This window comes from Paenibacillus pinihumi DSM 23905 = JCM 16419 (assembly GCF_000422505.1).
Classification (GTDB): Bacteria; Bacillota; Bacilli; order Paenibacillales; family Paenibacillaceae; genus Paenibacillus_D; species Paenibacillus_D pinihumi.
On sequence record NZ_AULX01000026.1, the window covers coordinates 1 to 57,671 of the forward strand.

The following is a 57,671-nucleotide window of genomic DNA, read 5'->3' on the forward strand; positions in this document are numbered from 1 at the left end:
CAGAGTGTCGAGAAACCCACGTTTTTTCTAAAACGTTGGGTTTCTCTTTTGTTTTATGAGCGTTCGCGTAGCGAACGAGAGGGGGATAACCCTCTCATCCTCTCTTCTCAAGATGAAGGGCGATCTTCTTCATGTTCTGAACGGCAGCGGTCATCAACGCTTGTTCCATAACGTTGCCCAACCCCCGCAACCGGCAATAGCGAAACCCGTGGAGCTGTTTAGCATCCGCGAAGCTTCGCTCAATCGTTTCTTTTCGTTTTCGGTACAGCCGTTTCCCCGACTTGCTCAGCCGGTTTAGACGCACGTGTTCCTTACTGTCCTCCCAGATATGCCGTGTGACGATCTTTCGTTTGGTTTGAGATCGTGTACATGTGGCTAACAGGGGGCAAGATGCACATTGCTTGGGATCCGAAGCATAGTGGCGGTAACCCTGGCGGTCTGTCGTTCGGTAGGGCAACACTTGTTGTGCTGGGCATACATACACATTCCGCGTTCCATCATAGGTGAATTTCCACTTGGGAAACAACCCTTTTGTGGGGTGAAATCTGCGGTGCGCAATCACACCAAAAATATTTCGTTCCTCAAGTCCTTTGCAAATCGGAGTGGTCATATAGCCGGAATCCAGTGCGACGGCTTCTACCTGAAACCCAAATTGGTGACGCTGACGATCTAATCGCGAGAGGTACGGCACGGAATCATGCACATTTCCGGGGGTCACGAAAACATCCGTGATGAGGTTGTACTTCACATCGACCGTACGGTGATCCAAGTAAAAGAATCCTTCCGGCTTCCCTTCACGGTACATATAGCCGCTATCAGGGTCTGTTGTACTGACCTTCACTTCCTTGTCTTCGTTCACCTCCTCCCGTGGTTTTAGGGCTTTTTTCCTTGTGTTTTTCGTTCACTTTCCACCGCTGCATTCAGCTCATCGAGGTAGTCTCGCGCGTTTTGTTGTACCTGAGCTTTGGTAAACTTGTGTTTATTCGCACTAGCTTTGACATGAGTAGAGTCCGAAATAAGCACGCGGCCGCCAACCATACGATGAGAGATGGCTTGCAGCACAATTTCATCGAAGATATCTTGAAATACAGTCGTGTCTTTGAAACGAGTCCGGCGATTCCAGCTAATTGTCGTGTGATCGGGTACACGATCGGTGAGTCCTAGCCCAAGAAACCAGCGGTATGCCACATTCGTTTGAACCTCACGTTCCAGTTGGCGCTCGGAACGTATGCCATAAAAATAACCCAGGAAAATCATCTTGAAGAGAACGAGCGGATCGATAGCAGGGCGGCCATTATCTTGGGAGTAGAGGTGGCGTACCTTTTCGTCTATAAAAGAAAAATCAATATACCGATCGATCTTACGCAACATATGATCAGCGGGCACCAAATCTTCAATGGAAACCAGTTCAAAGTTCTGTTGTTTATCTCGATTAGACCTCAGCATACAAGAACACCATCCGTTCATAATTGGTTACTATTAGTATATAGTATTAACGCGGTGTCGTGTTAAACATTTTGGATATAAGAAAGGCTGTCGAGACTTTCTCGACAGCCTGAGAAGGGGGAAAGCCCCCCTTCTATTGCAATTTAGGAATTTTAAGTACAGTACCGACATCAACCCGGTCACTGTCTACCAGATGATTGAAGTCCGCAAGGAACTTTGCCTGCTTATCGGAGCCATAGTATTGTCTGGAGATGCTGTAGAGCGTTTCTCCCTTTTGTACCGTATGGTCGGTTGTCTCGTATTCAGGCGTATTGTCGACAGTATCTTCCTGGTCTTCGAGAGCAGGAATCGTAAGGTGGCTGCCTGCTTTTATTCCTTCGCCTGGTGCGAGGCCGTTTTCCTTGGCAATCAGGTCAGCATGGCTCTTGCTTTTGTAGAACAGCAGTGAAATGCTGGAAAAAGTATCTCCTGCTTGTACCAGATAGGTGGCTGGCAGCGAGACTTTGGAATAATCCCGCTTGTCCGGCTTATTGCTGCCGGAGGAGCCTTTTCCTGAAGAAAGCGCAGGAATCGTAATGGAGTCCCCAACCTGCATATCGTTAATGAACACGATCTTATTTGCATCAGCGATTAAACCGAAATGTTCTTTGGACTTATAGAATTTCTCGGAAATGGTGCTTAGTGTGTCGCCTTTCTGAACGACATAGGTAGTCGGAAGCTTGACACCGGAATTTGAGCTGCCTGTTCCCTTTTTACCATCATCTTTCGGTTCGCTGGACGGCTGTTTGACCGGCTTGTCTTTCACTGTTCCTGCTTCTTCTCCGGTATTTTTGGCTGGCGTATCGGGCTTGATCTTGTCAGGTGCTCCTGTAGTATCAGGTTGATTGCCGCCAGGCTCATTCGTACCGGAATTCGAAGGCTCAGCAGGTGCGTTGGTGCCGGATTCCTGTTCAGCAGGATCATCTTCTGTTACCTCGCCATCCTCTTCATCACCGATTACGGGATCCGTGTTGTCAGCTGTCTGATTGATGCTCCCGGTCTCGCCCAGCTTGCCTCCGGCATTAACCTGATCCAGATATTTATTGTACAGTACACCGCAAATAATAATGAGAACAGCCATAGTCACACTATAGGCGATAATGACGGCTTTCTTCTTCTTACTGCCAGAGGGACGTTTGTTAGTGGTTGTTGTTTCGGTTTCGTTATCCAAAGCTAGATCTTCTCCCTTGTTTCTTCATTCACTCTCATATTCTATCAGACTGCCGAAATAATATGAAATGGGCCGAATCAGCCATTTCAAATCCTGGGCAAAGTGTCCGCCAAACGGGCCTGTTTTACATCGTGTTTTTTGCGAAATCTCTGCATTTCACGGTAGTTATCCGCTGCTTGTCTCATCTGATGAACGATGACTGAATGTAGCATTTTTGAACACACCCAAACTATTTTACACGACAAAACTAAACAAAATCTAAACAAGTGGGCAGGATGGACTGCTGCGAACCCTTGAATCCGACAAATGAACCGGGAAGGATGGCATGGTCTGTGGGCATAGCAACAGACAAGCCTTTTTAAGAACGTTAGAAAAAAAGTTTAAATCAATGTGGCGGATTTTACCATGCGATCATTTATATAGACGCAAGACCATCGCAAAAAGTTTATCACTTGCATGAATTTGCTAAGATGAAAGAGCAGATAAATTGTTTTCAACAAATGGCCCGAAACCCGGACTGAAAAGGCAGCAAGCCAATATTATTTAAGGGAGTGTAGGTATGAAGCTGAACCATGTCAATTTGACAGTGACTGATGTGAATGCCGCGCGTAATTTTCTGGAGAAGTATTTTGAACTAAAATGCCAGGGTACCCGCGGCGACGCCTTCGCCGTATTGTTCGATGATGACGGGGCGGTCATTACTTTAATGAAGGGCAGCAATGTCAGCTACCCGAAAACGTTCCATATCGGGTTCATCCAGGAGAGCGAGGAACGGGTAAATGAGATTAACCGGCGCATGAAGGAGGATGGACTGAATGTCCAGCCGCCTGTAAGATCACATGGCTGGACATTCTATGTTCAGGCTCCCGGCGGGTTCACCGTTGAGGTTCTGAGCTGAGGATTAAGGAAGTATGGCAAATGACCGGACCGGAAACCCGGAGGCTTTGGACGCTTTGGGAACAAGATTGAAGATAACGGCTCCCTTCGGCGGCAGCAAATCCAGATTTTTTAGCAGCTCTACCTGATAGGTATCCTGCTCCAATACGTAATATTCGGCAATAAGAGCCCCATTCTTATGAAAATCTATCGTTGCATCCGTATCAAACGTCTCATGTCCGACGGCTTTAATCTTCCGTTCATGAAACAGGAATGTTAGTGCGCTTACCGACCAGCCGGGCGCATGATTGTTGCCGTCGGCCCCTTTATTTTCAAAGGCTTCCTGGCTTGGCCACCGCTTGCTCCAGTCGGTGCGAAGCGCGACAAAGGTGCCTTCCTCAATTTCTCCATGCTCAGCTTCGAAAGATAAAATGTCCTCAATTTCTAATGTATAGTCCGGATTGGCTTCGGCTTCGGCTGATTTATCGATGACGACCAGCGGGAGTACAAGCTCCTTCAAATCCAGTTCCTCCAAATAACGCGCATTGCGGACAAAATGAATCGGCGCATCCAGATGCGTGCCATATTGACCGGCAAATTTGAAGCTTTGTGCGAAGAAGCCTTGTTCATGATCGAACAGGGTCTCAAATTGAGCCGCATCAAAGGACTGAAAGTGAGGGGAGTCCGGGCCAAACGTATGCGTCAGGTCGACCCACTGTTTGGATTTTAGTAATTGAAAGGCTTGCAATAATTCGTTGGACAAGTCGTTCACCTCATCTGGCAGTTAAAATACTGCATCTTTTTAATTTGCAGAGATATGTACAATAGACAGGATTTATGTAATATATTTCTATATTATAGCATTTTGCGTAAAATGGTAGGGGACTGATTGGAAAATTTGTGATAGAAATTGTCTATTCAAATTCTTCGGATTTATGCTCTGTCGTTGGCACTTGGAAACGTGGCTACTCGTATTCTGATTCTTGTGCGTGGTACAATGGGTATAGAAACGATGGAGGGAATCTTGCTTGGGAGGCATTCATATGATCATCCAATTAGGCAGCTTTGAAGTAAGCTCAGGTACACTGATTGTGGCTGACCCGTGCTATGAAGCGAATCGGGACACGATTATTATGGGAATACTGGATCAGGCTCTCACTGGAAGCTGGGAGGCAGAGGTGGAGAAGACAGAACTGGGAGATTGGGGAGAGGTCTGCGCGGGAATTACGGTGCGCCACAGTTCCTGGACCGGGGACGGGACCGATTTTCCATGGGTGAAATGCGATTTTATTGTTGGAGTGGATAGCGGCCAGGCAGGGGTCTTCGACCTTAGTAATTATAGGCTCCCGGATACGGGAGACCGCAGCTCCAGCGAGGACTGGTACGAAACATGCTGTGATATTACATTGAACGGTGAGGAAGCAGGTGTGCTTGAAGGCGGCGCCGTGACACGCACGGGGATTGGAGACGGTGCGTACGGTGCTTATATGGCGGTTAACGGACAGAATCAGATTATTGGCGTTAAAATTATTTTCGTTAAAAAGACAGATTACTAACGAAGAATTGAATACGGGAATACACTGGTAATGGCGACTGTAGGCATACTTCATCCCGGCATGGCAAAGGAGAATCGTTATGAATCTGGCCAATAAAATTACGCTTGGCAGAATTGCGCTTATTCCGGTTTTTATGATGCTTTTCCCTGTGTATCCCCAGTGGCTGGCCGAGAAATCCGCTTTGATTCATCATTTGAATATGTATGGGCTGTACTATGCGGCAGGCGTCTTTCTGCTTGCTTCCGCTACAGATAAGCTGGATGGATATATTGCAAGAAAGTATAATCAGACGACAAACCTCGGAAAGCTGCTGGACCCGCTCGCTGACAAGCTGCTTATATCTGCCGCACTTATTTATATGGTGAGTCAGCATATGCTTTATGCATGGATTGCTATTGTAATTATCGGCAGAGAGTTCATCATTACCGGTATCCGGATTGTAGCTGCTTCGAGGAAAATTGCGCTGCAGGCAGATCAGTACGGAAAAGTGAAAATGGTCTTCCAGGTGATCGCCATTCTGGCGGTACTGCTGAACAACAATCCGTTCAGCTACTTCACATCCATACGCATTGACCAGATTTTGCTCTACATTGCGGTCATTCTGACGGTCTATTCAGGCTATAATTATATAAGGAACAATTATCAGATGTTAAAACTGGACAGGTGAACCGGGCGGCTAGGACAAACATTTGTTCTTGTTACTATTGACTTTTTAATGGGAATTCTGTAATATTTAAATACAAATTAAAACGCAGTTGAGCGGGTGAAGCACCTCGCAGGAATGGCCTAATGGCCTTCTTGGGGGTGCTTTTTTGCGTTCGTTCCAGCTGTCTGCACTCATGTATTTTTTAAGAACAGGAGATGAAGGGATAATGGTTAGTGTTTCGAGGATTACAAGCAAGGCATTTAAGGTACTGTTGGTGGTGGCAATGTCTGCCATGGCAGTATTGTTCGCACTCTCATCGAAGACTGCAGCAGCCGGAGACAGCTGGAGCCAAGCACTGTCCAGCCTGGACAGTCTCTACGACAGCTTTATCAAGCTGGAGAGCGAGGTCAAGCGTGATAAACAGAGCCTTCAGACACTGAGGATGCAGAACAATGAGAAGTTGAAGTCCGTCAATGAAAAATTGAGAACGATCGGGAAGCCGCAAATCAGCAAGCTGCAGGAAGCGGCAAATCTTACGGTGAAAAAGCACGCTCCGCTGCTGGCCCAGTATGCTGAACTAGGCAACCAGCTAGCAGAGGCCAATAAGCGCAAGGATCAAAAAGCAGCAGCGCTGCTCAAGCTGAAGCACAGCCGGCTGAAGTCTTCCGTTGAAGCTGCAAGGGCAGAGATCAAGCAAAAGAAGCAATTGCTTGCTGCAGCCCGGAAGCGGGCAGCCGTACAAGTGAAAAGTATTAAGGATATGCTGGGACCGGTGCATAAATTGAAGGGGCAAACGAGAGAGGAGAACAAACTTATCAGTGAAACCGGCAAGAGACTAGGAAACGCAAGCAAGCGGCACCGTTCCGCTATCAAGGAGGGTGATGCTGTGAGCGCAGCTGCTGAACTGGCGGCGATGTACGCAGAGCTAGGCAAAATTCATATTTCACAGCAGCGTATTTTGTCTTATGAAAATCAGAACAGGAAGCTTTTGTCACATGCAATGACCCAGCTTAAATCCTACCTGCGTCAGGTCTAAAAATAAGACATGTCTATTCTTAATTTTAGATATGTTCGAATGGCATACCACCCAGTACAATGTAAATGATAATAATTATCATAATCATTGATTACGGAGGGAAATCAGTCATGATGCGTTACCATCACAATAAAGTTTTATCTTTTTTAATTATAGGGGTCATTGCGCTTGCCCTGTCGGCATGCGGCAGTACCGCTACGAATACAAGCGGCGGGGAATCAACGTCAAGCCAATCTTCACCGAATACATCTTCGGCTGCAGATACAAGCACTGCGGCAGTATCAGGTCCAATTGAAATTAAGCATGAGCTGGGAACGATTAAGCTGGATAAAGTACCGCAACGAATTGTCGTGATGGAATTCAGCTACACCGATGCACTCATCAAGCTTGGCGTACACCCTATTGGTGTTGCCGATGACAGTGACCCTGCATTGTTCATGGATGCAGTCAGGGAGAAGCTGGGCGACTACACATCAATCGGGTCGCGTTATGAGCCGAACATAGAGCTGATTAGTTCTCTCCAGCCTGATCTCATTATTGCCGATTTGAACCACCATAAGAGTGTATACGATCAGTTGAACGGAATTGCTCCAACGCTTGTACTGAATGACCATCAGGCGGATTATAACGGTATGCTGAGCAACTTCAGTGTTATTGCGAAGGCAGTCGGCAAGGAGGCCGAGAGCAAGCAGCTTATTCAGGAGCATGAGGGAAAAATCAAGGCCTTGCAAGAGAAAATCGTAAACCGTGATTTGACCGTATTGCCGGCAGTTGTCAATCCAAAAGGCTTCTTCGCTCATTCGTCCCATTCATATTCAGGATCTTTCATCACGGCATTAGGCTTTAAAGATCCGGTTACTGATGAAGTGCCTTATCCGCAGCTTAGCCTGGAGCAGCTCGTAGAGACGAACCCGCAAGTCCTTTTCCTGTTGCCCGCCGGAGATAAGACAATCGTTGGTGAGTGGGAGAAAAATCCGCTCTGGCAGAAGATTGATGCTGTCAAAAATAATAGAGTATTCACAGTTGACCGTAAAGACTGGGCGCTGTCCCGCGGCCTGATCGGCTCAGAAAAAATTGTGGATGACATCGTGAAATACTTGGGAGAGTAACCCGTATGCCAAACACAATTCGTACAGAGAAGCAGAAACTATACCCGTTTCTGCTCTTTCTGTTTACTTTCATTCTTATGCTGGTGAGCATGATCAGTAACCTTAAATGGGGGCAGGCGCATATATCCTGGAGGGTGCTTTACGAAGCGCTGACTTACCAGGGTGACAGCAAGGAGCATCTGTATATTCAGACACTCCGGCTGCCGCGGACGCTGACGGCATTTGTTGTAGGCGCCCAGCTTGCAGTGGCAGGGCTGCTTACACAGCTGATCACCCGGAATCCTCTGGCTTCTCCTCATATATTCGGTATTAATGCCGGTGCTTCGCTGGCTGTCGTCAGCGGGCTTGTATTTTTTGCCGGTTTATCTTTTATTCAATCCATTTTTTTGGCTTTTATCGGAGCAGCGCTTGGGGCTTTGCTTGTGTGGGCGCTCGCTGGGACAGAGCAGAAGCAATATGTCCGGCTGGCGCTTGCCGGGATTGCTGTTCATTTTCTGTTATCGTCACTGACGGAAGGTTTGATCATTCTGAACCAGCATGCCACAGACAGTATGATGTTCTGGCTGGTTGGCTCTGTCAGTAATGCTGCTTGGGGAGAGTTTGGGGCCATCTGGCCGTTTACTGTATTCGGGCTGCTCGCTACAATCTGCTTGCTGCCTTCCTTCAAGCTGCTGTTGCTTGACGATTCTGTTGCTGCCGGGCTTGGTTCGCGGATTCATATCACCCGCTTGATGGGGGTACTGCTGGTCATTGTGTTATCCGGATCCGCTGTAGCCATATGCGGTCCTATCGCTTTCCTTTGCCTTATTGTCCCGCATATTGCAGGTTCATTGATCGGCAGAAAGCTGCCGCTGCTGGTTCCTTATACCGCCTTGCTAGGTGGATGTCTGCTTATAGCAGCTGATTTTATCAGCAAATTTATCGCATTTCCGTTTGAGTCGCCTGTCGGAATCATAACAGCGGCCGTTGGAGGGCCTTTCTTCATTTATCTTGCCCGCAAGCAAAGGAGGGGACGCTGATGCGCAGAGGAATTGCCTTGTTTGCCGCTTTCGTGCTGCTCCTAATTTTAGGCCTGTTCTCGCTGCGTTCAGGTGCGGTTACCGTCCCATTCAGCGATCTGTGGTCAAGTCTGCTCGGACATGACACGCCGTCCTCTTACATTGTTCTGCAATATCGGCTGCCCCGGGTCCTAACGGCTATTCTTGCAGGAAGCGGACTGGCAGCAGCTGGTGTCATTTTACAAAGTCTGATCCGCAATCCGCTTGCCAGTCCCGACGTCATTGGCATCACCAAAGGGGCGGGTTTCACAGCTGCTGCGGTTATCTTTCTCTTCCCGGGGTCGCCAAGCTATGTTCTGCCGCTTGCCGCATTCGGCGGTGCAATCGCGGCCATGCTGCTTTTGCTGCTGCTCAGCAAGCGCATGACCTTGTCTCCGGCTTCTTTTGCTTTGGTGGGCGTAGCGCTTGGAGCGGTCTTTCAGGCGGGAATCCAGTATTTATTGGTGAAGCATCCTTCGAATATTAACATGACGCTGCTGTGGATGTCCGGCAGCCTATGGGGAAGGGGTTGGGAGATTGCACTGTCACTGCTGCCATGGATTGTTGTCCTGCTGCCTGTTGCCTGGCTGCAATACCGCAGGCTTGATGTGCTCCAGCTTGGTGACGAAGGAGGGACTGCGCTGGGCATCAGCCTGAGGCCGGCAAGAATCGGCTTGCTGCTGCTTGCGGTAGCACTCACCGGCAGCTCCGTTGCCGCAGTCGGATCTATCGGGTTCATTGGTCTGATCTCCCCTCATATTGCCAGATTGATTGCGGGCGGCAGACATCAGTGGATGGTTCCGTTAAGTGCCCTCATCGGGGCGGACCTGCTGCTGCTTGGCGATTGGCTGGGCAGGCTGATAATTATTCCGCGTGAAGTTCCGGTTGGCATTATGACGGCGGTAATCGGGGCACCATACTTCATTTATCTGTTGCGTCGGGAGCGGAAGCGGAGAGCATAAAAATGACAGAGGGTTTCAGTTGCGCCAAGCTGAGGCGGTGATACAATAAAGGAGCAAGTTTCATTTCAGAGATTCAGCACAGAAACGAGGCTCCTCTATGATTTTCCGGCAGCTTGCCCAAATTATGCCTTATCCGCATAGCATTATGCTTCATAACAACAATCAGATACTCCATTGCCTTCCTGGCTGTCATGCGATTATGGTGGTCAGGCAGGGGCATGTCGTGGTGTCGACAGCGGGGGACGGCAGCCGGACGGTGTGCACGCAGGGATACGCCTGTCATGCCCGTTCGGGTCCCTATGCTATTGAAGTGCCCAAGACGAGAGAAGCAGAATATGCGGTTATCCAATACAAAGTTCTTCCGGAAAATAGCGAGTGGACACTGGAGGGGCAGTTAGGCACCTATAGCGAGGTCAAAATTCATTATATGGTGGATGAACTGCTCCGCAGTATGCAGCTTCCAGAACGCAATTTGGAGCACGCCGCGGAGGATGCAGAGGAGCTATACGATCGGCGTTTCCGGGGCCGGATGATGCTGGAGCGCATTTTATATATTTATTTACATGAGTCATTAATGAAGGCGGCTGATTTATCGGCAACACGCCCGATTCAGGAATCAATCTCCTATTTGAATGAGCACTATATGCTCCAACTCACGCTCTCCCAGCTTGCCAATCGGGCCGGGGTGAGCGAGGGCCATTACACCGTATTATTCAAGAAAGAAACCGGCATGACGATGACCAGCTATTTGCGGCAGCTCAGAATTGAGAAGGCCAAGCAGCTTCTGCTCCAGGTTGATTTGCCTGCGAAGGACGTTGCGCAGCGGGTAGGGTTTACGGATTATTTCTACTTCAGCCGGATGTTTAAGCAGGCCGTAGGCGCTTCGCCAACAGCTTTTAAGAAGCAGGCGGGGGATTAGTGGCTGTCTGAACGGCATTAATGGCTATAAATGGTTATAATAATTGTAATAAATAATCCGGGTACTATCCGAGGAGGAATGGGAATCATGCTGGCAACATTACAGCAGACAGGACACGGTTATACGGCCCGTTTTGAGCGGCATTTCAAGCATAGTGTGACGGAAGTCTGGGCTTATCTAACGGAGAATGACAAGCTGGCCGAATGGTTTGATGAGTTGCGCGTTCATGATCTACGAGAGGGTGGAGCATTGAAGTTCGACATGCAGGACGGAACTTTTGAGGAGATGAAGATTCTCGAGCTCAAAGAACAGGTCGTGCTGGAGTACACCTGGGCGGAAGATCAAGTCCGCTTTGAGTTATATCCGGAAGCAGAGGGCTGTCGGCTTGAACTCATAGAGAGGATTACGAAACTTACCAGCCACACCGCGAAGGATTTGGCAGGATGGCATGTGTGCTTGGATGTTATTGCTGCTCTGCTGGACAGCATCCCTTTTGGTTCCCGCAAGGATGTATGGACAAAGTGGCATGAGAAATATGCCCAAGCTGTAAATGAATTAACAAAGACCGTCTTATAGCAACCATTCAAATTTCCTCAAAAAAACAGCACCCCGCTGTTAGCTGTGTCTCTAACAATTGGGTGCAGTTTTTTGTTGAAACAGCTTTTTCTTTACGTCCCTTATTGTCCTGTTTGCTTACAAATGCCGTATTTTCAATGGCCTTTTTGAAATGATCCATGCTGCTGCCAAAAAGACAAGGGCAACTATAATTCCGGATTCTCCTGTCCAGAGCAGGGCATTTTCACCTTTGGAAAATGCATCGAAGGCGTCCTGGGCGATAGCATTCCAGGATGAATGCAATAAAATTGCAGGCCAAAGGCTGCCGGTTGTCATGCGGATACGCCCGACGATGTAGCCAAAGGACGTGCACGAAATCATAAAGAAGATAACCGAGAGGGCAGGGTAAGGGCCGGAATAATAATCCCCCATTAATATTACAGGAAGATGCCATAGTCCCCAAATGATCCCGCTGGTCAGCAACGGATAGGGCACACGGGCGTCCATCATACGCGTAGTCATGTAGCCCCGCCATCCGAGTTCTTCTCCAGTGCTGGTAATCAGTCCTACCGCGGTTCCAACAACCATTTGAAAGAGGAGAATAACGAGGAACATCACAACTGGCGAAGCCTCAAAGAAAGTTTCCGGGGCAGCGAATTCTACCAGTCCTGCTCCCCAGGCAATTCCGTATGCAATCAGGCCAATGACTACCGGGAACAACAGTATAAATGGCAAGGTCTTTAGTGAATGCCGTCCCCCGAAACGCAGCGAGATATCGGCGGTGCCTTCACGAAGCACCAAACGGGTGATGATAGAGGAAATGCCCGGTGCCCACATCAGGAGCAAGATGGCAAACGGAAGCCTCGGAATCAGCCAATAGCAAAGAGTCGAGAGAGGAATGACCAGTGCAAAGAAAACGAGAAGTCCAAGCCTGGCCTTGCGAATACGCTCCTTCTCCCCGTTTAACCCAGTTGCAGGGGGGATATTTAAGTTTGTTTCCATGATTGTAGCCCCATTTTCAATAAATTATGTATTTCCGTTTAGAAGTATAGCAATTGTTGCGCTGTGGCCAGAACTATCCCAGGCCCAGTTTTCTCCCCGGACCTTAGCCCAGTGAAGCACGGGACCAGAGTACAGGCATCAGCTCGAAATTCCAGTAATTGCTCTCATTTTTTTGCCTTAAATCAAGTTGAACAGCCGCCTATTTTCCATTATAATGACCCCATACTTGATCCAAAGAGCTTTAAGGTTTAATGTGAAAGCGGCTGCGAACGGTGAAGGTGTGGAACTACGAGGAAAAGTGGAGCTTCGTCAAAATGGAGGCAGGTTCATGAACCTAGATCACTACCATATTATATGGAATCATGCAGCGGTAAAGATTTCAGATATTCGCCAATTGTCGATCCGCCATGGGGAGGATTGGCAGGCATACCATCTGCCGGCAAGCGGATTTTTGTATGCGTATCAAGGCAGCGCAAGGCTGCTGCTGGATGGGGCCGAGCATACGGCCAAACGTTTTCATTTGCTTCACGGCGGCAAGGGAATGTGCCTCGAAATTAGGCCGCTTAGCGAGGTCTTTGAATGTTATCTGATTTTTTATAAATTATCATTGTCCTTGCCAAGCCGGGGGCAAACCCGCAGACTGCTGGAGAATACCAACCCTTCCCTCATGCAGTACAGCTTTGCCCCGAATCAGCCGCTTTCACTATTTCATCTCATACAACAGATGGATAAAGAGTGGAGTGAGGCAGGCGCTGCTTCACAGCTTTTGGTGAAGGGGCTATTCTATCAATTCGTCCATGAAGTTGTGAAGCAGCTCCAAGCACAGGGCATTCATCCAGCCCAGCCTGATCTTGTTTCCCAAATGCTTCGCTACCTTCATGACCGTTACACAACGGCCGTGACCATGGATGATCTCGCAGCACTATTCAATTATAGTGTCAGATATCTGTCTCGGACCTTCAAGCAGGCGACCGGATACAGTCCAATTGAATATCTCATCCGGCTGCGGATAGAGAAGGCCAAGGAACTGCTGGAGACGACAAATGCAACGATCAAGGAAGTCGCAGAGCTGGTTGGCTATAATGACTCCTTCTATTTCAACCGGATTTTCAAAAAGCACACCGGCGTGTCGCCAGGACACTACGCCTCCAGTACGCAATCGCATAGAATTCCGAATCGTCCATACTTTAGGCCCGGATTGTCTATTGTGGCGACCAGAGCCCGACGGTATAGTGGTGATAATGATTATCAACCGCAAGCCTTTGGGAGGATTTTAAGAATGAACAGAACATCAGCGAACACAATGGCCTTTATTGTGCTGCTCAGCTTGACCCTGATGGTCAGTGCATGTACCAGCAGCACAGCTACGCCGAATGCAGCGCCGGAACCAGGGCAATCGCAGCAGGTTGCAACAGAAAGGGTTCTAAAGGATGCGCTTGGTAATGATGTGAAGGTCCCGGCTAATCCGCAGAGGATTATCGCTTCCTATCTGGAAGATCATCTAGTTGCATTGGGAGTCAAACCTGTAGCACAGTGGTCGATAGGCGAGAATTCGGTACAGCACTACCTGCAGGGCGATTTGGCCGGAATCGCCCCGATTCCCTTTAATTTGCCGCCCGAGGTTGTGATGAGCTTTGACCCGGACTTGATTATTATCGACAATGCCGAGATGGTAGAAGGGGATAAATACAACCAGTACGCCAAGATCGCACCAACCTACACGATTGGCAAAGAGAGAAATAACAACTGGCGCAAGGAACTGTTGACCATAGGCGACGTGTTGAACAAGAGTGAGGAAGCGAAGAAAGTGCTGGAGCAGTACGAGCAAAAAGCCAAGGAAGCCAAGGAAAAGCTTCACCAGGCTGTTGGGGAACAATCTGCCGCGGCGCTCTGGGTGACGGAAAAAAGCGTCTTTGTGGTGAGCGACAATTTGTCCAGCGGAGATGTGCTGTACAACGATCTCGGGCTTAAGGTACCCAATGTTGTAGAGGAAATCTCCAAAAATGGAACAGGTAACTGGAATGCGATTTCACTTGAGGCGCTTGCTGAAATTGATGCCGATCATCTGTTCATTATCAACAGCAGAGGCATCAGCAAGGACAAGCTGTTAAGTGATCCGGTATGGTCTAATATTCCGGCGGTCAAGAATGGCAACGTCTATGAGTATGACAAGGAGACAAGCTGGCTTTATACCGGCACGATTGCCAACTCGCAAATTATCGATGACGTGCTTGAGAGCATGATTAAATAACAGACTAATTTCAATGAAGCCATGTGCATATTCTTATTCTGCTTCCGATACAACAGCAGGAAAGGCCCGGATGCACATGGCTTTGTTATGCTCAAACTATTCATAGTAAGGATTGTTTAGCCAGTTGCTGATTGATGTTCGCAATATAGTTTGCCACGCCATCCTCATCATTACTCTCCACAACAGCTGTAGACAGCTCCAACAAATCCGGATGCGCGTTCGCCACGGCGATTCGGGTTCCGGCGACTTCGAACATTCCAGTATCATTCAGATTATCTCCAAATACCGTAATGTCCTGCAGCTTACACCCGACCAGCTCTGCCCATTTACGCAGCCCTTCCTTTTTGTTGGCCTTGGCATGGCTAATTTCAAGAAAATAATGGTCCTCAATATAGTTGTCCTTCATGAGATGAATATGTATCTGATTGCCATAAGTCCTGGCGATTGCATTTTTCAACGGCTGCAGCTCCCCTAGCCTTCCTATGTAGGTGACAATGAGTGTGCGCAGGGAGTCCGGGCATGACAGAAGCGGCAATTCATTGAACCGGGGATCATTCGGACGTGAATTAAAAAATTGCAGTTCACCTGTGCGTGTCAGCTTTTCATGCAGCACTTTCTCCTGATCGGCATCATCCAGTGCGAATAATAACGGCACAAGTCCAAATTCCTTTCCTGTCACAATAATGGCATTGGCAGTCGAATGCTCAAGCCATTGCCCGCCAATCACCTTGCGTGCGTTCGGGTCCCAGATGACAGCCCCATTGAAGAGCACAATCGGGTATTTCCATGGAATGTCAGACACAATGGCATTCGAGCTGGTATAGCTTCGGGCTGTCGCGTAGCTTATAACCAGTCCTTTGTCCAAGGCCTCCCTGACCGTCCGGACCGTAAATTCCGATAAGGCAGCGTTAGATCGCAGCAAGGTTCCGTCCAGATCCGTAACAAAATGATGGTGCATCATGAATAATCCCCCTCTACACTTACAACTTTACAGCCTGCCTGTCAGCATTGAGACTGGTCGATTATTTTAAAAATATAAGACTTCGGGCCAGTTGTACAGTAATATGTAAAAAAACACTCCCGCCCCATATGAGGCAAGAGTGTTTTGTAAGCTTGTAAGTCGAATAGTGTCTTAATTAACAGCGGAATGATTAAAAATCAAAATTGTCCGGATCTGGACCAACACGCAGGTTCTGGTTCAGTCCGTCGATACGCGCCACTTCATCTGCGGACAACTCGAAGTCGAAAATATCAGCATTCTCTGTGATCCGGTGCTCTTTCGTCGATTTTGGAATCGTAATGACGCCATGCTGAAAGTCCCAGCGCAAAATCACCTGTGCGACGGATTTGCCATGGGATGACGCAATCTCTTTAAGCAGCGGCTCGTCCAGAAGCTGGCCCTGCATAAGCGGGGACCATGCCTCAAGCTGAATGCCTTGCTCCTTGCAGTAGGCGCGTAGCTCTTCCTGTGTCAGCCGCGGATGGAATTCGACCTGGTTTATGACAGGCTTCACTTTTGCATCCTGCATCAGATCTTTCAGATGGTGGACCTGGAAGTTGCTCACTCCGATGGCTTTCACTTTGCCTTGTGCGTACAGGGTTTCCAGCGCTCTCCAGGCTTCTTTGTATTTGCCTTGAACAGGCCAGTGGATCAGATAAAGGTCCAGATATTCCAGGCCCAGGCGGTTAAGGCTTGCTTCATAGGCAGCAAGGGTCTCCTCATAACCGAGGTCTGCATTCCACACTTTCGAGGTTACAAAAATCTGATCGCGGGAAAGTCCGGTTTCCGTCAGTGCTTCACGGATGCCTTCGCCAACTCCTTGCTCGTTGCCGTAAATTGCTGCGGTGTCAATGCTGCGGTAGCCGTGCTTAATGGCGAATTTCACGCTGTTTACGAGCTCTGCGCCTTCCTCCACTTTAAATACACCCAGTCCAAACCATGGCATTTGTACGCCGTTATTCAACTCAGTAGCTGCTTGAAGATATTGATTCATAATTAACATGCCTCCTGTATGATTGATTGTTTCTCCGATTGCTGCTGTTTATCCAGCGCCCGGCTCCAGCCCGTCAGTAGCACAGCTCCGAGCACCATGACCGCTCCTACCCAAGGGGTATGAATGAGTCCGAATTGATCTGCAATTATACCGCCTATATAGGCACCCAAGGCAATGCCTGCATTGAAAGCAGAAATGTTCATTGCAGAGGCAAAGTCCACAGATTTGGGCGTGAACCGTTCTGCCAGCATGACCACATAAACCTGAAGGCCGGGCACGTTCATAAAAGCAAACAGTCCCATCAGCAATATGGTTATGAGTCCTGCAGCTTTAAAAGGGGCTGTAAAGGCTAAAATCAGCAGTACAACGGCCTGAACACTAAACATATAGAATAACGCGGTTATCGGCTTGCGGTTAGCCGCTTTGCCGCCGATAACGTTGCCGATTGCAATGGCAATGCCGTAAACGAGCAGGATCAGCGCCGTTGTCTGCTCGGGGAAACCGGTAACTTCATGCAATAGCGGGGATAAATAAGTGAAGACAACAAAGGTGCCCCCATAACCGAGTGCCGTTATCGCAAATGCGAGCAGCAGCCGGCTGTTCGTTACCACTTGAAGCTGGTTGCGCAAAGTTGTCGTTGACGCCTGATGCATCCCTGACGGTACGAGAATCGCATTGGCGACCAAGGCTATGAAACCAACAACTACGATAACCATGAATGCGGCACGCCAGCCCAGTTGTTGGCCAATGAACGTACCAAGCGGCACACCGGTAACCGTAGCAATGGTAAGCCCCGAGAACATAATGGAAATCGCACTGGCACGGCGGTCCTCCGGAACAAGACTCGCAGCGATTGTGGAGCCGATTGACATAAAAATACCATGCGCAAATGCGGAAACAACACGTGCTGCCAGCAGCAGCCCTACGCCAGTCGCAGCAGCAGCCAGCCCGTTGCCTATAATGAACACAACCATAATGCCAATCAGCAGTGTTTTACGCGGCATTCGGGAAGTGAGCGAAGTCAGAACAGGAGCGCCGATTGTCACGCCCAGTGCATATAAGGTGACCGTCAGACCGGCTATTGGCAGTGAAATGTCCAGGTCGCCGGCTATGAGCGGTAGCAGTCCCACGCTGATGAACTCTGTCGTCCCGATTGCAAAGGCGCTTATCGCCAAAGCAAGCAACGCCAGAATGCTTCGTTTGTGATTGGTTGCCATCTCTAGCCCTCCTCTTTATAGAATGTGCAGCTGACAAATGCTATTATAGGGAGGATTAGATGAAACGAACAGTACGCACTTTCAAGTAACGTAGGTACTAAAAAGTGCCTGCCAGGTAACAATACAACCAGGACGGGAAGGAGAGGAGACAGCATGAAGAAATATAATATTTCTGTGGAAGCGACGCTCGAAGTCATTGGAGGCAAGTGGAAATGCGTCATTCTGTGCCACTTGAAGCACGGCGTCAAGCGGACGAGTGATCTGCGGCGGCTGATGCCGGCCATTACCCAGAAGATGCTGACCCAGCAGCTTCGTGAGCTGGAGAAGGACGGGGTTGTGAACCGGATCGTCCATAACCAGGTCCCGCCCAAAGTGGAATACGAGCTGAGTGAATACGGAGACAGCCTGCGTCCCATTCTGGAAGCTCTCTGCTTGTGGGGCGATACCCATATTGTCAAGGAGTACGGCTCCAAGCGTGCCGTGTTGGAGGATAACATTCTTAATGAATTGGAACCACAGCCAGTGGAATAACAAGCTGGCTTTTAATCATATGTCATGCAGACAGGTGCTGCCGGATCAGCCCTGCCAGCCTGACAAGCCCTTGTTCCAGCTGAACAAGCGGGGCATAGGCGTAAGACAAGCGCAGATGCTGCTGGTCATTGCGGTCATAAATTGCGCCAGGGTTCAGGAGAATGCCTTCTTTGAGCGCCTGGTCGAACAGCTGGCGCATCGGAACGGGCTCACGAAGCCTCAGCCAAATATAGAAGCCGCCCTGAGGGATATGCCATGAGGCCAACTCCCCAAAATAATGCTCCAAAATGCCAAGCATGCAATCCCTGCGGGCTTTCAGCTCTGTCCGGATTCGGACGAGATGCTGCTCATACAAGCCGCTCGACAGCCAGTGAGCCACCGCATATTGAGATAGGGAACTGGAGCCGTAATCCGTTTGCATCTTGATATCGGCGAGCCGGTCAATGACAGGCTGGGGACCAACTATCCAGCCGATACGCAAGCCAGGTCCGAGTGTCTTGGACATACTGCCCATATACAGGACGAGCCCCTGCTGGTCGAGAGCCTTAAGAGGACGGGGAGGCGGTGAGTCGAACCACAAATCTCCGTACACATCATCCTCAATGACAGGAAGCCGCTCCTGATTACAGATCCGTATCAGCTCCGTCCGACGTTCGGCTGAGAGCAGATAGCCGGTCGGATTATGAAACGTAGGAATCGTATACAGCAGAGCGGCGTCATGCTGGCGTTTCATTCTCCCGATTGCCCCGGTCTGAAGCCCGCTAGGATCCATGGGAATGCCAAGCAGTTGCATTCCTGCGGATTGAAATACCTGAATGGAGTTCAGATATGTAGGACTCTCCACGAATATAGCGGAGCCCGAATGCAGCAGTCCGAGCGAGATAAGCTGCAGTCCTTGAAGACCGCCGGAGACAATCATAATGGAAGCGGGGGAGGCTGAAATTCCTTTGGCCAGCAAATAATTACTAATAATTTCGCGCAGATAGGGACTGCCCTTGGGCTCCGAGTAGCCTAAGGAAAAGCGTCCGGCGATCGGGCTGCTGCTGAACTGCTCCCTCATAAGGTCAACCGGCAGCAAATCAGGTGACAACTCTCCTGTGCCAAGCCGAATCGTTGTTGATTCGGCTTCTGCTTTATTAATGAGCTGGATCATCTGTATATTCGGCTGATGGGCGCCGGACTGGACATAGGAATTCCAGTCTTGGGGCGGAGCAGCAGCCAGCAGGCTCCATGTATTGTTAATGACGGCTGTTCCTTGTCCGACTCTGGATTCAATCAGTCCGTCAGCAGCCAGTTCGTCCAGTGCATAGATTACCGTGCTGCGGTTGACCCCGAACCTCGACGCAAGCTCCCGCTGCGGCAGAAGTTTTGTCCCGACGCTCCATTCCCCGTTCATGATCCGGCCTTTGATATAATCGTAAATTTGCCGGTGAAGCGGTACAGATGAAGACTTGTCCAATTTCCATTGTTCTGGCATGCCAGCACCGGACCTTTCCGTAAGTTGATGCCCTTATTGTAGCAGATTGGTATGGTCGGATTCCAACCAATTGGTTGAAGACGAAGAGAAGGCTTCTGTGTAGAATGGGGAAAATGACGCAGGAGGCATCTTATGTTTGGAGCAATTTTTCACGGTTTTATTCTGGCGCTGGGACTGATCCTGCCGCTGGGTGTGCAAAATGTATTCGTATTTAACCAGGGCGCGCTGCAGCCGCGATTTATAAAAGCAATGCCGGCCATAATTACCGCGGCTTTGTGTGATACACTGCTTGTTTCGCTGGCGATACTCGGTGTATCCGTTGTCGTGCTTCAATATGAATGGATCAGCATTTTGTTGTACTCGGTTGGTATTTGTTTTTTGATCTATATGGGCTTCATCACCTGGAAGAGCAAGCCGGCAGAGAAGAAACAGTCTGCGGCAGAGTCGATCACAACGAGAAAGCAGATTATTTTTGCCTTGACTGTATCCTTATTGAACCCGCATGCGGTACTGGATACGGTGGGGGTCATCGGCACAAGCTCAATCAAGTATATCGGTGCAGATAAAATTGCTTTTGCAGCTTCATGCATTATCGTCTCCTGGCTGTGGTTCGCGGGACTGGGCATTGCCGGGCGTGCTGCCGGAAGGCGGGACCAGTCGGGCCGTTTACTTGCCGTCGTCAATACGATTTCTGCCCTGATCATGTGGGGAACCGCGTTGTTCCTCGGCTATAGCCTGTTTCAGCTCCTGATTTAATACGCTCCTTAAAAGATCCGACAGGCCGATGAAGCTGCCCGGCAGCAGTATCGGCCTGTCTCTTTGCTTGCATGACCAGCTTTGCTGCCGGAGGGAAAAGCAGAGGAGCCCAGAGCATCCTTTGCTTCTTCACATCGCAGCATCCCCTGGACAAAAGCAGCGGTTCAAGCTTGGACGCCAGAGTCGAACAGGCTGTCCAAATGACGGGTGACGATACTCATCAACAATTCCTCCCTGCCGGATTTCCCCGGGACCGTGACACAGTGAACAACAAGACCATCCACCAGGGCATGCAGTCTCCGTGCTTCATATTCGACATCAATTGACGACCTTGTTTGGCGATTCTTGAGCCTCTCCATCATCCCTTTAAATGCGGCATACAATTCCTCATGCACAGCGATGCTTATAGCACGAATTGAGGCGTCCGAAGCAGCCCGTCCGGCAAAAGCCAACCAGATTTCGGATTCTCCCAGCCGCTCCTCATCAAGAGGCATCAGCTCCCAGATTACCAGCTCCATATCCGCACGCAGCTCCCCTGTAAAGGGCAGGTTTTGAATACGCTGATTCACTCTCAGGGAGAGCAGCTCTATGCAGAAGGCGAGCAATTCATTATGCGTATTAAAATAATGTCTTACAGAACCAAGCGACATTCCCATCTCATCTGCAACACGGCGGACCGTAACGCTATCCAGTCCTTCCCGGCGGACAATCCGCCAGGCGGCTTCGGCGATCCGTTCCTTGCGTTCATTATGATCTACGATTTTTGGCATAGTTTTATTATATCGCAGTTGTTTTTTAATACAAATGAGCTATAATAAATAATATCTTTAAATAATACACTTGTATTAAAAAGGGATGATGACATGATTGTATTCATAATTGCCTGTGAGATCTTGTTTTGGTTGTTTGTCGTGGCAGGTCTGGCTTGCCGTTATCTGCTCCGCTCCCCCAAAATTGGTGCGGCCTTGCTGCTTTGTACACCGCTGGTCGATGTTGTGCTGCTCGTTGCGACAGCAATTCACCTGCGCAGCGGAGCAGAGGCGAATTTTGCCCATGGTCTTGCTGCCATCTATATCGGGGTTTCTCTCGTTTATGGACATTCCATGATCCGCTGGGCAGATGTCCAGTTCGCGCACCGGTTTGCTGGCGGTCCGGCACCTGTAAAGCAGAGGCTGACAGGGGCACCGCATGCCCGTCAGGAGCGTGCCGGCTGGTATCGCCATCTTGCTGCTTGGGCCATCGGGTGCGGTATACTGTACGGTATCATTCTTATGGTCAACAATCCGGAGCAGACAGACAGTCTCGGAAGGATTATTCAGGGGTGGATGGTGGTGCTGGGTATCGATTTTCTAATCAGTTTCAGCTATACATTATGGCCCAGAGAATCCAAAAGCACAGGATAGAGCTTTCCTGCAAAGGGGTTTTCTTCATGACCGGGAAAATTGAATTTGGCAGCTGATGCAGCTATAATGAACAATAAATATCATGTGCTATCTATTGTCAGATCTCATAAGGAGACACGGTCATGGCCCCAAAACCCAAATTTACGAAGCAGCAGATTATCGATGCTGCCTTCGATATTGCAGTCGAGACAGGCATCGGCAGCATTACGATCCGCAAGGTTGCAGAACGGCTTGGCAGCTCGATTGCGCCCATATATGTCAATTTCAATGAGGTTGAGGAATTGATCTCGGAGGTCATCCGGCGGATTGCCGACCTGAGCCGGGAGATGCTGGATCAACAGCAGAGCGGTGAGCCGTTCCGTGACATTGGACTTGCCAGTCTGCGCTTTGCCAGAGCGTACAGCACAATCTTCAAGGAGATGCTTCTTGGCGGCAATCAATATATGGAGAGCTATAATCAGGAGATGGGCAGCATGCTGATCACGCAGATGAGAGAGGACCAGGCGCTTGCCGGTTTTTCTGACGATGAGCTGGGACAAATTTTGCTGAAGATGCGAATTTTTCAGACCGGATTGTCCGTTATGCTTTCCAGTGATCTGCTGCCTCCCTCGATTCAGGAGGAGCAGGCGATTGCCTTGCTCGACAGCGTGGCAGAGGATGTTATCCGATCTGCACGAATACGGCAGCAAGAAACATCCGTATCCTCGCATGATTCCCCAGGCTCCACATAATTGTTGGGCTCAACAGCATGGACATGAATAACAGCGCTTTGGCCCCCAGGCCCTTGTATACGATTTAAGAAACGTATACTGGGGCTTTTTTTCGTATGTATGCAGGTTTAACCCATTTCTGTTGTATTCAAATAAATCCCTTGCTGCACGGGCATTTGCAACGACATTTTGTATCATTTGACGATTGCATTTTAGAAATCATCAATCCTGCCGAACAATTTCGTCATCCTCTTCAATCAATTGCGCATTCCGCTTCTGCGTCCCTTCCATTAGGCTGAGATTGAGGCGAATCTCACCTATTACATTGACACGAGTGGAGGCTAACGAATGAAGAAAGTTTTGCGTTCTTCCCTGATTATCGTGCTGCTCAGCACATTGTTAATCGCCTGTTCCTCTCAAGGGGGCAACAGCAATCCATCCAATAATGGCAAAAGCAATACCGGGGGCAACAACAATTCGCAAACAGAGGCGAGCGGCGAGCAAACGGGCTATCCGCTTCAGACCGACCAGAAGCTTACCTACTGGGGAGAGATTACAGGCAACCTGGTTGGCGTCAAGCCAACACACCAGGATGTTCCTTTCTTTCAGGAGTGGCAGAAGAAGACAGGTGTCCAGCTCGAATTTATAGCTCCGCCTTCGGGTCAGGGAAGAGAAGCGATGAACGTGCTTCTTGCTTCCGGGGATCTGCCGGATTTGATCGAGTACAACTTCCTGGGCGACTTCCCGGGCGGGCCGGAAAGAGCGATCAAGGAAGGCTACATCGTGCGATTGAATGATCTGATTGACCAATACGCGCCAAACCTCAAAAAATATTTGCAGGAAAACCCGGACATCGACAAGATGGTCAAAACGGACAGCGGAAGCTACTATACTTTCCCGTTCATACGCGGCGATGATTATTTGAAGGTGTTCCAGGGGCCAATTATCCGCAAGGACTGGCTGGATGATCTGGGGCTGCCGGTTCCGGAGACGATCGATGAATGGACCGAGACACTTCGGGCGTTCAAGGAGAAAAAGGGCGCAGCCGCTCCATTCTCCGTTGTCAGCAAGCCAAGGTTCTTCAATGATTCGGGCAACGGTGCTTTCATTGGCGCATTCGGTGTTACCCGCGGCTTTTATCAGGAGAACGGACAGATCAAGTTCGGTCCCGCCGAGCCGGGCTTCAAGGAGTATCTGAATTTATTCCGTGAATGGTACAAGGAAGGGCTGATTGATAAAAATGTTGCTACTGCTGATATGAAGGCTGTAGACAGCAATATGGCTTCCGGAGCAACCGGGGCAACAGTCGGCAACGCAGGAGGCGGAATCGGCAAATGGCAGCCGCTGGTCGAAGGCAATGATCCGAAGGCTGTACTCGTTGGCACTCCATATCCGGTCCTGCAGAAGGGCGATACGCCTAAATTCGGACAGCGTAATCAGTCCTTTTCCTCGGAGGGCACAGTCTCGATAACGACCGCCTTGAAGAACCCTGAAATTGCGGTACGCATGCTCGATTACGGATACAGCGAGGAAGGCCATATGTTCTTCAACTTCGGAACGGAGGGTGTCAGCTACAACATGGAGGGCGGCTATCCGAAATATACCGATCTGCTGATGAAAAATCCGGATAAACTTGCGCCTGCCCAGGCCATCTCCATGTATGCCCGTGGCAGTTATAATGGTCCGTTCGTACAGGATAAGCGCTATGCGGAGCAATTCTTTGCCCTGCAAACCCAGCGTGATGCCGTCTCGACCTGGCAGAAGACCGATGCGGCGAAGTACAATCTGCCGCCGCTTACGCCAACGCCGGAGGAAAGCTCCGAATATGCAACGATTATGAATGATATTAATACGCTGGTCGATGAGATGACCCTCAAAATTATTCTGGGCTCTGAGACACTTGACCAGTTCGAGAGCTATATTGCGAAGATGAAGTCGCTCAAGCTGGACCGTGCGATTGAAATTCAAAATGCGGCTCTGGAGCGCTATAACAACCGCTAGACCTGCTGATTGGAACTGCTGATTGATGATTCAGCAGCGGCTGCAAACTGCATCCTGACGAGGGAGGGCATGGGCCCTCCCTCCTTAACCCGAATCGAGGTGAACACTTACGAGTATGGCGAACCGTGAATCTTTTAAACAGCGTTTTATCCGGGATTTCGTCTTAAACAAGTATTTGTATGTGATGATGATTCCGGTCGTCGCCTATTATGTCATCTTCCATTATGCACCCATGTACGGTGCGCTGATCGCCTTCAAGGATTTTTCTCCGATGAAGGGCATACTCGGCAGCGACTGGGCGGGACTCAAGCATTTTCAGGACTTTTTCAACAGCTATTATTTCGTACGCGTCCTGAAAAATACGCTCCTGATCAGTTTGTATTCCCTGCTCTTTGAATTCCCGATGCCGATTTTGCTGGCATTGCTCATTAACGAGGTACGCAACCGGACGTTCAAGCGCGTCGCGCAAACGATCACCTATATGCCGTATTTCATTTCAATGGTGGTCATCTGCGGAATTATAACCGATTTTACCAATGCGGACGGTCTCATTAACCGGCTGTTCATGCTGCTCGGCTATGACGGCCAGGCTATGCTTCAGAAGCCGGAACTGTTCCGTCCCATCTATATTCTGTCTGAAATTTGGCAGCGGATCGGATGGGAGTCGATTATCTATATTGCCGCACTCATGGGGATTGACCAGGAGCAGTATGAAGCCGCACGCATGGACGGCGCAAGCCGGTTTAAGCAGATGATTTACATTACGTTGCCGGGCATTGTTCCCGTCATTGCGATCATGCTGATTTTGCGGATGGGGAGTCTGCTTAATGTCGGCTTTGAGAAAATTATTCTGCTCTACAATCCGATTACGTACGAGACAGCTGATGTCATCTCATCCTTCGTGTACCGCAAAGGACTGCTGGAATTCGGATGGAGCTACAGCTCAGCGGTAGGACTGTTCAACTCGGTCATCAATCTCATCCTGCTGATTACAGCCAATTATATCAGCCGCAAGGTGAGCAAAAGCAGCTTATGGTGAGGTGAAAAGCATTGAGTAAAAGGGAAGCAGGTTTATTCGATCGGCTGTTTGATATCTGTATCTATGGATTTCTGATTTTACTTGTAATCGCAACACTATATCCGCTGCTCTATGTCCTGTTCGCATCTTTGAGTGATGCCGGGCAGCTGATGATGAACAAAGGAATGCTATGGAAGCCGCTTGGCTTCAGCGTGGAAGCATATAAGAGCGTTATTAACAATCCAAGCATCGCCATGGGTTACCGGAATACAATCTTCATCGTGGTAGCCGGAGTTATCGTCAACCTGTTGATGACGTCCCTGGGAGCTTATGTACTGTCCCGGAAAAATGTGATGTGGAACCAGATGTTCATGTTTATGATCGTATTCACGATGTTCTTTGGCGGAGGGCTGATTCCGCTCTACCTGATGGTCAAAAATGTCGGACTGCTGGATTCCCTGTGGTCGACGATTCTGCCGTTTGCAATTAGCACCTTTAATCTGATTATTATGCGCACCTCCTTTATGGGCATCCCCGACAGTCTGGAGGAGTCGGCCAAAATTGACGGAGCGAATCATTTTACCATCCTGTTCCGGATCATCCTGCCGCTGTCCATGCCGGTTATCGCCGTCATGATTCTGTATTATGCTGTAGACAAATGGAACGGCTGGTTCTATGCCTCCGTATTCATCAAGAGCCGGGAGCTGTTCCCGCTCCAGCTTGTATTAAGGGAAATCCTGATCGCCAACTCCACGGACAGCATGTCTGCGGGAGCGTCGGCAGGAGATCGGCACCAGATTGGAGAAACTATCAAGTACGCAACTATTATGGTTGCAACCGTTCCGATTCTTTGCGTCTATCCATTCGTACAGCGCTTCTTTGTCAAAGGCGTCATGATCGGATCATTGAAAGGGTAAGCAAGGCACAGAAGGGAGTATGGGATGAATACATTTAACGAAGCGAAGGTACAGGAAATTTGGGAGCGCATTCAAACCAAGGTAGACCGCATGATCGGTCAAATTGGGGACAAAAACGTTCACGTTGCAGGTGCTGACGGGAAATACGACAATACGAACATTGACTGGTGGACCTCCGCCTTCTGGCCGGGCATTCTCTGGGTCATGCATGATATGACAGGCGAGGACAAGTATAAGGATGCGGCATGGGGTTGGGATGAGCGATTGGAGCAGCATATGCTCCGGCCAAACTCCTTTGACCATGATGTTGGATTCCATTTCCTCCCAACTGCAGTTATCAAGCACAAACTGACTGGTGACAAGGATGCGGTCCGCCGCGGGCTGTTCGCAGCCAATTTCATGGCCGGACGGTTTAATACGAACGGGCAATTCATTAGAGCGTGGAATGGAGATAAGCACGGCTGGTCCATTGTAGACACAATGATGAACATTTCGCTGCTGTTCTGGGCTTCCGAGGAGAGCGGGGACCCGCGTTTTGCACAAGTGGCGAGGTCGCATGCGAATATGGTGCTGAAGCAGTTTGTGCAGGAGGACGGGGCGGTGCACCATATCGTCTCCTTCGACCCGCAGACCGGGGAGCGCATCGAGGCGATCGGCGGCCAGGGGGCTGCACCTGACTCGGCATGGAGCCGGGGAGCTTCGTGGGCTCTTCACGGCCTGGCCAATACGTTCCGCTACACAGGCGATGTTGCCTATCTGCAAGCGGCGCAGCGCGTAGCCAACTTCTTCATCGCCCATTTGCCGGAAGATCATGTCCCTCACTGGGATTTCCGCGTGGAGGGCGATCTTGCTTCCGAGCCGCGCGATACCTCTGCCGGCGCGTGTGCAGCATCCGGGCTGATCGAATTGGCAAGCCTGCTCCCTGAGAAGCAGGGAAGATCCTATCGTGCTGCCGCCGAGCGCATCCTGCTGTCGCTGTATGAGAACTACGGCACGTGGGATAATCCGGACCACGAGGCCATACTGGTAGAGGGCACCGGGCATAAGCCTGCCGGGCAGAATGTAAATGTATCGCTGATCTATGGCGATTATTTCTTCGTTGAGTCCTTTGCAAAACTGCGCGGCTGGGAGAAGCGTGTTTTCTAGCTGACCGCTGCCGGCTGTCTGCGAAACAAATAGAAACCCCCGAGCCCGGGTGGCGCATCGCGTCCATTCGGGCTATTTGGGCATTGTGGAGCGCAAATCCGGAAGGATTTGAGTTTTTATCAATCGCTTTACAGCAATTGACTATATCGGCAGCTTGCCTTTTCGGTCATACTAGGGGTTACCCAATTCATAAAATTGATAATCTAATCACGATAATTCTATTCTCATGCTGAAGGGTGAGGAGATTCTATGAACATGCGATATTTGTGGCGGAAAAGAAAGAGCATCGTTGTCACATGGCTGATCTCCTACAGTGTCGTGCTTTTCGTGCCGATTGTGATTAGTCTGATTATCTATTCGCAGGCCAGCCATGCGCTCAGGGGGGAAATCCATCGCGCTAACGATTCCTTGCTCAAGCAAATGCGGTATACCATCGACAATCAGATTGAGCTGATGAAACGGCTGAACATGGAGATTACGTGGAATGCCAAGCTCCAGAGCCTGATGTACTCCAGCAAGCCGTCCAAGGAAGCGCCGTTTACAGCCTATCAGCTGGTCAAGGATTTCAGACTCTATAAAACCTCCTATGCTTCAATCGACGAGTTCTATGTCGTCTGGAACCGGGATGGCTCCGTGCTGCGTCCGGGCAATGTCCGGGAGATGCAGACCGCTTTTCAGACGATTCATGATACGGGAGCGCTTTCTTACGCGCAATGGTTAGAACAACTGCACCATCCGGCGCAGGACCAGTTCGTGCTGCTGCCCCACAAAGATGCGGCGCAAACGCGCACATCCATTGCCTACATTACACAGCTTCCCAAGGATTTGAACGGCGATGATACCGGGACAGTAGTTGTCATGGCGGGCACTGCACGGTTTCAGGAAGCATTTGAGAGTATCTCCGCTTTTAGCGGGGGCCGACTGCTGATCCTGAACCAGGAAGACCGGATTCTGTTGTCCAATGCTGAAGATTCGAAGCCACAGGTGCAGAATAACCTCATGCTGGAGCCGTTCATGGACGGCGGCCGCTTCCGGCTGGATGCTGAACCTGCCAAGGGCTCGGAGCTGATTTCGATTCAATCGGCAGTGTCCGGTCTGAAGTATGTGCTGATCTTGCCAAGCAGCATCTATTGGGAGAAAGCGGAGTATGTCCGCAGCTTCACTTATATCAGCATCCTGATCAGCCTGTTCGGTGCAGGCGTGCTGACATGGTTCTTCATGCGCCGCAATTATTCGCCGATTCAGCAGCTGGTACAGTCGCTGGCAGACAAGAACGGGCAGGAGGATCATACGGAGTGGAATGAACTGCGATTGATCCAGCGGGCCATACTGAATGTGCATACTGAGAAGGATGAGATTGCGCTCCAGCTTCAGAAGCACCAGCATGTGCTCCGCTCCAATATGCTGAACCGGCTGTTCAAGGGCAAACTGGACCCCCTTGTCCCTTATGAGGAAGCTTTCAAGTCCTTTCATATGGAGCTGTTGTCCGATGATTTTGCCGTCATCCTGTTTGTGGTGGAAAATGACGAAAATCTGTACGCCAAGCTCCCTGGCATTGATGACAATGAGCGGAGCAAGCTCATGCAATTTATTATCGGCAATGTCGTGGAAGAGCTCGCCGTACAGCGTCAGCATGCAGGCTACGTAGTCGAAGTGGACGATATGATGGTCTGTCTGGTCAATCTGAGTCCGTCTGCGGAAAATGTCCAGCAGCAGCTTCATGAGATTGCCTCCGAGGCACAGCAATTCCTGAGCCGGTACGAGATGGATCTGACCGTCTCGATTAGCGGCAAGCATGCCTCCTGGCCGGGGATCGGGCAGGCGTATCAGGAGGCGGTGGATGCCATGGAATACAAGATGGTGCTTGGAAAGAAAGGGATTATCGCTTATCAGGACATACGCCGGGACCCGGCCGAGTTGTCCCGGAACGGATATTATTATCCGCTGCAGACCGAGCAGCAGCTGATTAATTTCATTAAGACCGGGGACTTCGGACAGGCATCGGATTTTATGAATGAAATAACAGCGCGCAACTTCAGCAAGCCGGTTATGTCGCTGACGCTGGCACGCTGCCTGATCTTTAATCTTGTTGGCACCATGATGAAGGCCATTCATGAGCTTGGAGACGGGGATGACAGTTTGCTGGAAGACAACCCGCTATGGATGGATAAAATTATTGCCTGCGATACCATTCAGGAGATGCAGGCGGAGCTTCATCTGCTGCTGCAGGAGGTATGTGACTATGCGTCAGCCAAGCGGTCTTCCAACGTATCGAAGGAGCGGGAAGGCTCGCTGCGGGACCTGACGAATAGCGTCGCCCGGCATATTGAAGAAAATTTTCAGGATATGAATCTGAATGTGAATGCCATCGGAGAGCGTTTCGAGCTAAAGGGAAGCTACCTCTCCAAGTTGTTCAAGAGCCAGACCGGGGAAGGCCTGCTTGATTATATCCATAAATACCGGATTGAACAGGCCAAGCCGATGATGAAGGGCAAGCGCGAATCGATTGCAGAGATTGCCCGTCTGGTCGGTTATAATGACGCTGCGACCTTCATCCGGGTTTTCAAGAAATACGAAGGCATCACGCCGGGAAAATATAAGGAATTATTTTAGCGAAAGAGCCATGCCCCGTAATTGTATGGGAGCATGGCTTATCCCGGATCAGCCACTGATTCATCACCGGACGATGAATGGATAAATAGCCAGGACTACAGCTTGAATTGCTTCACCATCAGAAGCATTTCGCCGGATATACGGCTCATAGAGTCTGCTGATGCGGAGATTTCCTCCATAGCCGCAAGCTGACTGGCCGTGGCGGTGGAAATCATCTGAGCCAGATCATTGGAGCGTACCGCCATATGATCGATCTCTTGCAGCGAAGCGTTGAACTCCTGAGCGCTGGCGGATATTTGTTCAGACGCGGCAGAGGTTTCCTGTACGTGATACACGGCGCTGCGGGTCGCGACCAGTATTCTTTGGAACGCCTCTCCCGAATGCCGGATTGAATCAACGCCAGCCTGCACATCCTGCTCGCCTTGACCCATGGCGGTGGCGGCTTTATTAATATCGGTCAGAATGGCCTGAATCAGCTCTGCTACCTCCAGGGAGGATGTTCTTGAGCGTTCCGCCAGCTTTCTAATCTCATCCGCAACAACTGCAAATCCTTTGCCCTCTTCCCCAGCCCTTGCGGCCTCGATGGCTGCATTCAGTGCAAGCAGATTGGTTTGCGACGAAATATTTGTCATTGCGTCGATGATCTCGCCAATCTGCTGCGACCGTTCGTTCAACTGATTGACGATTTGAGAGAGGCCGCCCACCGTTGAGGATACAGCAATCATTTGCTCCGCTGATTGTGTGATCAGCTCGTTTCCATGTTCGGCATGGCTTAAGGTAGCTAATGAAGCCTCATAAGCAGTCGAGGAAGTGATTGCGATGCGTTGTGCACTGGCTGACAATCCCTCCATGGCATAGGTGCTCTCTTGCAGGCTTCTTTTTTGCGTTTCATTGCTCAATGCCACTTCCTGTGCAGATAGGGCAATTTGGTCGGTAGCTGCTGTTGTCTCCCCAAAGGTGACGGACAGGTCACGGGAGGCCAAAGACAGGGCATCAGCGTGGGACAGCAGTCCTTGGGTAAGCTCTCTTAACCGGCTGTGCATGGTCTGGAAGGAGGTGTACAGGTCGCCAATTTCATCCCGGCTATGTATGGCCAGCGCACTTTGCGACAAGTCGCCCGCAGCAACCTGTTTGGCCTGCTGCGTCAGCCGGACAAGCGATCTGGTGAGACGCATCGCAAGCAGGGCAACAATAATCCCTCCGGCTGCAATACATCCGAGCAGCGTATACACAGTACCCTGCACAATGCGCTGCAGTCCCGCGTTATAGTCCTTAATATAGGAGCCTGCTACAATTGTCCATCCCCAGTTCGGATCCCTGAGCGAATAGGCAATTTTCATGGCTTCTGCGGTGGAGTCCGGCAGCGGCCATTTGTATACGGTAACGCCGCCGCCCGGTTGCTGCCCCTTCTGAAGCATGTCCCGGATATGATAAAAGCCGTCGCTCGTCTGCTTGTCCCAAAATGGCTGTCCCTCAAGTGCCGGGTGGGCGACCAAATCACCCTGGTCGTTCAGCACAAAAAAATAACCGTGCTCGCCAATATCGATCTTTGTATTGATTGTGCGTGTGCCATCCGTTCGCTGCGGTCCGAGAAGCAGCTGTTTCATCTTCTCCTGTGCCTCTTCCTTGCTTAACGCGCCTTTCTTGACGGCATCTTCGAACGACCCGATGAGTTCTGCCGCCATATGAACCGTGTTCCGGAGATTGGTCTCCATCTGCAGATTGCTTTCGCGGGCTGACACCCAGATGCTCATGCTGCCTACCAGCAATGCCGGGATCATTAGAATTGCAAGCGAGAGGACCAGCCATTTAGTCCGGATAGTAAACCGCCATTGTCTTGCTCTAGTGTTTGTATTTGTATTTGTCCCCATGAAAATCCCCCCGTTAAACTTCTGGTATTCCTGCTATAGAAAAAGCATATTGCGCGCACGGATGATGGTTATGGTTCCTGTGTAATTGAAATGACCTCCGCGCTAAAGCTGCATATTACATGATGAATGAAAAACAGCAGTCCAAAGTGGCCTTTGAACTGCTGTCATGGATCAGAATCGGAAGCTTATTTCAATGTTTTCAGCATGGCGGAGACAAAGCCGATATGATCGGTTGCATGCAGTACCGTGGAGACAATCAGCTCTCCAAATGTCTCGGCTCTCAGAAAGTTTTCTTTTACGGGTACGTCCAGCTTGCCCTCTAGCAATTTTCGGATCTGGTCCGGCTGCTCCCTCAATTGGGCTATCAGCACATCCCATGCAGGCGGCTCGCTATGCCAGTCCGAGGGCTTCGTTCCATAGGCGAAAAAATCCTGGTAGCTGGCGGGAAGCGGCTGATCCAACGCAAATTCCGGAAGGCCGAATACATGGAATTCTGTTACGGTAAGCACATGACCGATATGCCAATGAATGCTGTTCTTAAAGCCTTCCGGAATAAGGTTACGCTTGCCCTCCGGGCATTGGGCAACCAGCTCGGTCAATTGATTGTGACGGTTCTTCAAAATATCAAAAATGAAATCTGTTCTCATGGTTCATACCTCCTCATAATGGTTATCCTGAGATGTGGGTCATCCACATCGGCCTATAATTCCTGCTGCTCGAACTGGGAGGCGTAAGCGCCGTAGCCCTTGGTATCAAGCTCGTCCTTTGGAATGAACTTCAAAGCTGCCGAGTTGATACAATATCTAAACCCTGTAGGCTTAGGACCATCCTCAAACAGATCCCCGAGGAAGGAATCGGCATCCCGGCTTCTGACCTGAGTAACGGACGAGAACAAGCCGCCTTTTTCTTTCAGCACAACGTGTTCTTTGTCTAACGGCTGTGTGAAGCTCGGCCAGCCTGTTCCGGCATCGAATTTATCCTTGGAGCTGAACAGCGGCTCGCCAGAAACAATATCCACGTATATGCCTTCTTGCTGATTATCCCAGTATTCATTTTCGAACGGCCGCTCATCCACATCGTTCTGGGTTACATCGTATTGAAGCGGGGTCAATGTTTTTAGCCTTTCGGCTTTGTTGAAATCCATGTGGATGTCTGCCTGACCAGCAACCTCTGCTGTCCGGTCTTTGCCCCAAGTGCGGTCCAAAAAGGCGTCCCTCCCGGAGACAAACTGGGTGAGCTTATAACGGATCGGATTTTTTTTATAGTAGTCCTGATGCTCTTCCTCCGCCATGTAGAACTTAGTGGCAGCTGCAATCTCGGTTACAATCGGCTTGTCAAACTTTCCGGTTGCAGCCAGCGCGTCTCTGGAAGCTTCAGCGGCAGCCTTTTGCCCCTTGCTGTTGTAAAACACAGCGGTGTGGTACTGTGGGCCAAGGTTGTCAAATTGTCCGTCTGCATTTGTAGGGTCGATGCTCTGCCAGAATACTTGAAGCAGCTCGTCATACGTAATCTGATTCGGATTATAACGGACTTCCACAGATTCAAGATGTCCGGTGCTGCCTGAGGAAACCTCGGCATAGGTCGGATTTTGCGTTTGCCCTCCGGTATAACCGGCCGACACGCTCAGCACGCCCTTGAGATCCTCAAAGTACGGCTCGAACTGCCAGAAACAGCCTCCGGCAAAAACAGCGGTTTCATATCTCGTTACAGAACCGGCATGTACGATATTCACGGGCTTGTGTCCCTCCATCATCGTTGTGGATTTGACAGGCGCATTATAGATGTAAAAGACCATGACGACAGCAATAGCAACGGGCAATACGAAGTATCGATTTTTTTTGAACTTCAATTCCGACCGCCTCCTCATTGTGTTTGTACTGCATTTCTTATTTTGAATTTTAACAAGAAAAAACCCGCAGCAAATGTGCGGGTTGTCATGAATTTGGTTCCATATAAGACGGCTTTTCAGCTTTCTGACAGGCGAATTTTCATGCCCCTGCCAAAAGTCATGCCGTCGATTATTTAAAGTGACGAACTGAAAATACCGCAGCCTGTGTTCTGTCGCGCAGTCCAAGCTTGGCCATCAGGCTGGATACATGGTTTTTAACCGTCCCTTCAGAAATAAACAGCTGGTCGGCAATTTCCTTATTGTTCAGGCCCTGGCCCAATAAAGCCAGAATCTCCTTCTCCCGTTCAGTCAAGCTCCCCGGCAGCTCATCGTCACCGGAATTCAAAATTTTGGGCTGCATGGACGGGGCAGCCGGAATTTTCTTTAATTCCTTCAGCAGCATAGCCGTGATATCAGGCTGGAGGACTGTTCCTCCGTTATAGACGGTTTGAATGGCGCTGACGATGGCCTCGGAGGGCATGTCTTTAAGCAAATAGCCATGTACACCTTTTTCCAAAACCTGCAGGATCAGCTCTGCATCATCGAATGTGGTCAAAATTAATACCTTGGTCTCGGGAAAGTGCTTGAGAATCAGCTCGGCGCCTTCCACACCGTCCATGCCCGGCATGCGAATATCCATTAAGACAACATCCGGCCTCAGTTCCGTCACTTTGGCGTAGGCGTCCCGCCCGTCAACGGCTGTTCCCACGACTTCCATCCCCGGCTCCAAATTGAGGATGGTCGCAAGACCCTCCCGCATGAGCCGCTGATCGTCAACTACCAGGATTCTCAAGGAACGGTACCCCCATTTCAATATTTGGATAAGGAATGTTTGCTTGCACTGCAAACTGCATATGGCCATCTTTTCCGAAGGAGACCTCGCCATCCCATTCCTTTATTCGCTCTTGCAGGTTCAATAACCCGAAGCCCGGCTGGACTTCGTCAGGCACGTCACCGTCATTGCTGATGCTAAGCAAGAAGCTGCGCTCCGAATAGACAATCAGGATGCGGGCATGTTCTGCATCCGCGTGCTTCTTGGCATTCGTGAGCGATTCCTGTACGATGCGGTATGCAGCAAGCTGAAGCTCCCCCGGCAGCGGCACTGCGCTTCCTTCAAATTCAAAGCGGGTCGCCACCTGCGCAAATTTCGTGAATTCCTCTGACAGCTTGTCCAGGCTGTCATGCAAAAACATCGGTCGAACCGGTTCGTCCCTAATTGTCCGGACGGCAAGGCGGACCTCTTGGAGAGTAGAGCGCACCAGATCCTCGCAATCCCGGTAGACACTCTCGCTGCGTTTCGCATCTATCTGTCTCAGCTTGCGGGCCGCCTGCATTTGTACCACCAGGCTCGTCAGCTTGTGGCCGACTGTATCATGAATATCTCGGGCAATCCGTACACGCTCCCTGGAGGCTGCCCATTCTTCTGCCTTGAGAGCATACTCCTGAAGCCGCTCATGAGATTCCATTAATTGTTCGTATAACTGCAGTGTATCCTTGCGGGCCCTCTGATAGAAATGGATCAGCGTGCTGACAATACCTGCGAATATAATGAACGAGCAGGTAATGAAGTAGCTCATGCCGTCGAACTGCTTATATAAATACCAATCCACACTGCCCATCGTCACCAGATATAGAATCAGCAAAAAGATACACGTTAGGATGAGCATGCGGAAATTGTTAAAAAACATGAGAATCGCCAAAGCCGTAATGCCGACAAAAAGCTGATTCGGAAAATGTCCGCCGATAAAGATGTAGCCATAAGCGGCAGATACCAGAAAATCCAATATCAAAAGGTGAAACAGCCATTTTTTTCGCTTCTCTGCCCTGGAGTAGAACAGATTGACAAGCAGGAACACAGCAACTGAAAAGACAAGAAAGCTGAACCGCCAAAAAGCCTCAATTGAAGTTTCAAAATAAAAAATACCGGAGACGAGCAAGCCTAATATGAGTTTTAGACCGAAAAAAATCTTCCAGGAAAGGGGCCCTCCTTTTATGAATTTCGCATCTTGAAGCATTGGCGCTTCCCTTCCCTTCATCGAGGTATAATTCTGTTGTCATGGCGATTATAACATATAATTTCTTCCCATTGATGAAGGATTCTGCACCCGTATTTTTCCGGCGTATACGTTTGTTTCCGTCCTGTATCCCAGGGCTTATCCGGAATGCTGGACCTGTCTTCCATCCGCCGCCCGCACTCCTATACTACCCTTAGTTTTTACAGGTTTCATCATCAGCCCCAGGATGATCTATAAAAATAATTGCATTTCACATATACTTATTTTTGAAAGGATGCGCTTTAATAGGAAATTTATGAATTGCACAAGAGATCGATACAAGCTTCTTTAGGGGACTGTAAGCAATGAGCAATTCGGGATGCTGTCCTGATTATGGCAGGGATTACATGGAGAAATACAAGCAAGTTTTGATGCCTATATAAAAGGGGGATTTCAAGTATGAAAGGTATGCAAGCGTTGCTTTATTCAATACTTGCTTTGCTGCTGGCAACATCATTGCTTGGCGGTTGTGATCGCACGGCGCCGGCGTCTGAGGCTGTTGGCCAGATAAAACAGGGAGAGCAGGGATATGAGCAGAAGCCAGAACAAAATGAAAGCGCTATATCCGATGAAAAGGGACAGGCGGTGCTGACCTATTGGGCAGAGTTGAACGGAAATGCCGCGCGGATTAAGCCCACCTTTCAGGGGGTGCCTTTCTTTCAGGAATGGCAGAAGCGGACAGGGGTCCGGCTGAAATTTTTGCAGCCGCCGTCCAATCAGGCCAGAGAAGCGGTGAATGTACTGTTAACCTCGGGCGACCTGCCTGATATGATCGAATATGAGTGGGTCAACTACCCTGGCGGACCGGAAAAGGCTATCAAAGAAGGCCATATATTGAGGCTGAATGAGGTGATCGATCAATATGCGCCAAACCTGAAGGCCTATCTGGCCAAGCATCCGGATATTGACCGGCAGGTGCGTACGGCGGACGGCAGTTACTATATGTTTCCGTTCATTCAGGCGGATGACCGGCTTCGCACGTACCAGGGGCCAATTATCCGCAAGGACTGGCTGGATGAGCTGGACCTGGAAGTGCCGCAGACGATTGACGAATGGCATACTGTGCTTATGGCATTCAAGGAACAGAAGCATGTCGAGGCCCCGCTCATCTTCCTGGGTGTCCCGAATCCGCTATTCGGTATTGAGAGCGGAGGGTTCATCGGAGCGTACGGTGTACGCAAAGGCTTCTATCTGGAAGACGGAAACGTGTTATACGGTCCAAGGGAGCCTGGCTACAAGGCCTTCCTTAGCTTGTTCCGCGACTGGTATGGGGAAGGGCTGATTGACAAAAACTTTGCGACGGTCGATACGGTGACTCAGGATACAAGCATGATCACCGGACGCAGCGGGGCCAGCCTGTGGAACGCCGGGGCAGGCATTGGCACATGGCTGCCGACCATCCGGGACCGGAACCCGAAGGCATCTTTCGTCCCGGCCCCTTATCCGGTGCTGAACAAGGGTGAACGCCCCAAATTCGGACAGCGTGCCCCGGCGATCGGCTCAAGCGGGGGAGTAGCCATCTCCAGCCGAAGCCGGCATGTGGAAGAAGCTGTGCGTATGCTTGATTACGGCTATGGGCCTGAAGGGCATCTGCTGTTCAACTTCGGTGTTGAGGGTGTCAGCTATGAGATGAAAGACGGATATCCGGTTTATACGGATCTGATTTTGAACAACCCGGACAAGCTTGCGCCTTCGCAGGCGCTTGCAATGTATACACGGGCCAGCTATTTCGGTCCATTTGTACAGGATGTGCGCTATATGGAGCAGTATTATACGCTGCCGGAACAGAAGGAAGCAATCAAGCTATGGTCGGATACCGATGCTTCCGAGCATCTGCTGCCATCTGTGCCGAAGACGGAGAAGGAGAGTGCAGAATTGTCCGCCATTATGCAGGATGTCACCACACTGGTGGATGAGATGTCGCTGAAAATCATTTTGGGGATTGAGCCGCTCGAAGCCTACGATACCTACATCGAGCAATTGCAGGCACTCAAGATTGACCGGGCAATCCAGATTCAGAAGACGTCCTATGACCGTTATATGCAGTCGTTGGCCAAATAAGCATTTATGCAGAGAGATGACATGGGGGCTGTTCGTGATGTGCCTGGAAGCTGCAGACTGCAAGCCTAAGGCCTGATTTGAGAAATTCACAATGCTTTTGCATGTATTGCCTATTCCTGGACGGAATTTAGCAACCCGGATCACGCTTTTGTTCATATTCATGCGGCCTCCCGGCATCTTATAATGAAGCAGTGCCTGACGGTGCTGCATGTTCCGGCACGGTCGTGCCGGGCATCTCTGGCATGATGGAGCAGAGGAGGTGAGAGGAACCGGACTGTATTTTTGTAACCGCTAACAATCCTGTCTAATGAAAAGGAGGAAAATTCGAGCATGAGTAAAAAGGTTCTCAGTTTGCTGATGTCTCTATGTCTGATTGTTGGTTCCCTGCTGCCGGGAACGGCTCTGATCCGGGCTGCAGCTCCGGACGATATGAGCCTGGGTGAGGACGGGAGGAGCCGTCTGTATCCGGAAGACTGGTACCCGGGCTTCACGGATGACAAGGGCCGCTTCCTGCACGATTTCTCTTATGCGGGCTATCACCGCGGGGAGGCCGGGCTTCCGGATATTGATCCTGAAGATGGGATTGATGTGACCGCGGCCCCTTATTTTGCCGATGCAACCGGTGAGGAGGACTCGACAGCGGCGATCCAGAATGCGATTGATGCTGCTGCTGCCCAGGGCGGTGGGGTTGTCTATCTGCCTGCCGGTACATATCAGGTTAATCCGCCAGAGGGCAAGGATCAGTCTCTGCTTATTTCGGCCAGCCATGTGGTGCTCAAAGGGGCGGGGGCAGGCGAGACTTTTATCTATAATGCAACAGAGGTCATGAGATTCAAGGATATTATTCGTGTCGGGGGTGGCGACTGGAAGCGGACAGGAACGTCCACCAGACTTAGCAAGTCGGTGACGGAGCCGTCTGTACTGCTGCCGGTTGAGCGGACAGAGGGATTTGCTCCTGGCGATTACGTGCTGATCACATTCGACACAACGACGGAGTTCCTGAGCGAGCTGGGCATGCAGAACAAATGGTCGTCACGGCTTGGGCGGGTGGAGCCTTTGTTCTACAGGCAAATTGTCGGCGTCGATGAGACGAATGGAACGCTGACGATCGATATCCCGACGCGGTACCCGATCAAGCAGCGGGATAATATTACGATTACCAAGACAGAGCCGCCGGTAGTTGAGGCGGGTCTGGAGGACTTCTCCATTGCTTCGATTCAGAATCCGAAGAGCGGCCTTGCTGAAGATGACTTCAAGGTCATTGGCACAGCGGGTTATGAGATCGACAACGCCAAGGCCATCAATATGATCGCGGTTGCCGACAGCTGGGTGCGCAATGTCAGCTCTTACAAGCCCGAAGGCAATACAACCTACCATCTCTCCTCCAAGGGCATCATCCTCGACCGTACGAAAAACGTTACCGTAGACAATGTCACCATGGAATACCCCCAGTACCGCGGGGCGAACGGAAACGGTTATTTGTACCAGTTCATTGGCAATGACAATCTGATTGCGAACAGCAATGCGGTTGGCGCCAGACACAGCTTTACTTACGCTAATTTCTCCGCGAACGGCAATGTGCTCCACAACGTCTACTCCGAGAATTCAACCTTGCTTACCGATTTTCATATGTATCTAAGTATGGCGAACCTGATCGACAACATGTCACTGAACGGAGACGGCATCTCGGCTATTACCCGTGACTATGGTTCTTCGCCAACGAACCGGCACGGTGTTGTGACTACGGAGAGCGTATTCTGGAATACGACCGGAATCGCTGCTCATAGAAGCAAGAACGGCATCATTATCGAATCCGAGCAGTTCGGCAACGGTTATATTATCGGGACCAAAGGAGCCGTGACCGGTGTCAAGGTAGATATCGTGGGCTCGATCCCCGAGGCGGACACCAGCCCGTTTGATATGGCTGAAGGCATTGGGGAGGGCGAACGGCTTAATCCGCAAAGCCTGTATGAGGATCAGTTCGCCAGACGAACAGCAGGAATGGAGCTGGGGCTGCAATCGCTGCTGGTCAATGGCGGAGCGGTCAACGGCATGCAATTTTTGAAGTCCCGCTATACGTATACGCTGCCTTACGGGACAGAACAAGTTCCGGTCATTCAGGCCGCGGCGCTTGCGCCGGATGCGCAGGTTGTAATTGAGCAGCCGGAGACAACTACAGACACCGGAATAATAACTGTGGCGAGGGACGGGGCAAGCAAGACATACCATATTGCTTTCCAGGTAGCCGGAGCTCCTCAATCTCCGGAGCGCATCAGCTTCGCACCGGATAAATCCGTCCCTGGCTGGCGGGTTGCGGGCAATGCCATCAGTGTGGGACACAGCGGGAAGCTCAAGGCATTTGTAACGCTTCACAACGGTGAGATGCTGGATGCGGAACAAGCGGGTATTCCCGTTACCTATTCCGTGAATAACGAAGAGCTCGGAAGCGTGGATGGGTATGTGTTCAAGGCGAAGCGGCCGGGCTTTGTTCAAATTACCGCAGAAAGCACTTATAACGGCACGACGGTTAAAGTGACCGAAACGATTGAGGTTAAAGAAGCGATGCCGGAGCCTCAAGGACCGTTTGCTGTTGTAGCCAAAGTAACCGCGAGCGCTGATGACGGCAACCGGCCAATCAATGCGATCGACAAAGATCCTGATTCCAGATGGTCGGCGGAGGGCAAAGGCCAGTATCTGCTGTTGGAGCTGGACAAGGAGCAGTGGATCGACAAGGCCAGCTTCCTGTTCTATAACGGTCATCAGCGCGCCAATTATTTTGAACTTGAGGTATCCACAGACGGTGAGACCTTCCAGAAAGTGCTGACTGATGCGGCGAGCCGTAAGCAGGACCCGAACCAGCATGAGAGCTTTGAATTCAAACGCGTAAAAGCCAAATACGTAAAGTATGTAGGCCAAGGGAATGAAATCAACGGCTGGAATAGCCTTATTGAAGCCTGGGTCCATTTGGCCAAGGATGAATCGGGCGGACCAACTCCTTATTATCCGTCGGGCCCTAGCCAGCCGGTACACGAGGAGAAGCCGAAGGATGACGGGAAAGAGACACCTCAGAAACCTGGAGAAACTGCTTCGCCTGCCAGTATTCAGCTTGAAGCGGCTGACCCTGTGCGCAGCACAAATGAAGCAGGTCAATCTGTAGCCACAGTAAAGGTGAACGGGGAGAAGCTTGGCAAGGCGCTGGATGCTCTGACCACAGAGCAGAAAGCCCAGGCTGTGCAAATCCATTTGGAGATCAAAGAGAATGCAGATGCAGGCGTGGCACTGCTGGCGGCTGACACTCTGACGTCAGCATTGGCCAAAGCGCCTCGAGCAGTTCTGAACATCCGATACGGAGAAGCCGGGTATGAGCTGCCGTTGTCAGGTCTGCGCTCAGCTTTGGCAGATCAGGCATTGTCCGCAGACAGCAGCACGGCAGAACTGGCTATCCGCATGGCGAAGCCGGGCAAAGGGGATCAGTCAGCATTAGAAGACAAGGCCCGGGCGGTGAACATCAAGCTGCTGCATGAAGGCGTAGACAGCGGCATTACAGTCCGGCACGGCGGCCATCAGATACAGGCAGCATTATTCGGCAGCCCTTACGCGCCAATCACTGTCACTTTGGATAATACGGTCGATATGAAGTCTCTATCCGCGGCGAGATTTGATCCGGCGTCAGGGGAGCTGGTCTATGTGCCAGCCGCATTCCGCCATGAGGACGGCAAGACTGTCGCTGTTATATACCGCACAGGCAGCGGCATATATACTTTTGTCCAGGGAGACCGTACCTTCGGAGATACGAAGGGGCATTGGGCAGAAGGGACGATCCATTCCCTGGCATCCAAGCTGCTCGTGAGCGGGAGCAAGGATGGCTTCAAGCCCAATGCAGCCATAACAAGAGCCGAATTCGCCGTGCTTCTTGTGCGGGCAGCGGGCCTTACGCTACAGCAGGCAGACGGCTACTCCGATGTGCCGGCTTCTGCCTGGTATTCCGGTGCGGTCGGAGCAGCTTCCAGAGCGGGAATTATTCAAGGCTTCGATCAGAAGCTGTTCAAGCCTGATGCGCACATTACAAGGGAGCAAATGGCGGTGATGATTACACGTACGCTGCAGGCAGCAGGAGATGAGCGTGGGGGGGCCGCGGTTTCGGCCGGGCTGGACGCGTTCGCAGACCGTGATGCGGTCAGCATTTATGCCCGGGCGGCTGTGTCGAAGGCGCTTCAGCTTGGGATTATGAATGGAGCGAGCGGAACAACGCTTGCGCCGCAAAGCAACGCTACACGCGCAGAAGCGGCGGTTATGCTGGAGAGGATGCTGCGAACTTTGAATTTCTTGCAGTAGTCATTCAGTAGCCGGTGGCACACCCATAGGTACCATCTTGTCCTGGGGACGCTTGAACATCGGAGCTCATCATTGAGAATGCCGTATTCATAGAAATAACAAAACAAGGCCAGTTGCCGCTATCGTGCGGTTACAGGCCTTGTTTTGTTATGTTGAGAGGTTGGAATTACCGGAAGTGAGCTCCGGCAATTCCGCAAGAACAATTGAGCAGTTGATGGCTGTGTCTGAGCTAAATAAGCATATCAAGCATGTTATCCCCGGCTCAGGTCGCCGGTTCAACACAATGGAGAGCACTTCAGAGTAAGGATTTCTCCAGAATGACGTAGTTCACGCCTGCCTTTTGGAAGGTCTGCAAGGTAGGCTCTAACCCGAATTTCTGATAGAATGACACCTTCGAGGCTCTGGCATTGCACCATATGGCATCTGCGCCAAGGCGCCGGGCCTCTTCCAGCGTGTAGGCCAGCAGGCGGCTGCCATAGCCCTTGCCTTGCTCCTCCCGGAGCGTAGCAAACTTGCGGAATTGCGCCCGTGTCCCCTCGGGGAAAAGAGAGATGACGCTGACAAGTGTGTCGTTCACATACAAGCCGAAGTGACGGCCGTTGGCATCATCTTTAAGCTGTACAAAGCTCAGCTCCTGATCCGGCCACATCACTTCATGCCGCAACTGCCACACTTCGTCAAGACTGGCTTCGCGGATAATCATGTGAGGCTCCTTTCACTCTAAATAATTTTTGTGTATATCGGCTGTCCGGCAGGCAACGGGATTACTTGCGGGTGCATTATCTACATCGAACAAGGGGCTATCCGCATCGTCTAACGAATAGCCCTGATCAGCCGGAATAGCTGTGATGCACAAAGACGCAGGTTGTTAAGGGCAACCTGTTTCTCCATCGCTTCTTCCAGAGACATCGGCCCATTTGTGATGGAGAAGCAGGAGGTAATGCCCTGCTCATTCAGGGAAGTGGTGTCCTGCGGGATTGAACCGCCAAGCGCCAGTACCGGAATACCAAGCTGCCGGGCAAGCTTTGCCATCCCGATAGGCGCCTTGCCCATCGAGGTCTGCTCGTCGAGCTTGCCTTCGCCTGTAATAACGAAATCGGCATCTGCGATTCTCCGTTGCAGTCCGGCATGGCTGGCGATAAGCTGAATGCCCGGCTCCAGCTTTGCGTTCAGCAAAGCGCTGAACGCAGCTCCCAGTCCTCCGGCAGCTCCTGCCCCGGCTATACGCTGAATATCCTTGCCGGTCGCAGACTTTACGACATCCGCAAAGCTTCTCATCCCCAGGTCAAGCTGTTGCACCATCTCCGGTCCGGCTCCTTTTTGCGGAGCGAATACATAGGCTGCCCCATGTTCCCCATAGAAGGGATTGTTTACATCGCATGCCACATGGAACCGGCATTTCGCAAGTTCGGGGTTAACCCCTGCCAGTTCAATAGAACGGATGGCTGCCAAGGACTGGCCGCCCCGGCCAGCCTCTTGACCATGACTATCCAGAAATCTGAATCCAAGCGCTTGCAGCATGCCGGTCCCGGCATCATTGGTGGCGCTGCCCCCAAGGCCGATGATCATACTGCGGCATCCGCGGGAGAGTGCATCCGCTATCAGCTCGCCAACGCCGTAGGAGGTTGTGAGCAGCGGATTCCGTTCATTCAGCTGCACAAGCGGCAGCCCGCACGCGGCTGCGACCTCGATGACAGCCGTATGGTTATCGCCAAGCACTCCGTATACAGCTTCAACCGGACTCCCCAGAGGGCCGGTGACGCTCTTGGGGATATATTTGCCCCCAGTGGCCGCCACCAAGGCCTCGACCGTGCCTTCGCCGCCGTCAGCGAGCGGAATGCAATCCACTTCCGCCTCCGGCCAGACATCGTGTATGCCCAAAGCTACAGCTTGGCTGCCGTCAATTGAAGAGATACAGCCCTTGAATGAATCCATGGCGACAACGACCTTCATGCGTGAACCTCCTGTCTATGATGGATTCATTCACTTTGAAGCTATATCCATTGTGAGGGAAATCGGACAGTGGTCGCTTCCCAAAATATGTGCGTCAATCGCAGCATCCTGCACCAGCGGTGCCAGTCTCTCAGAGATGAGGAAGTAGTCAATCCGCCAGCCGATATTCCGCTCCCTGACCTTCGGCATGAATGACCACCATGTATAGGCGTCTGTCCGGTCAGGGTGCAGATGGCGGAAGGTATCGATAAAACCGGAGCCCAGCAGCTCTGTCATTTTCCCCCGTTCCTCAGCAGTAAAGCCTGAGTTTCCATGATTGGACTTGGCATTTTTAATATCAATCTCCTGATGGGCAACGTTCAAATCCCCGCATATAATGACGCTCTTGCATGCATCCAATTGCTGCACATAACTGCGGAAGCGTTCCTCCCATTCCAGCCGGAGCTCCAGACGGGAAAGGTCGCGCCGCGCATTGGGGGTATACACATTAATCAAGTAGAAGGAGTCGAATTCCAGTGTTAAAATACGCCCTTCATCCTCGCTGTCCTCTTCCAGTCCATAGCGGACGGATAGCGGTTTGACCCGTGTAAATACGGCAGTGCCGGAATAGCCCTTTTTCAGCGCATAGTTCCAGTACTGATGGTACTCTTCTTCAAATTCCATACATATCTGATCCTGCTGGAGCTTGGACTCCTGTACGCAGAAAACATCTGCATCCGCAGCCTTGAAGTAATCGTAAAACCCTTTATTGACACAGGCCCGCAGGCCGTTCACATTCCATGATACAAGCTTCATGCTGATGTCTCTCCTTCATATCGGACATGCAGTTTTTTCTTGTGTATGAGAAAGCAGTCTATATGACCCTGTAATTCTGCACATCGCTTGTTTCCTCTAGTTTAGCATAGAATACAGCTTTGATAGACGGAGAGAGAGAATTTAAGATATGACAAAATAAGCCGCCATGACTGTTATTCATAATCAGTCGTGGCGGCCTGAATGCCGAAACTATTTTTTATTTAAATTCCTTGCGAAGGCCTGCGAATCCGGATTTGGACATTTCATTGTAGAACCAAGAGAGCCGCATCGCAATCCGTTAATATGGATTGTATGAGCGGCTCTCTTACACTTTTAGCGGCGGAACTACTGCATCCCTCTGTAAATGCCGGGTACGGAGTCCGGAATTTCCGTCGCTCCTACTGTTTTCGCATAAAATTCAGTCGGCCCTGCAGCGCCGATAATGCCATAGCCGTAGCCATCTTCCCTCATGGCATGAAGGGCCGCGATTAGAAGCGCTTTGCCTGCACCCAGACCTCTGGCTTCAGGAGAGACGCCAGTGGGACCGAAGAAGCCTTTGGCGGTTGCATTATAGCAGGCGAAGCCAATCAATGTCCCCTTTTCAGAACCGGGCTCTTCCTTGACCGCAAGGAGACAGGTATTGGGCTGCTGGGCGTAGGCGAATTCACATTCGCTGGCCCAGTATTCATTGAATTCTTTTTTTACCCATGCAATGACATTATGCTTCTCTGGCGGCATTCCACGCCTGATGGTGATCCCTTTTTCCCTTAAGTCCATGAGTAGAGGAGCAAGCTCTGGCAGTTCATATAGCTTTACTAGCATATCCGGCATAGGGTATGACCTCCAAATAGAGTGATGGCAAAGATGCAAAACATAATTTCCTTAATCTGTATCTTTATCATATTATAGGAGCCTGCCAGTAGCAATTCCATTTTATTGTGAGTTATCAGGAAAATAATAGATATATTTCTCGTTGGAATCCAATTATTAGTTAAAACTATGAAACATATTACCTTTCATAAAAATATAAATATATGGATATTTATCCAAAAATGGTTGACAGGTTATGGGAGCATCTGTAATATAAAGCTATCGATGACGATGTACACGTTATCGGGTTTCTGAGAGAGAGGATACGATGTATACCGGTGCATTGTACTTCCGCCACAGAAATTTTTTTTGCAACCACAATGATAATGATTATCATTATCTGATTAAACGCATGGCGTTCTGTGGTCTTGAACTCTCATTTATCAAAACAGGAAGGGGTGCATGTAGCTTCATTAATTGGTTTAGGAGTTGAGAACACGGGCGCTGCTGCCACTACGAAGGCGGACAGAGCTGTTAATGCTTGATCCAAAATAAAACACATTTAAAGGGAGTGTATTCAAATGGCAAAAACGATGAAAAAAACAATTACTTTGATGCTTACAATGATGGTACTGGCTCTGGCTGTAGCTATTCCGGCGTTCGCTGCTACGAATAAAACTTATACTTTCTATTACAATGGAGCACCTAGCACTCATGCCAGCGCTTTTATTAATGGTCCTGCAGTAGTTGATAATGATGGCTTTACTACGACTTTCACTCTGCTCAATACAAGCAATGTCATCAAAGGCGTGAAATATAACGGAGCAACTGTTCCTGTTACTTATTCCAGTGGCAATGCTGTTTTCACTATCGAAGTTTTTAACTTCAATGCCCCTGTATCCATCACGCTGGATCTGCAATATCCAGGCGGCCACTCCGCTCCAATGACAGTTCAAGCTGTATTTTAAACTGTTCAACAATTGATTCAAAAAGATAAGGGAGAGCGATTTGCATTTTTGCAGACCGCCCTCCTTTATCCATGAAGTGAATGATTTTCCCTTTACCATAAGGAAATCAACCCAAACTCTCATCGGTTGAGGCCGGTGTAAGAATCTCATATACAGGCCTCAGCTTGTGAGCAAATGGCAAGTTGAATACATATTTAAAGGAGCGTTGTACAAGTGAATAGGGTCAAGAAGTACGTATCCATGTTGTTAATTTTCATGTTTCTCGCAGGCTTGGTTCCGCTCGGGCGTGTTGCCGCAGCTGAAGGAACAATGGTCTTAAAAGACGGTGAGTACTCGGTGGGTTATAAGTATTATAAAGACAATACGAACGAACCGTCCGTAACAGACGACTATGGATATCCGGGCACAGGTGTGCTGATTGTTAAAGGGAACACATACTATTTTGAACACGACATGAAGTTTTACCACTATTTCGGATACTTTGCTTCGCGGAAGCCCGGGCAGCCTAAGGCCGTTATTGCCCAAAATAATAAGTCGGCTAGCGGAGCGGAAGGGTATGAGGTCATAGCTTCTACTAAAGCAGAAGGTGGGGAAGACCGTACCAAAGTACGCATTCTAATAGAGGACTATAATAAACGCCAGGATTTACTGATGCATATTCTTATTCCAGGCATTAATTATGATAACTGGTATAATGCACAGTTGGAGCTTGACCTGAGCAAGATCCCGTCTTCAGGCGAAGATGATGATCTGACCATGGCCAAGAAGCAACTGGAGCAAATGTTCACGGACGCCCATACGTTATATGAGAATGCAAAGGAAGGAACAGGGAATGGCTCCTATCCTGTCGGCTCTAAAAAAGAATTCGAATCAGCCATTCATCAGGCACAAGAACTGGCCGCAAATGCTGGTGATGATATCCAGCTGATTCGGGCGGTTTATGCTTTCCTGAATGAAGCGTATACGAAATTTGTTGCGAAAAAAATAGTGACTGACAGGGCAGCCTTGTTGGCCTTAATCGATCAAGTAGATGCCATCGTCGATTCCGTCAAAAATGCAGGAACGGCTGAAGGAACTCCTAATAGAGGCGCAGCTGTCGCTGGAGAGTATCCGCCCGGTACATCCAACAGTTTGAGAGGCTTCTTAGGCGCTGCCAAAGGGGCTGCGGGTGATTTGGATGCATCCCAAGCTGTAATTGATGAGACATTTAAAAATTTAAAAGAGCAATTCGATGCGCTTGAGTTGAAAAAGTTCGTTGAATCAACGGGAACAATAACTATGATTAATTCGATTGGCGAGGATGCCCAAATTTCAGAATACGCCAAGGAAATTGATCCAGCGTCAACCTTATTAAGAGGCCAAGATCCGTATCGCACAACCCATGCCAATATTGCTTTTCTTTTGGAGCAGAATCCAACAGAAGTCTCTTTTGCGAGTCCGACAGCAGCAGGCGGGTTCAACCCGTCAAGTTTGTCTGCGGCAAAGAAATCTGCCCTGAATTCAACTGCTTCCAGACAGGTATACCAGATTACTCCCAGACATGACATCGCGAAGGACGAGGTGTATCAGGGGCTGGCTTACTTGGAATACACCATTGAAGGTGTAAAAAGAGAGGTATATATCAGCTTCAACTCCGCACAGCTCGCACAGTTGAATAAAGCTATATTGGAGGCCCAGGAGCTGCATGACAAAGCTGTTGAAGGCTCAGATAGCGGTGAGTATGCGGAAGGCTCAAAAGCAGTCTTGCAAGTTAAAATTGACGAAGTCAAAAAGATGGGCGGCAATCTTGCTGCAACCCGTCCGCAAATCGCAAATGCGAGTGAAGTTCTTCAGAATGCGGTTCAGCAGTTTAAATCACAGCTTGTTCCTTTGATTTACTTCACTGCTGTGCATGAAACAGCCCAAGCGTTTTCCAGTATGGACAGCTATATGGTTAAGCCTGCTAAAGTCAATTTTTCTAATGGAAAAGCAAAGGTAGAGTTGACCGTTAAGGACAGCACCACAGTTACCGAATTTAAAATCAAGCAAGGCGAGAACTACGTACCTGCTGCCGTGGTAAGTGAAGATAAAGAAAAAAATACGCGTGTAGTCAGTTTTGAAGTTAATGATCTTGGCAAACTGGTAGATGCACGTGTGCGTACTGTGGTTCCTTCCCAGAATTATGACCGGGAGCATAATATCCGGTTGAACTTTAACAACGTGGACAACACAGCATTATTTTCCTTGATCAATGCTGCAAATGCCAAGCTGCGTGCAGCTGTTACCGGAACTGAGCCCGGCCAGTATACGGAGGCTGCCAAAGCGGTATTAAAGGCAGCTGTTGATGAGGCAAATACAGAAGCAGTTAGCCTGTCCGCAACGCCTGAGACATCTGCAGCAGCGACAGCCAAGCTTAAGGAAGCAGTCGCCCTGTTCGAACGTTCAGACAACAAGAACCTGAATCCGCTGAATACCCTGATTGCATCCGCACAATCGGCACATGACAGCGCCAATGAAGGTACAAGTGTAAACCAGTACAAAGCCGGCTCGAAGCAAAAATTGCAGGCCGCTATCGGAGTGGCTAAAGAATCAGCCGCAAATCCGGTGAACCAGAACCAGATTAACGAAGCTGCTGTGAAGCTGCAAGCGGCGCTGGATGCATTCCAGGCGTCCAAGAACTTCAGCACGGGAAATTACAATGCAACGCTGAAATCATCCTCCCCGGCTTTTGCGGGTCATATTCAGGGAACAGCGGAGCTTGCAGTTGGCGCTCAAACGAGCAAGCTGACAATAACGCCTAAACCAGGCGTAACCGTTAAAAAGCTGATCAATCAAACAACGAATGAGGAAATCCTGCCGGTTGGCTCTATGTCTCCTGCTGCTGTGTCTTCTCAGGGCTTCAGGGGTACAGCTGCGCTGCTGGCGCTGACATCCGGGGCGTCTGTTCCGGTTCAGTTCGAAGTGAAGGATCTGAGCAGCCCGTACAGTCTGGTTATTGAATATATCGACAATGAACAAGTGAAAGAGACCAGCTACACAGTCCAGCTTGCTAACATTACATCCAAGACCACACCGTATTACCCTGGCGGCAATTCGGGTGTAGTGGTCGGTACATCAGATAAATACTACTATATCGATTTCAAAGTTCTGAAAGAGGGCACGGCAGAAACATCGATGATGCAAAGCTATGTAGTGCCCAAAGCGCTGGTCAAGGAATCCGGCAGCTCGAAGACTGTACAATTTACAGTGAAACAAAGCAGCGCCATCAAAGTGCTAACCATTGACGGTCATGAAGTTGCGGATGTGAGCAAAAACGAGGCTGCGGATACAAGAGTTGTATCTGTCAGCTTGACGGACCTGTCCGCGAAGCTTAAGGCCACTGTGAAGCTGAGCATCCCGGCGCAAAACTATAATAGCGAGCACACTGTCCAATTTGTCTTTGATACGGCTTCGGTGAAGGCTGCTGATGCCAACGCTGCAGTGCCTGGAGTAGAGACAACAGGTACAACCGTACAGACCCCGGACAAAGGCAATGAGACCCAGGAGCCGGAAACAGACTTTGCAGACATTAAAGGGCATTGGGCTCAAGCCGAGATTGGGAAGGCTGTCACGCTTGGGATCGCTACAGGTTATGCTGACGGAACTTTCCGGCCGGACGGGGTCATCACCCGGGCCGAATTCGTATCCCTGCTCAGCCGTGCGCTGAAGCTTGAGGCAGGGAAGGAAGCGGCATTCCAGGATGCCAGCCGTATTCCTGCATGGGCTCGTGAGCATGTAGCGAAGGCTGCAAGCGCCGGCCTGATTGGAGGCTACAGTGATCAGACCTTCCGTCCGGACCAGCAGATCAGCCGTGCGGAGCTTGCAGTCATTATCACCCGTGCAGCGAAGCTGGAGACCGGCAAGAGCGCAGCTCTGAGCTTTGCAGATGCCGGGCTGATCCCGGGGTGGGCACAGGCTGAGATTGCGGCTGCTGTCCAGGCCGGATTGATTCAGGGCAAAGGCGGCAATACTTTTGATCCATCAGCAGCCGCAACGCGTGCGGAAGCTTTGGCATTGATCATCAAGCTGTTGGATGAGAAATAAGAAGCGGCAAGAATGGGGTGGCGGAATGTAAATTCCGTCGCCCCTTCATCATTAGAATGCTCCTTTGTTAAACGGAATGTATTGCTGCCATTGCAGAAAGAGAAGCGGTTGGAGCATAGGTGCAAATTAAAACAAAATGTGACAAGAGTGGTTTGCATGCAAAGAAAATAGAAGTGAAGCAGTTGACATTGAAGCGTGAGAGAGGTATCATTAAGTTGTAAGTGATAATGGTTATCATTATCAAATGATAAAAATCACCTTCGTATTCTAATCGCAATCATCGTCGAAGTCAGAATATCGGAGTGACAGAGCTTATGCTCACAAGAAGAGGCCAGTGTTAAGCCCCCCTTACGCTGGTCTCTTCTTATGTTTTTTATTTGCCTAGTTAAAGTTGATTTCTTCAATTTTTCTTAGAGCAGGGTTGGGGTGATCCATATAAAACCAACTACCATCAGTCCACTGCATACCGTAGTATTTATTATCATCATCCCTTAATGGGAAGCTTTCCCCGGTAGTCTTATTGTATTTACGCATATGTTTGTCAAAATAGTAAATTTCTTTTTCATTGTCATAAAAAATATCTTCTGCATGATTAATTAGTTTGCTTATTTTGGGGTTGCTATATTGTACTTCGTAAACGGCCTTATCCTCCTCGGCCAAATAGATTAAACCCTTCTCCGTATATAGAACTTTTACAATTGTATGAGGTACGCTTGCAAGTTCCGACAATTGCTCTGTTTTTAAGTCGAGGCTAGAAACAGTATGTCCTAATGGTTCAACAAAATAAACAACGTCACTGCTAACCATATAACTATTAACAGGTGTTTTAGTTAACAGTTCCTGTTCTGAACCATTATGCCTGATACGGTTGATTCGTTGATGACTGTCCACAAAATAAATCCAATCCGCTTCGGCTATGATAAGTCCAACTTCTTCATCAGTTATACGAGTATTGTTTTCTCCTGTGATGAGTGACTTATAGAGTTTCGAACCATCTGACTTATTTTGGTAAAAAAGTTGATCGCCCAGGACATTAATAAAGCCGGCAGATTGTCTGACAAGGATCTGTTTGTGCTCTCCATCCTTGGTTTTGGTATAAATATAACTGTGATCCTCTGGCTCGGCGTAGAAGATCCAATCACCCTGAGAAGTTACGTACCCGCCATTTAGAATATTATTCATCGTATTACCAATCTCGTTAGACTTTAAAGCATCAGGCCGCTCTTTATCATAGTTACATCCGCTTAAAAGTATCACTAGAAATAAGAGGAGATATCCCTTTTTTAACGTTGGAAACAACATTTACATTCATCCTACCTTCATTTCTATTCACTTTAAAGTAAGCGAGCCTCGCCAGTTATGACACTGGCGAAGCATTTATAGTTTTAATTAAATTGAATTCAATAATAAGTTTATTATAAGCAGCATTCCATTATGGTGTGTTAAATCGACTCACGCTACCACAGCAATACCATGCAGAATAATCAATCCAGCGGTCACTTGTACTCCAATTATCATTAAGGCGAAGGAAGTTCTTGTCCCCATTCAATATTCCTGATTTTTCATAAGTCCGGTATCCTTTGACCAGAACAGTATGGTTTGTATAATACCCATTAGCCATATTAAATAAAGCAGGACGGTTATTATCAATTTCTGTTTTGAAAATGCTAAAAGAAATTACATAAACATTGTTACCCTTTCCATTAGAATAATTATATTTTTTCCAAATATCAGTAATAATATCATCGATTTTTGTTGGTGGTGTTCCACCACTTGAAGTATACCCGTGATTTGTAGCAATAGTTTTAATGTCATTATAAAGAGTTGTAATATTTGAAGGTATATTTGAATAGCTTGATCTGAAGTAACTGAAGGCTTGGGTCAGTGAGGACAAGGTGCAATTTTCTACATTTGACTCGAAGGATGACTGAAGTCGAGCTGTAATACTAAGAGTTTTCTGGGTTTTCATTGTCCAGCCAGAACCATATGTGTCTACAATATATTGATACACGTCAGGAATTTCTACTGTTGAAAAAGCGGATATCCCATTTGAACCGTTTTTTTCTCCATCGGCCATCCATTTATTTAGTGACCCAAAAGATCGTAGTTGTGCTGATAATTCAGGGTTAATCTCAGGAGGACTGGCAGTACGGAGCAAATTTTTGGCTACAATAGAATCAGGAGCAATTTCTGCTTCCAGAGTATATAGTTTGTTATCAGACTCAAGATAGTATTCTATAGGAGAAGCGTAGTAAATTTTATCTGCATCTTCCAACCCGCTAATTTGATATACCGGGTCATCGGTATAAGAGAATTCAGTAACAGATAAGTCTCCACCAGTATTTTGAACGAAAATGTAGCCATTCTTTACACCTTGTTTGGTCAATTTAAAAGTGTAGCCGATCAAATTATTATTAATATCATAAATCTCGTTTACAGATTGAATTCTTGTATTCCGGTCCCAACCAGAATCTTCATTTTCATATTTATCACTAGCTATAAACCAAGCAGCAAATAGACCGTAGTCCTCATAAACAGATGAATCTGATTCAGCATGAAGATTGTAAGCAGGGATGTTAAAAAAGAGTAAGCTAAAACACAAAAACACAAAAAAAGGTTTACACCATTTCATAAAAACTTTCTCCTCCCTTAGTATATTAATAAATTAAAAATTAAGCATTTTCTAAGATGAAGAAGTTTTAACCCCTCTCCATGAATTAACCTCAAAAGATACATAAATGGAAAAAAATTCTTATGGGTCCTTTTTAGGATATCATATTCCCTCTGTGTAATCAACGATTCAATGATATTATGAGAGTCTGACTTCTTTGGTAATTTGAATTCTGAAACTTTGCATTCCAACGTTATAAACTGTACCAGTGTGGAACAGTTTAATGCTGTCCAAACAAAAAAACCTCTATTTCGCTTGTCGTAACAAGGGATGGAAGTTTTGGTTAGTGATGAGGCAGCTGGCATCTACTTCTAAGCGCTATCAAGGAGCAGTGTATTGACAGGCGTGAGGTCACAGATGTAAGCAATGATGGGGCTGCAAATACGAGGGTCTTGTTTGTCTGCTTGACAAGATCTGTCTTCGAAATTTAAAGTACCGTAAAATTGGACATCCCGGCGCAAAATTATAATAGCGAGCATACCGTTCAATTCGAATTCGATACGGTTTTGGTGAAGGCGGTCGATGCCAGCGCTTCTGTGCCTGGAATCAAGACAACGGGTACAAATGGAGAGGCCCCGGGCAAAGGAAATGAGAATTTGGAGCCGGAATCAGAAACGGCATCTTCCGTCCGAACGCTTCCATCACCCTGGCTGAATTCGTCGCTCTGCTCAGCCGCGCGCTGAAGCTGGAGAATGGCAAGGAAGCGGTTCCAGGATGACGTCCGGATTCCGGCATGGGCCCGCGAGAATATCTCCAAGGCAGCAAGTGCAGGCCTGATCCCGGGGTTGGGCACATGCCGAAGTTGCAGCTGCGGTCATGTCCGGCCTATATTTGCCTGTCGCAACATAAACAAGCCCAGGGTTGGAAGCAAGCTTCTGACCCTGGGCTTGTTATATTAACGATTCATTTAAGCTTTGGTGATCAATACAATACGTGATATTTTCTCATCGGCCAGCTTCGTAGCTTTTTTGCCATCGACAGTCATCATATAGAGACGGGAGTTGTCCCCGGCGTTAATGAAGAAGATGCCATCAATATTCTCCTCGTACTGGCAGAGATCCCATTCTACACCGACCATCTTTTTCAGAGTCAGGTCCTTGGGATTCAAAACATAAGCTCCGCTTTGGGCAAATAGGACTGTTGATTGAACCTTGCCATCCTTAATCATATTGCGTACATAGCCGACATCGCTCAGTGGAAGAGCTTTAGTGCTGGCGACTTTATTGTTAGCAACTGTACTGACATAGGCTTTGCCTTTGCTGTCCACGTAAGCATATTTGTTAGCGCTAATTTCGGCAATTTCAAAAATGCCTGTTTTGTTTAACTGAAGGGTCTTTCCATCCTTCTTGATCAGTTGTGCTGTACTATTGGCATAATTGAAATCGCCGTCAGAACCAAGCCGGATGCCCTTATTAAACAAATAGCTGTCATTGCCTGCCCATGATCCGGAGTATACAGAGTTGGTATCAAGCGCCGCCTTAGCGTTGACGGCTTTGGCAGTGCCACCCTTTTTCGGAACAGTATACAGTACCATGCAATCCACGGAAAATTGTGTTTCCTCAGGTTTAGTGTTGATCATCAGGTGCAAGTTGGTGTTATCAGATCGTACAAAAAAGGAATTTTCCAGAGCCCCGGCTGCCACCCACTGCGGTTGTCCCTTGCCATCAACAGGTTTGGAGGCTACCCAGGTGGTTCTGCCGTTGCGGAGCGCATTATAGTAAATACGTCCCTCAATAACCGAAAAGGACGGGAAGCGGGCATCTGCCATATCTGCAATAAGAGTAGCGCCTGAAGCACGTTCTATCGAAGAAGCGGCACGGTACAGCTTACCGGTATCATCCATGAAATAGATAAAATCACCGTCGGTTTCAAAATGAACGACCCGCTTGTCGCCCCCAAAATTGTAGGTTTTAGCCTTTTCATCCTGCAAATCCATGCGCAGCAGCGTGGTGGAGCTGTCATCATATAAATAGTACATAAATTCCCCGGCTTGCTTAAGCTCGACACCTAAAAAGTTTTTGCGGATCATCTGCGCCGGGCTGCCGTCTGTCTTCACCCGGTATAAATTGCTATTGGATACATAATATACGTAGGTTACATCTTTCTTGTCAGCAGTTCCCTCCGCTTGAACACTCCCTGCTCCCAGCCCGCTCAAAACAAGGGCCAGAATAAGCAGAGACAATACTGTTCGTCTCATCGATGTGATCATGTTGTTCATTCAAAAATCTCCTTCTCTACAATAAAGTTGTTTTCAGATACAAATATCGGTTTTAAAACAACGAATTGTTATAGAAGGGAGTTAAAGTTATATTAAAGAGTTTAAGCCATCCATAGTGATGCAGACAGCTTAATCATGGGAATGGATAAGAAAACAAAACTGCCGCGGTCCATGACCGCGGCAGTTTTTTAAATAATATTTATAATCGGATTAAGAGAAACTGTGTTTGATTAAACGACACCTTGCAACAGCATTGCATCTGCAACTTTAAGGAATCCTGCGATGTTGGCACCGACAACCAGGTTGCCGGAGTGGCCGTATTGATCAGCGGCAGCTACAGAGCTCTCGTAGATGTTTTTCATGATGCTATGCAGCTTGGCATCTACTTCTTCGAAAGTCCAGGACAGTCTCATGCTGTTTTGTGCCATTTCCAATGCAGATACGGCTACGCCACCTGCGTTTGCAGCTTTAGCCGGTCCAAACAATACTTTGTTGTTCAGGAAAACATCGATTGCAGCCAATGTAGAAGGCATGTTTGCACCTTCACCGATTGCTTTAACACCGTTGTTTACGAGTGTTTGAGCTGCTTGCTCATCGATTTCGTTTTGAGTTGCGCAAGGCAGAGCGATATCACAAGGGATAGACCAGATGTTCTCGCAGCCTTCTGTGTAAGTAGCTTCCGGATGGATGCTCACATACTCGCTGATCCGTTTGCGCTCAACTTCTTTCAATTGCTTCACTGTACCCAGATCAATTCCGTTAGGATCGTAAATATAGCCGTTGGAATCGCTGCACGCTACAACTTTAGCACCCAACTGATGAGCTTTCTCGATTGCATAGATAGATACGTTACCGGAACCGGAAACGACAACCGTGCTGTCTTGGAAACTCTGGCCTTTGGCTTGCAGCATTTCGTTTACGAAGTATACACAGCCATAGCCGGTAGCTTCAGTACGAGTCAAACTTCCGCCGTAAAGAAGGCCTTTACCAGTCAAAACGCCAGCTTCGTTCGCGCCGCGGATACGCTTGTATTGACCAAACATATATCCGATTTCTCTTCCGCCTACACCGATGTCGCCAGCAGGCACGTCAGTGTCAGGACCGATATATTTGCTCAGCTCTGTCATAAAGCTTTGGGTAAAGCGCATAACTTCATTATCGGATTTGCCTTTAGGATCGAAGTCAGATCCGCCTTTACCGCCGCCGATTGGCTGGCCGGTCAGGGAGTTTTTGAAGATTTGCTCGAAACCGAGGAACTTGATGATGCTCGCATTAACAGACGGGTGGAAACGAAGTCCGCCCTTGTAAGGTCCGATCGCGCTGTTAAATTGAACACGGAAGCCGCGGTTTACTTGTACTTTGCCTTGATCGTCGATCCAAGGTACACGGAAGGAAATAATACGCTCTGGCTCAACAATGCGCTCCAGGATGCTGTTATCCATGTATTTTGGATGCTTTTCAAATACCGGTACGAGGGAATCCAGAATTTCTTTCACGGCCTGGTGGAATTCGCTCTCGTGCGGGTTCCGTTTGATAACTGTTTCGTAAACGGATTGAACATACTGTGCAGCAACAGTTTTGTTTTGCTCAGAAATAA

General features: G+C 49.3%; 46 protein-coding genes (1 of these 46 running past the window's edge). 23 read left to right on the top strand and 23 right to left on the bottom strand.

Annotated elements, in window-relative coordinates; all coding sequences use genetic code 11:
* Window positions 1–94: 94 nt before the first annotated feature.
* Window positions 95–1,446, bottom strand: a protein-coding gene (locus H583_RS36015; protein ID WP_245585872.1) for an IS1182 family transposase whose coding sequence is annotated in 2 segments (ribosomal slippage) — window positions 95–879 and window positions 879–1,446 — 1,353 coding nt in all. Because the reading frame shifts where the segments join, the coding sequence is not laid out codon by codon here.
* A gap of 133 nt (window positions 1,447–1,579) precedes the next feature.
* A complete protein-coding gene (locus H583_RS0108950; RefSeq protein WP_028560170.1) occupies window positions 1,580–2,656 on the bottom strand; it encodes a LysM peptidoglycan-binding domain-containing protein in 1,077 nt (358 codons plus the stop codon).
* A 559-nt stretch (window positions 2,657–3,215) separates the two neighbouring features.
* Here H583_RS0108950 and H583_RS0108955 point away from each other — a divergent pair.
* Window positions 3,216–3,554, top strand: a complete 339-nt coding sequence (locus H583_RS0108955) for a VOC family protein (RefSeq protein ID WP_028560171.1) — start codon at window positions 3,216–3,218, stop codon at window positions 3,552–3,554.
* Window positions 3,555–3,557: 3 nt separating this feature from the next.
* On the opposite strand, the gene H583_RS0108960 is transcribed toward H583_RS0108955, so the two are convergent.
* Window positions 3,558–4,295: a cyclase family protein gene (locus H583_RS0108960; RefSeq protein ID WP_028560172.1), complete on the bottom strand. Its 738-nt coding sequence runs from the start codon at window positions 4,293–4,295 to the stop codon at window positions 3,558–3,560.
* A 280-nt stretch (window positions 4,296–4,575) separates the two neighbouring features.
* Here H583_RS0108960 and H583_RS0108965 point away from each other — a divergent pair, with 280 nt between their 5' ends.
* The 8 genes from H583_RS0108965 to H583_RS0109000 all read left to right on the top strand — a co-directional run bounded on the left by H583_RS0108965 (window position 4,576) and on the right by H583_RS0109000 (window position 11,373).
* Window positions 4,576–5,088, top strand: a complete 513-nt coding sequence (locus tag H583_RS0108965; RefSeq protein ID WP_028560173.1) for a DUF4241 domain-containing protein — start codon at window positions 4,576–4,578, stop codon at window positions 5,086–5,088.
* Between the two features lie 79 nt (window positions 5,089–5,167).
* Entirely contained in the window at window positions 5,168–5,755 is a 588-nt protein-coding gene (pgsA, locus tag H583_RS0108970) for a CDP-diacylglycerol--glycerol-3-phosphate 3-phosphatidyltransferase (RefSeq protein WP_028560174.1), read from the top strand.
* A gap of 205 nt (window positions 5,756–5,960) precedes the next feature.
* A complete protein-coding gene (locus tag H583_RS32375; RefSeq protein WP_051236230.1) occupies window positions 5,961–6,770 on the top strand; it encodes a hypothetical protein in 810 nt (269 codons plus the stop codon).
* A gap of 110 nt (window positions 6,771–6,880) precedes the next feature.
* The gene (locus tag H583_RS0108980; protein ID WP_342663519.1) at window positions 6,881–7,879 is read left to right on the top strand and encodes an ABC transporter substrate-binding protein; all 999 of its coding nucleotides are present in this window, start codon (window positions 6,881–6,883) and stop codon (window positions 7,877–7,879) included.
* A gap of 5 nt (window positions 7,880–7,884) precedes the next feature.
* Complete coding sequence (locus H583_RS0108985) at window positions 7,885–8,898, top strand: FecCD family ABC transporter permease (protein ID WP_028560176.1); 1,014 nt, start codon at window positions 7,885–7,887, stop codon at window positions 8,896–8,898.
* Entirely contained in the window at window positions 8,898–9,878 is a 981-nt protein-coding gene (locus H583_RS0108990) for a FecCD family ABC transporter permease (protein WP_028560177.1), read from the top strand. Before H583_RS0108985 ends, H583_RS0108990 begins: the two co-directional genes overlap by 1 nt.
* 97 nt (window positions 9,879–9,975) lie before the next feature.
* Window positions 9,976–10,797 (top strand): helix-turn-helix domain-containing protein, encoded by an 822-nt coding sequence (locus tag H583_RS0108995; RefSeq protein WP_028560178.1) that lies wholly within the window; start codon window positions 9,976–9,978, stop codon window positions 10,795–10,797.
* Between the two features lie 87 nt (window positions 10,798–10,884).
* Window positions 10,885–11,373: an SRPBCC family protein gene (locus tag H583_RS0109000; RefSeq protein ID WP_036709010.1), complete on the top strand. Its 489-nt coding sequence runs from the start codon at window positions 10,885–10,887 to the stop codon at window positions 11,371–11,373.
* A 117-nt stretch (window positions 11,374–11,490) separates the two neighbouring features.
* On the opposite strand, the gene H583_RS0109005 is transcribed toward H583_RS0109000, so the two are convergent.
* Window positions 11,491–12,354, bottom strand: coding sequence for a CPBP family intramembrane glutamic endopeptidase (locus H583_RS0109005; RefSeq protein WP_028560180.1), 864 nt, complete (start codon window positions 12,352–12,354; stop codon window positions 11,491–11,493).
* Window positions 12,355–12,682: 328 nt separating this feature from the next.
* On the opposite strand from H583_RS0109005, the gene H583_RS36020 reads away from it, so the two are divergent.
* Window positions 12,683–14,605, top strand: a complete 1,923-nt coding sequence (locus H583_RS36020; protein WP_081667061.1) for an ABC transporter substrate-binding protein — start codon at window positions 12,683–12,685, stop codon at window positions 14,603–14,605.
* Between the two features lie 100 nt (window positions 14,606–14,705).
* Here the strand turns inward: H583_RS36020 and H583_RS32380 are convergent, their stop codons facing one another.
* From H583_RS32380 to H583_RS0109025, 3 genes are all read right to left on the bottom strand, one after another.
* Window positions 14,706–15,566, bottom strand: a complete 861-nt coding sequence (locus H583_RS32380; RefSeq protein WP_051236232.1) for an HAD hydrolase family protein — start codon at window positions 15,564–15,566, stop codon at window positions 14,706–14,708.
* A gap of 190 nt (window positions 15,567–15,756) precedes the next feature.
* The gene (locus H583_RS0109020) at window positions 15,757–16,599 is read right to left on the bottom strand and encodes an aldo/keto reductase (protein WP_028560182.1); all 843 of its coding nucleotides are present in this window, start codon (window positions 16,597–16,599) and stop codon (window positions 15,757–15,759) included.
* A gap of 2 nt (window positions 16,600–16,601) precedes the next feature.
* Window positions 16,602–17,816: an MFS transporter gene (locus tag H583_RS0109025; protein WP_028560183.1), complete on the bottom strand. Its 1,215-nt coding sequence runs from the start codon at window positions 17,814–17,816 to the stop codon at window positions 16,602–16,604.
* Window positions 17,817–17,969: 153 nt separating this feature from the next.
* Here H583_RS0109025 and H583_RS0109030 point away from each other — a divergent pair, with 153 nt between their 5' ends.
* A complete protein-coding gene (locus H583_RS0109030; RefSeq protein WP_028560184.1) occupies window positions 17,970–18,347 on the top strand; it encodes a winged helix-turn-helix transcriptional regulator in 378 nt (125 codons plus the stop codon).
* Between the two features lie 22 nt (window positions 18,348–18,369).
* On the opposite strand, the gene H583_RS0109035 is transcribed toward H583_RS0109030, so the two are convergent.
* Window positions 18,370–19,824, bottom strand: a complete 1,455-nt coding sequence (locus H583_RS0109035) for an aminotransferase-like domain-containing protein (protein WP_028560185.1) — start codon at window positions 19,822–19,824, stop codon at window positions 18,370–18,372.
* Window positions 19,825–19,956: 132 nt separating this feature from the next.
* Here H583_RS0109035 and H583_RS0109040 point away from each other — a divergent pair, with 132 nt between their 5' ends.
* On the top strand, window positions 19,957–20,580 hold the full coding sequence (locus H583_RS0109040; protein ID WP_028560186.1) for a LysE/ArgO family amino acid transporter: 624 nt from the start codon (window positions 19,957–19,959) through the stop codon (window positions 20,578–20,580).
* 164 nt (window positions 20,581–20,744) lie between these two features.
* On the opposite strand, the gene H583_RS0109045 is transcribed toward H583_RS0109040, so the two are convergent.
* The gene (locus tag H583_RS0109045; RefSeq protein ID WP_028560187.1) at window positions 20,745–21,350 is read right to left on the bottom strand and encodes a TetR/AcrR family transcriptional regulator; all 606 of its coding nucleotides are present in this window, start codon (window positions 21,348–21,350) and stop codon (window positions 20,745–20,747) included.
* A 93-nt stretch (window positions 21,351–21,443) separates the two neighbouring features.
* Between H583_RS0109045 and H583_RS0109050 the strand changes: the two genes are divergently transcribed.
* The 7 genes from H583_RS0109050 (at window position 21,444) to H583_RS0109080 (ending at window position 30,388) form a co-directional block, all read left to right on the top strand.
* Window positions 21,444–21,983 carry a hypothetical protein gene (locus H583_RS0109050; protein WP_028560188.1) on the top strand — a complete coding sequence of 180 codons (540 nt, stop codon included), beginning with the start codon at window positions 21,444–21,446 and terminating at the stop codon, window positions 21,981–21,983.
* A 122-nt stretch (window positions 21,984–22,105) separates the two neighbouring features.
* Entirely contained in the window at window positions 22,106–22,714 is a 609-nt protein-coding gene (locus H583_RS0109055; protein WP_028560189.1) for a TetR/AcrR family transcriptional regulator, read from the top strand.
* 327 nt (window positions 22,715–23,041) lie between these two features.
* Window positions 23,042–24,694 carry a type 2 periplasmic-binding domain-containing protein gene (locus H583_RS0109060; RefSeq protein ID WP_028560190.1) on the top strand — a complete coding sequence of 551 codons (1,653 nt, stop codon included), beginning with the start codon at window positions 23,042–23,044 and terminating at the stop codon, window positions 24,692–24,694.
* Between the two features lie 115 nt (window positions 24,695–24,809).
* Complete coding sequence (locus tag H583_RS0109065; RefSeq protein ID WP_028560191.1) at window positions 24,810–25,733, top strand: ABC transporter permease; 924 nt, start codon at window positions 24,810–24,812, stop codon at window positions 25,731–25,733.
* 11 nt (window positions 25,734–25,744) lie between these two features.
* A complete protein-coding gene (locus H583_RS0109070) occupies window positions 25,745–26,629 on the top strand; it encodes a carbohydrate ABC transporter permease (RefSeq protein ID WP_028560192.1) in 885 nt (294 codons plus the stop codon).
* A gap of 24 nt (window positions 26,630–26,653) precedes the next feature.
* A complete protein-coding gene (locus H583_RS0109075) occupies window positions 26,654–27,775 on the top strand; it encodes a glycoside hydrolase family 88 protein (RefSeq protein WP_028560193.1) in 1,122 nt (373 codons plus the stop codon).
* 255 nt (window positions 27,776–28,030) lie between these two features.
* Entirely contained in the window at window positions 28,031–30,388 is a 2,358-nt protein-coding gene (locus tag H583_RS0109080; protein WP_245585884.1) for a helix-turn-helix domain-containing protein, read from the top strand.
* Between the two features lie 95 nt (window positions 30,389–30,483).
* Here the strand turns inward: H583_RS0109080 and H583_RS0109085 are convergent, their stop codons facing one another.
* The 5 genes from H583_RS0109085 to H583_RS0109105 all read right to left on the bottom strand — a co-directional run bounded on the left by H583_RS0109085 (window position 30,484) and on the right by H583_RS0109105 (window position 36,162).
* Window positions 30,484–32,259: a methyl-accepting chemotaxis protein gene (locus tag H583_RS0109085; RefSeq protein ID WP_028560195.1), complete on the bottom strand. Its 1,776-nt coding sequence runs from the start codon at window positions 32,257–32,259 to the stop codon at window positions 30,484–30,486.
* A 185-nt stretch (window positions 32,260–32,444) separates the two neighbouring features.
* On the bottom strand, window positions 32,445–32,906 hold the full coding sequence (locus H583_RS0109090) for a DinB family protein (protein ID WP_028560196.1): 462 nt from the start codon (window positions 32,904–32,906) through the stop codon (window positions 32,445–32,447).
* A 53-nt stretch (window positions 32,907–32,959) separates the two neighbouring features.
* A complete protein-coding gene (msrA, locus tag H583_RS0109095; protein WP_051236252.1) occupies window positions 32,960–34,009 on the bottom strand; it encodes a peptide-methionine (S)-S-oxide reductase MsrA in 1,050 nt (349 codons plus the stop codon).
* Window positions 34,010–34,277: 268 nt separating this feature from the next.
* Window positions 34,278–34,907, bottom strand: a complete 630-nt coding sequence (locus H583_RS0109100) for a response regulator (RefSeq protein ID WP_245585887.1) — start codon at window positions 34,905–34,907, stop codon at window positions 34,278–34,280.
* Window positions 34,908–34,920: 13 nt separating this feature from the next.
* Complete coding sequence (locus tag H583_RS0109105; RefSeq protein WP_028560199.1) at window positions 34,921–36,162, bottom strand: sensor histidine kinase; 1,242 nt, start codon at window positions 36,160–36,162, stop codon at window positions 34,921–34,923.
* Window positions 36,163–36,600: 438 nt separating this feature from the next.
* Here H583_RS0109105 and H583_RS0109110 point away from each other — a divergent pair, with 438 nt between their 5' ends.
* Both H583_RS0109110 and H583_RS35235 read left to right on the top strand, forming a co-directional pair.
* Window positions 36,601–38,262, top strand: coding sequence for an extracellular solute-binding protein (locus H583_RS0109110; RefSeq protein ID WP_028560200.1), 1,662 nt, complete (start codon window positions 36,601–36,603; stop codon window positions 38,260–38,262).
* 330 nt (window positions 38,263–38,592) lie between these two features.
* On the top strand, window positions 38,593–42,597 hold the full coding sequence (locus tag H583_RS35235; RefSeq protein WP_081667062.1) for an S-layer homology domain-containing protein: 4,005 nt from the start codon (window positions 38,593–38,595) through the stop codon (window positions 42,595–42,597).
* 295 nt (window positions 42,598–42,892) lie between these two features.
* On the opposite strand, the gene H583_RS0109125 is transcribed toward H583_RS35235, so the two are convergent.
* From H583_RS0109125 to H583_RS0109140, 4 genes are all read right to left on the bottom strand, one after another.
* Entirely contained in the window at window positions 42,893–43,300 is a 408-nt protein-coding gene (locus tag H583_RS0109125) for a GNAT family N-acetyltransferase (protein WP_028560201.1), read from the bottom strand.
* 110 nt (window positions 43,301–43,410) lie between these two features.
* Window positions 43,411–44,550: a glycerate kinase family protein gene (locus H583_RS0109130; protein ID WP_028560202.1), complete on the bottom strand. Its 1,140-nt coding sequence runs from the start codon at window positions 44,548–44,550 to the stop codon at window positions 43,411–43,413.
* A gap of 30 nt (window positions 44,551–44,580) precedes the next feature.
* Window positions 44,581–45,345 (bottom strand): exodeoxyribonuclease III, encoded by a 765-nt coding sequence (locus H583_RS0109135; RefSeq protein WP_028560203.1) that lies wholly within the window; start codon window positions 45,343–45,345, stop codon window positions 44,581–44,583.
* A gap of 345 nt (window positions 45,346–45,690) precedes the next feature.
* Window positions 45,691–46,176 carry a GNAT family N-acetyltransferase gene (locus H583_RS0109140; protein WP_028560204.1) on the bottom strand — a complete coding sequence of 162 codons (486 nt, stop codon included), beginning with the start codon at window positions 46,174–46,176 and terminating at the stop codon, window positions 45,691–45,693.
* A 560-nt stretch (window positions 46,177–46,736) separates the two neighbouring features.
* Between H583_RS0109140 and H583_RS0109145 the strand changes: the two genes are divergently transcribed.
* Together H583_RS0109145 and H583_RS35240 are read left to right on the top strand one after the other, a co-directional pair.
* Window positions 46,737–47,123, top strand: a complete 387-nt coding sequence (locus H583_RS0109145; protein WP_028560205.1) for a hypothetical protein — start codon at window positions 46,737–46,739, stop codon at window positions 47,121–47,123.
* A gap of 213 nt (window positions 47,124–47,336) precedes the next feature.
* Window positions 47,337–51,185, top strand: coding sequence for an NEAT domain-containing protein (locus H583_RS35240; RefSeq protein ID WP_051236234.1), 3,849 nt, complete (start codon window positions 47,337–47,339; stop codon window positions 51,183–51,185).
* Window positions 51,186–51,566: 381 nt separating this feature from the next.
* On the opposite strand, the gene H583_RS0109155 is transcribed toward H583_RS35240, so the two are convergent.
* The 5 genes from H583_RS0109155 to gdhA all read right to left on the bottom strand — a co-directional run.
* Window positions 51,567–52,487, bottom strand: coding sequence for a DUF5050 domain-containing protein (locus tag H583_RS0109155; RefSeq protein ID WP_028560206.1), 921 nt, complete (start codon window positions 52,485–52,487; stop codon window positions 51,567–51,569).
* Window positions 52,488–52,617: 130 nt separating this feature from the next.
* Window positions 52,618–53,817: a C39 family peptidase gene (locus H583_RS0109160; RefSeq protein WP_028560207.1), complete on the bottom strand. Its 1,200-nt coding sequence runs from the start codon at window positions 53,815–53,817 to the stop codon at window positions 52,618–52,620.
* 523 nt (window positions 53,818–54,340) lie between these two features.
* Window positions 54,341–54,649, bottom strand: coding sequence for a hypothetical protein (locus H583_RS0109165; protein WP_028560208.1), 309 nt, complete (start codon window positions 54,647–54,649; stop codon window positions 54,341–54,343).
* A gap of 114 nt (window positions 54,650–54,763) precedes the next feature.
* Window positions 54,764–56,074, bottom strand: a complete 1,311-nt coding sequence (locus H583_RS0109170) for a DUF5050 domain-containing protein (RefSeq protein WP_028560209.1) — start codon at window positions 56,072–56,074, stop codon at window positions 54,764–54,766.
* Between the two features lie 230 nt (window positions 56,075–56,304).
* Window positions 56,305–57,671, bottom strand: the 3' portion of a protein-coding gene (gene gdhA, locus H583_RS0109175; protein WP_028560210.1) for an NADP-specific glutamate dehydrogenase. 10 nt of this gene lie beyond the right edge of the window; the window shows 1,367 of its 1,377 coding nt (coding positions 11–1,377); its start codon lies beyond the right edge, outside the window; its stop codon occupies window positions 56,305–56,307.

What these genes read in the sequence shown, in the direction of transcription:
- H583_RS0109130 (WP_028560202.1), bottom strand. Translation starts at nt 44,550, where the DNA reads ATGAAGGTCGTTGTCGCCATGGATTCATTCAAGGGCTGTATCTCTTCA.
- H583_RS0109040 (WP_028560186.1), top strand. Translation starts at nt 19,957, where the DNA reads ATGTTTGGAGCAATTTTTCACGGTTTTATTCTGGCGCTGGGACTGATC.
- H583_RS0109085 (WP_028560195.1), bottom strand. Translation starts at nt 32,259, where the DNA reads ATGGGGACAAATACAAATACAAACACTAGAGCAAGACAATGGCGGTTT.
- H583_RS36020 (WP_081667061.1), top strand. Translation starts at nt 12,683, where the DNA reads ATGAACCTAGATCACTACCATATTATATGGAATCATGCAGCGGTAAAG.
- H583_RS0109105 (WP_028560199.1), bottom strand. Translation starts at nt 36,162, where the DNA reads ATGCTTCAAGATGCGAAATTCATAAAAGGAGGGCCCCTTTCCTGGAAG.
- H583_RS0108965 (WP_028560173.1), top strand. Translation starts at nt 4,576, where the DNA reads ATGATCATCCAATTAGGCAGCTTTGAAGTAAGCTCAGGTACACTGATT.
- H583_RS0108985 (WP_028560176.1), top strand. Translation starts at nt 7,885, where the DNA reads ATGCCAAACACAATTCGTACAGAGAAGCAGAAACTATACCCGTTTCTG.
- H583_RS0109135 (WP_028560203.1), bottom strand. Translation starts at nt 45,345, where the DNA reads ATGAAGCTTGTATCATGGAATGTGAACGGCCTGCGGGCCTGTGTCAAT.
- H583_RS32380 (WP_051236232.1), bottom strand. Translation starts at nt 15,566, where the DNA reads ATGATGCACCATCATTTTGTTACGGATCTGGACGGAACCTTGCTGCGA.
- H583_RS0109035 (WP_028560185.1), bottom strand. Translation starts at nt 19,824, where the DNA reads ATGCCAGAACAATGGAAATTGGACAAGTCTTCATCTGTACCGCTTCAC.
- H583_RS0109140 (WP_028560204.1), bottom strand. Translation starts at nt 46,176, where the DNA reads ATGCCGGATATGCTAGTAAAGCTATATGAACTGCCAGAGCTTGCTCCT.
- pgsA (WP_028560174.1), top strand. Translation starts at nt 5,168, where the DNA reads ATGAATCTGGCCAATAAAATTACGCTTGGCAGAATTGCGCTTATTCCG.
- H583_RS0109160 (WP_028560207.1), bottom strand. Translation starts at nt 53,817, where the DNA reads ATGAAATGGTGTAAACCTTTTTTTGTGTTTTTGTGTTTTAGCTTACTC.
- H583_RS0109170 (WP_028560209.1), bottom strand. Translation starts at nt 56,074, where the DNA reads ATGAACAACATGATCACATCGATGAGACGAACAGTATTGTCTCTGCTT.
- H583_RS0109075 (WP_028560193.1), top strand. Translation starts at nt 26,654, where the DNA reads ATGAATACATTTAACGAAGCGAAGGTACAGGAAATTTGGGAGCGCATT.
- H583_RS0109050 (WP_028560188.1), top strand. Translation starts at nt 21,444, where the DNA reads ATGATTGTATTCATAATTGCCTGTGAGATCTTGTTTTGGTTGTTTGTC.
- H583_RS0109045 (WP_028560187.1), bottom strand. Translation starts at nt 21,350, where the DNA reads ATGCCAAAAATCGTAGATCATAATGAACGCAAGGAACGGATCGCCGAA.
- H583_RS0109080 (WP_245585884.1), top strand. Translation starts at nt 28,031, where the DNA reads ATGCGATATTTGTGGCGGAAAAGAAAGAGCATCGTTGTCACATGGCTG.
- msrA (WP_051236252.1), bottom strand. Translation starts at nt 34,009, where the DNA reads ATGGAGGGACACAAGCCCGTGAATATCGTACATGCCGGTTCTGTAACG.
- H583_RS0109030 (WP_028560184.1), top strand. Translation starts at nt 17,970, where the DNA reads ATGAAGAAATATAATATTTCTGTGGAAGCGACGCTCGAAGTCATTGGA.
- H583_RS0109005 (WP_028560180.1), bottom strand. Translation starts at nt 12,354, where the DNA reads ATGGAAACAAACTTAAATATCCCCCCTGCAACTGGGTTAAACGGGGAG.
- H583_RS0109155 (WP_028560206.1), bottom strand. Translation starts at nt 52,487, where the DNA reads ATGTTGTTTCCAACGTTAAAAAAGGGATATCTCCTCTTATTTCTAGTG.
- H583_RS32375 (WP_051236230.1), top strand. Translation starts at nt 5,961, where the DNA reads ATGGTTAGTGTTTCGAGGATTACAAGCAAGGCATTTAAGGTACTGTTG.
- H583_RS0108955 (WP_028560171.1), top strand. Translation starts at nt 3,216, where the DNA reads ATGAAGCTGAACCATGTCAATTTGACAGTGACTGATGTGAATGCCGCG.
- H583_RS0109025 (WP_028560183.1), bottom strand. Translation starts at nt 17,816, where the DNA reads ATGGCAACCAATCACAAACGAAGCATTCTGGCGTTGCTTGCTTTGGCG.
- H583_RS0109060 (WP_028560190.1), top strand. Translation starts at nt 23,042, where the DNA reads ATGAAGAAAGTTTTGCGTTCTTCCCTGATTATCGTGCTGCTCAGCACA.
- H583_RS0108995 (WP_028560178.1), top strand. Translation starts at nt 9,976, where the DNA reads ATGATTTTCCGGCAGCTTGCCCAAATTATGCCTTATCCGCATAGCATT.
- H583_RS0109110 (WP_028560200.1), top strand. Translation starts at nt 36,601, where the DNA reads ATGAAAGGTATGCAAGCGTTGCTTTATTCAATACTTGCTTTGCTGCTG.
- H583_RS0109055 (WP_028560189.1), top strand. Translation starts at nt 22,106, where the DNA reads ATGGCCCCAAAACCCAAATTTACGAAGCAGCAGATTATCGATGCTGCC.
- H583_RS0109090 (WP_028560196.1), bottom strand. Translation starts at nt 32,906, where the DNA reads ATGAGAACAGATTTCATTTTTGATATTTTGAAGAACCGTCACAATCAA.
- H583_RS0109100 (WP_245585887.1), bottom strand. Translation starts at nt 34,907, where the DNA reads ATGCGGGAGGGTCTTGCGACCATCCTCAATTTGGAGCCGGGGATGGAA.
- H583_RS0109145 (WP_028560205.1), top strand. Translation starts at nt 46,737, where the DNA reads ATGGCAAAAACGATGAAAAAAACAATTACTTTGATGCTTACAATGATG.
- H583_RS0109000 (WP_036709010.1), top strand. Translation starts at nt 10,885, where the DNA reads ATGCTGGCAACATTACAGCAGACAGGACACGGTTATACGGCCCGTTTT.
- H583_RS0108990 (WP_028560177.1), top strand. Translation starts at nt 8,898, where the DNA reads ATGCGCAGAGGAATTGCCTTGTTTGCCGCTTTCGTGCTGCTCCTAATT.
- H583_RS0108980 (WP_342663519.1), top strand. Translation starts at nt 6,881, where the DNA reads ATGATGCGTTACCATCACAATAAAGTTTTATCTTTTTTAATTATAGGG.
- H583_RS0109020 (WP_028560182.1), bottom strand. Translation starts at nt 16,599, where the DNA reads ATGAATCAATATCTTCAAGCAGCTACTGAGTTGAATAACGGCGTACAA.
- H583_RS35235 (WP_081667062.1), top strand. Translation starts at nt 38,593, where the DNA reads ATGAGTAAAAAGGTTCTCAGTTTGCTGATGTCTCTATGTCTGATTGTT.
- H583_RS0109065 (WP_028560191.1), top strand. Translation starts at nt 24,810, where the DNA reads ATGGCGAACCGTGAATCTTTTAAACAGCGTTTTATCCGGGATTTCGTC.
- H583_RS0109125 (WP_028560201.1), bottom strand. Translation starts at nt 43,300, where the DNA reads ATGATTATCCGCGAAGCCAGTCTTGACGAAGTGTGGCAGTTGCGGCAT.